Source organism: Cytobacillus oceanisediminis, assembly GCF_022811925.1.
GTDB lineage: Bacteria > Bacillota > Bacilli > Bacillales > Cytobacillaceae > Cytobacillus > Cytobacillus oceanisediminis_D.
In genome coordinates, this window is sequence record NZ_CP065511.1 from 4,485,252 (window position 1) to 4,542,922 (window position 57,671).

Consider the following 57,671-nt stretch of genomic DNA (forward strand, 5'->3'; position numbering starts at 1 on the left):
GGAGGGGTTTACCTTAAACCCGGCAGGCGGTGGAGCTCCTTCTTACCCGGCGTATCACATGAAAAAGGTTTCAGGCCAGGCACCGTGAACCTTCCGGGAATTGCCGGAATGACAGTGGCTGCACAGAAAGCTTATGTAAATTTAAACAGACATAACAGCCATCTCAAAACACTGCGTGAAGCACTGCTGAAGGAGCTTGAGTCTTCACAGGAGAAATTTGTGTTATACGATTTTGAAGAATCTTACCAGCTTCCATCTACATTGGGACTTCGGCTAAAAGGGGTGGAAGGGCAATATATCATGCTTGAATGCAACAGACTCGGATATGCCGTATCTACAGGAAGCGCATGCAGCACAGGCATGAAAACTGTTTCTAAAACGATGGAGGCCCTAGGGGTTACAGAAAAAAAAGGCAAGGAATTTATCCGGATTTCTTTCGGGTGGAATACTGCTGTTGAGGATGCAAAGTCACTGGGGGGAAAGCTGGCAGAAATGGCACGGGAACTCGTACCGCTCTAATCTTTTATCTTCTGCGGTTTCTTATGTTAGAATGAGACATTATCGAATTATAAGGGTGAGGAAAAATGAAGGAACAAAAAAAGGTGCTCGGAGAGGAGCGAAGGACCTTTCTGCTTCAGCTTCTTAAAGAAAGCGGACAGCCCATTACAGGAGGCGACCTTGCAGCAAAAACAAATGTAAGCAGACAGGTAATTGTTGGGGATATCACCCTTCTAAAGGCAAGAAAAGAGCCAATCATTGCCACGAGCCAGGGTTATATGTATCTTCATCAGGCTTCTCCTGCATCTTCAGCCGAGCGGGTCATTGCCTGCCATCATGACCCCGCGAGGACTGAAGAAGAATTGAATCTGCTTGTCGATCATGGGGTTACAGTAAAAGATGTAAGAATTGAACATCCTGTTTATGGTGACTTAACTGCCTCGGTTATGGTATCAACCCGTCAGGAAGTCAAGCAATTCATGGATAAAATTCAAGCCACAAAAGCTTCCTTCTTATCAGAACTGACAGATGGCATTCACCTTCATACTCTTTCTGCAGCCTCAGAACAGAAACTCGATGAAGCTGAGAAATTATTAAAGGAAGCTGGATTTCTTATTGACCAGGAATAGAGTTAGTCTTTTTTATTTTCAAATAAGAAAAGGATCCGGATATGTATTTGCCAGATCCTTTTCTTATGCTTAATCCTGAAGAACTTTGGTATTTTTATTGCGAAGCTGAAAATATGGATAGCTTCCCAAAACCTTAACGCTGCAGCCCAGTGCCTCCAATTCGGCAACTGCCCCAGGGATAAGGACATCGTCCTGCTTCATATCCACGTCAATGATAAAGAAATAATTTCCCAATCCTGTTTTCATCGGCCTTGATTCAATCTTCGTCAAATTGAGCTTCCTCCAAGCAAATGCCGAAAGCACTTGATGAAGTGCCCCTGACCGATCAGCCGGCAGCGTCACCATAACTGTCGTCTTGTGCCCGGCAAACTCTTTGCGGTCTTCATTGATTGACAGCTCTTTATTGGATAAAACTATGAATTTCGTATGGTTAAAATCAAAATCATGAATATCCTCTTTAACGATCACCAGTCCATAGACTTCTGCCGCTAATTCATTAGCGATGGCGCCTGCCCGCAAGTCTGGATTTTCTTTTACATATTGAGCTGCTGCTGCAGTTGAAGTAGTGCTTTCGCAGGGGATTCCTTTCAGCTCTTTATGCAGAAATTTATGGCATTGTGCAATAGCATGGGAATGGCTATAGACTACATCTGTTTTATCCCATTCCTTAACATGATGGGGATGGACCATAAAGTGCTGGCGAATCGGGGCTGTCAGTTCGCCGATAATTGGAAAATCCACTTCATGGATTAAATAGTCCAATGTAATATTCACTGAGCCTTCCAATGCGTTTTCAAGAGGAACTACCGCCAGCTCTATTTCATTCTCATTTAATGCATCAAAACAGGCAGGTATCGTTGGGTAGGGAACGGCTGTCTCATTCGGAAATAAACTCCTTGCAGCAATATCTGTAAAAGTGGCTTTCGGGCCCAAAAATCCTATCTTCACGGTAATTACCTCCTTTTTCGTCAGACTTATCTTAAATCACTGAAAATTTTCTTTATACTTTATTACTTTAACATATGTATGTAATTTACAAAATAAAAAACTAAAAAAGGGCAGGGTACAGAGCGCATTTTCTCACGCACCCGTCCCCAGCACCTCTACTTTTTCTACAAACTCCAATTTTCGAAGCCTTGCCAAGAGCTCCTCAATCTCGATGCCCATTGCAGTTACATTCAGGGAAAGCGTGACATTTGCCCTTCCCTGGAGTGGAATGGTCTGGTGTATGGTTAGGACATTGCACCCCGATGAAGCCACAACGCCCAATAAATGTGATAAAGTCCCCGATCTGTCTTCCAAATGAAAGAATAAAGTGATCAGCCGTTCTTTGACAACAGTATGGAAAGGAAACACAGTGTCTCTATATTTATAAAAAGCACTTCTGCTCAAATCGACTTTTTGGACAGCATCCCAAACCGATTCAGCTTTTCCCCTTTCGATCATTTCCTTCGCATCCAATGTTTTCTTCATAGCTTCAGGCAAAACATCTTCGCGAACCAAATAAAATTTCTTATCGAATCTATCTTTTCTCATTTCTCCACCCCGTCAATCGAGAAGGTTAGTCAATAAACTCGAATTCATAATCAAGCAGCTTAACGGTATCACCGTCTTTTGCTCCTTTTTCACGAAGAGCATCATCCACACCCATTCCGCGCAGCTGTCTAGCAAATCTGCGGACAGATTCATCTCTTGAGAAATCAGTCATCTTAAAGAGTTTCTCAATAGCATCGCCTGATACGACGAACACTCCTGCAGGGTCTCTCGTAATGACAAATTCCGTCTGTTCAGCCTCATGCTTGTAAAGAACGCGGTGCACACCAGTGTCTTCTTCTTCTTCATGTGACAGAGGAAATTCAGGCGTTTCTTCAAGCTTATCTGCAACGGCAAATAATAGGTCCCTTAACCCTTGTCTTGTTAAAGCGGATATTGGGAAAATCGGATAATCTTCTTCAATCTGTTCTTTAAATTTCTTAAGATTTTCCTCCGCATCAGGCATGTCCATTTTATTGGCCACAATGACTTGAGGCCTTTCAGTGAGACGAAGGTTATACTCTTTTAATTCTTTATTGATGGTTAGATAGTCTTCAAATGGATCCCTGCCTTCAACAGCAGCCATATCGATAACATGCACAATAACTCTTGTTCTCTCAATATGCCGTAAAAATTGATGTCCCAGGCCTACTCCCGAATGGGCACCTTCAATTAATCCAGGCAAGTCTGCCATGACAAAGCTGCGGCCGTCTTCAGTCTCAACCATTCCCAGATTGGGAACAATCGTCGTAAAGTGGTATTCCGCAATCTTCGGTCTTGCTGATGATACAACCGACAGCAGCGTCGATTTTCCAACGCTTGGGAAACCGACTAAACCAACATCAGCTAAAAGCTTGAGCTCCAGCACAACATCTCTTTCCTGGCCCGGTTCGCCATGTTCGGACAATTCTGGAGCAGGATTAGCCGGTGTGGCAAAGCGGGTATTCCCTCTGCCTCCGCGGCCTCCGCGGGCTATAACAGCTCTTTGCCCGTGCTCCGTCAAGTCTGCGATTACTTCCCCTGACTCGGCATCTGATACAACTGTTCCCGGCGGGACTTTAACAATCATGTCTTTTGCATTTCTTCCATGCTGATTTTTAGACATGCCATGCTCACCGCGGGGAGCTTTAAAATGGCGCTGATAACGGAAATCCATTAACGTGCGCAATCCCTCATTCACTTCAAAAACAACATTGGCACCCTTACCGCCATCTCCGCCGGCTGGGCCTCCGTTCGGCACATATTTTTCACGGCGGAAAGCAACCATTCCGTTGCCCCCGTCTCCGCCTTTAACATAAACTTTGACTTGATCGACAAACATATATTATTCCTCCCGTCTGCAGTATGTCCCAATTGTCTGGCATTCAGCCAAATTACCGGCACTGACTGGATCCACCTTTACACTTAAGAAATGCTCCAGCCTGCAGAGTTTCACACTTAGTATTGCTTTCTTCAGCGGAAATCACTCTCTGCCATTCGCAATGAATGGCACAAATAACTCCAGTGCAAGCTCCTCTTCAGCTAATTCCTGAACAGCAGCGGTTATGTCATCGTTCTTCTTTTTGAAGAACTGATCCAATTTATCGATATCTGTTAGTATTCCGCTAAAATCAAAAAAGAAACGAGCCCCTTCTTTTTCATGCCTGATGGATACAGATAAATGATTATCATGGTAAGGCCTTACTGATGAATCCAAAATGGCAAAAAAAGAGCCTGTCCACTCAGAAAGGACAAAGTCATCCAATCTGCCGGAAATGGTATCATCGAGCACCTCATATTCAAGCTGAAAGTAGTGGTTCTCCCAATTATAAGTCAATAAAAGCGAAGCAAACCCAGGAAGGTTTAAATTAGAAAGTCTTGCTTCCTGCTGTGCTTCCACCACAATTTCATCTATGATTTCCTTAGCCCTGTCTACCTTGTTAAGGGAAAGGTTGCCTTTAATTAATTGTATTTTATTCAGCCAGTCATGCCGGGCATGACGCAGCACTTCAATCATATTCCAGTCTTTTTCCATATATGCACTCCTGTATGGTTATTAGGCTGTCAGAAGACTGTGCTTGCTGTAAGTATATCAAAAAACATAAGTACAGTAAGCAAATTTATGTTAAATAAGAAAATATTGCTTATGCGAAGAAGAGCAGCTGTCTTCTAGAGCTATAAATTCATTAGATAAACTATGAAGTGCACTGGCGGATTTTTTGCCAAAAAAAGAAAACCCTAACCTTGTGGGCTAGGGTTTTCTCGAAAAGGCTTACGCCTCTTGAGCTGCAGGATATACGCTCACTTGCTTGCGGTCACGTCCAAGACGCTCGAACTTAACAACACCGTCAACTTTCGCGAATAGTGTGTCATCGCCGCCTTTACCCACGTTTACACCTGGGTAGATCTTAGTACCGCGCTGACGGTATAGAATTGAGCCGCCAGTTACGAATTGTCCGTCCGCACGCTTAGCGCCAAGACGCTTAGAGATTGAGTCACGGCCGTTCTTTGTAGAACCTACTCCCTTTTTAGAAGCGAACAACTGAAGATCTAATTTTAATAGCATTTATTCCACCTCCTGCTTTTTGAAGGTAATCTTTATATACTTCCCGTAGTCTTCTTCAATCGTCTGCAATGAAACAACCATGCCTTCAAGAAGAAGCTGCACTTTCTCATTCATGTCATCCTGAAGATCAGGAAGGACACAGCGGAGAAAGCCATCTCCGTGGCTGATTTCTGGTGTCACGCCGGTTAGGGCATGGACAGCATTAATGGCACCGATGGAAACGGCAGATACGCCTGCACAGACGATATCCTTGCCTCTGTTTGCGAAGAATGCATGACCGCTTATTTCAAACGAATGAATATTTCCGGAATCTTTACGAATAATCGTAACTTCAATCATCTGAATCGCCTAATTAAGCGTTGATTTTTTCAATCACAACTTTAGTGTAAGGCTGACGATGACCTTGCTTCTTACGATAGTTTTTCTTTGCTTTGTACTTAAATACAGTGATTTTCTTTTGACGGCCTTGTTTTTCAACTTTAGCTGTAACAGTAGCACCTTCAACTACAGGGCTTCCTACTTTTACGCTGTCTCCGCCAACGAAAAGAACCTTTTCAAAAGTAACTGTTTCGCCTGCTTCAGCGCTAAGCTTTTCGATGTAGATAGCTTGACCTTCTTCTACACGTAATTGCTTACCGCCAGTTTCGATAATCGCGTACATGAACTGCACCTCCTCTTAGACTAAGACTCGCCATCCCAGGCGCCGACACGAAAAGCGGGCTTATGTACCTGTTCTGTGCGGTTGTAGCACGGGTGCGCTACAAACATAACATAAAAATCCTATCATATAATGATTAATCATGTCAATAAGAATTATATGATTCTCTTTGTTTACACCTAAAAGTAACTTTTTTGCGTGCCTATACAATTATAATGCTAATGTGGTTATTAGGGAAGTGGGAAATAATGCACTAAAAAAGCAGGCGGGGTGGTTAACCCAGCCTGCTTTGAACTAACATAGCTCATTAGCACTGCCAAACTTTCTGATTTCATAAAACGGCTTGCCATTTTCCTTAAAGGAAAAAATAATTTTTAAGCTAATGCTGTCTTCGATTCTTTTTTTATGGGTATCATTCTCCCCTGAGAATACCGCCGCTGTGTCTGGGGTGGTTTCGATTAGGACAGCTTCATGGTCATTGCCCCGATGTTCCCACAGTTCTCTTTCCAGCCTGAAGGCAATGGTTTCAGCACTCAGCACTCTTCCGGCGCCTTCGCATACTTGACACCTTTCGGTAAGTGATTCTGAAATGGCCGGTTTTGTTTTTTTTCGGGTCATCTGGAGGATACCAAGCGGGGTGAATCCAACGAGATTAGTGCGTCTTTCATCTTTTTTCAGCGCATTTTCCATGGTGGAGAGGATATGCTTCCGGTCAGATGCTTCTTTCATGTCGATAAAATCAATTAGGATCATGCCGCCAATATCGCGGAGCCTGATCTGTCTTGCAGCTTCTTCGGCCGCCTGCTCGTTAGTTTTTAACACAGTATCCCTGCGGTCCTGCTTACCGGCGAACTTTCCGGTATTTACATCGATGACTGTTAAAGCTTCAGTTTCATCAAAAATAAGATATGCGCCATTTTCAAGCCATACAATTCGTTTCAGCGCTTTATCAATTTCAGCTTCAACATTAAAAGCGGAGAAGATATTTTCCTTGCCAGTGTGCAGCCGAATTGGCAGGCTGGTGTGTTTCTGGAGAACACTCTTCAGTGTTAAATCGTCCACTGCGATTTCTCCGTCAGCCATTTTCTTCGCTTCTTCTTTAATTTCCTCAATAAAAGAATCCGCTTCGTAAACTTTTCCCGGTTTTTTCTTTGCTTCTGCTGCCCTTAAAAGGTCCCTGTACTCCAGCCTTAGCCTCTCAAGTTCATCTATGAGTTCAATTTCTTTCTTGCTATCACAGGATGTTCTGAAAATCAGCCCTTCATTCTCTTCTTTAGCACGATAGCCAAATTGGCGCCAGTTTTCTCTTGCTTCACTATCCTCAATTTTCTTGGATACAGCAACATAACGGCCATTTGGCATATATATCAGAGAATCTCCTGAGAACTCAATCACACCTGACAATCTCGGTCCTTTGGTTCCGGATGCGTCCTTTTCAACTTGAACAAGTATTCTTTCTCCCTGATGGACAAAAGAAGAGATGCTCTGTTTTTCCTTTACTTGCAATTCTTCAGCAGAACAAACATAGGATGCCAGTTTGTCCCGGTGAATAAATCCGCTTTGAACTTCGCCAATCTCTACAAAAGCTGCATTCAATCCAGGCATTACTTTTGCAACGGTGCCCAAGTAAATATCCCCCACTGATGAACGCTGCTTCGGCTGATCGATAAATAGCTTCTCGACCCTCTTATCTTTTAAATACGCAAATCGGCGCTCTCTTGATGTATAATTTACAACTAACATATCCAAAACTTTTTCCTCACTTTAAAACATTATTTATTCAGCTAAAAAAACTTGCTCTTCAGTAAACATAAAGCAAATCTCCAATTTTAGCGGTCAGCACTTTTTCTGCAAAGCACGCATGCAGCAGTTCATTTTCATCTAATGCACCCTTCTCTTTCCCGTCCTTTTCAACAATGATTGGGTGTTTGCATCCTCGCTGAAATCTTTCCAGAACGTCAATAACCAATTCTTCTTCACTGACAACGATTGGTTTTAATGTCCGAAAGTCACTGTGTTTCCCATAGTATCTTTCGAGGAGAAAGCGGATGAATATGAATCGGCTCTGCTTCCATTCATGATATAGCGAAAACACCAAAAAAGCGAGGACTACCCATATATTCAAGTTAACAGGAGAGGTCAGCAAAGTTAATATAATGAAACTGATTAAACCCGCAGCCGAAATGAAAAGTGTTTTTCTGTGCGCTTCCGGAAATGCCTGATTATGAGAAAGCCATAAAAACACAAGCTTTCCTCCATCCAATGGCCAGACAGGGAGCAGATTAAAAATCAGGATCATTAAATTGAATTGAATAAACAGGTGAAAAATATCAGCAGACACCCAGGAGAGCTCATAAAATAACAGCGCCGCCCCCATCATCCAAATATGCTGAAGCGGCCCTGCTATAATGACTACGATCTCCTCTTTCAGCGGCCGGTTTCCGTGTTCATCCATTTCCGCTACTCCGCCAAATGGCAAGAGGGCAATCTTTTTTATTCTCCAGGAATAAAGGGATGCTGCAGCGGCATGGCCCATTTCATGAACGAAGATAATCAGGAGAAGCATGCATAATTCCATAAAATGAGCAGTCGCGACAGATAGTCCGATAATGGCCCATAACAAAGGATGAATATGAATATATTTAATTAATCCTGTTATTTTATTCAAATGGGATCACCTGGATCGGATTTATAAAATCATCATCTTTTTTAATCGCGAAATAAAAAGAACCTTTTTCTCCATCACCGGCGTCACCTGACGTGCCTATACCGGTTCCTTTTTCAACATATTGATATAAATTCACATTAATTTCAGCCAAATTGCCATACCAGGACTCACTTTTATCACCATGCTGAATAATAACCGTATTTCCGAAACCATCTTTCTTTCCAGCAAACCGTACGAGCCCTTCACTCATTGCTTCAATGGTAGCTTCCTTTCCTGTTTCGATCGTTATTCTTTGTCCATTATCATTGAAGTCTTCCAGGATTTTTGCAGAAGCAGGCAATGCATACTCACTGTTTTCTTCAACGTTCTTCTCATCTTTTTTACCATCTGAAAATGGAAGCAGGGCCAGCGGTTTTCCAAATTGCTCCTCATACCAGCCGGAAACCGCGGCGAATTGAAAATCTTTCTCCATGGCTGCCTTTACAAAATCTCTTGCAGGATCAAATGTCGCAGCCTGGTTTTTAAAAAGAATAGCAGCGAATAAAAAAATACAGGCAGAAGCAAGCAATTTGAAAAGAAATAGTTCCTTTCGAAATAAGGGGTGATTTCCCTCATCGAGATTGCTCTCATATGAAGGCAGCTTATTAAACCCATACCGCTCTTCATCTTCTGTCCAAAGAACAGTTGAGTCTCTCTTTTTTGAGAATCTTTCTTTCTCCTTTTTTCTCCGCTCGATTCTCTTGCGTATTTCATCCGCTCTTGAATTCATAATATCCCCACCATTTCTATATAGCTCTATTTGTACAAGTTTATGAGTTGTCCAAATAGAGTATGACTTGAAGTGGGTGTCTGAGATAAAAAAATAAACCGGAGAAGGCTCCCCGGCTTTAGTTCAACAAATTTCAATTATTTAACACCAAAAAACTTTTTTAGTTTCGAGAATACACCTTTATTCTCCTCTTCAAGAGGCTGAAGCGGAACAGCTTCACCAAGTATGCGGCGGGCGATATTACGGTAAGCAACAGAAGCTTTGCTGTTAGGGTTTAAAGCAATAGGCTCACCATGATTGGATGCTTTGATCACTTCATCATCATCTGCCACAATTCCAATTAAATCAATCGACAAATGAGCGGTTATTTCATCGACATCGAGCATGTCGCCATTTTTCATCAAATGGCTTCTAATTCTATTTATTATCAGTTTTGGAGCCTCTACATTTTCCTCTTTTTCAAGCAAGCCGATAATCCGGTCAGCATCACGTACGGCTGAAACTTCAGGAGTGGTAACAACAATTGCTTTATCTGCACCGGCAACAGCATTTTTGTACCCCTGCTCAATTCCAGCAGGGCAGTCTATGACAATATAGTCATAATCCTGCTTTAATTCATCGACCAGCTTTTTCATCTGTTCTGGTGTAACAGCCGTCTTATCACTTGTTTGAGCAGCAGGAAGCAAATACAGCAAATCATCAAACCGTTTGTCTTTAACCACAGCCTGATGTATTTTGCACCGGCCTTCGACTACATCGACCAGATCATAAATAATGCGGTTTTCCAGTCCCATCACCACATCAAGATTTCGAAGGCCAATGTCTGTATCCACCAGGCACACTCTTTTCCCCTGAAGGGCCAGAGCAGTACCTACATTTGCGGAAGTAGTCGTTTTTCCGACTCCGCCTTTTCCGGACGTAATGACAATCGCTTCTCCCATCCTAGCTTCCCCCTTGCAATCTAGTAATATTAGGTCTTAGATGCATTAATACTTGTAATCTATCTACGGTTATTTGATCATCTTCATCTATGTAAGCACATTCCATTTCTCTTTTTTCGTCATCCTGATCCTTGTCAGGAGCCCGGTTAATACAATTGCTGATCCTTAATTGGGATGGTTTCATAAGCGAAGCAACGACCACGGCTTCCTTATTCCCATGGCATCCGGCATGGGCTATGCCTTTTAGCGCCCCCATTATAAATATGTTTCCTCCAGCCATGACAGTGCCCCCGGGATTTACATCTCCGATAAGAAGCAGATCTCCCGCCACTTCTAGAACCTGCCCGGAACGAATCACCTTCGCGACAGATACAATTTCGTTTTCTTCCTTCTGTTTTTCAGCTTCTTCTTTGGTAATGACATTGGAGCTAATAGACTCAACGATCAGGTTCTTCTTTTGCCTGATTAACTCCTTCAATTCTTCCTGCTGCTCTTCTGTGAGGTAACGGTTGCCGACTTGTACCCTCACTGAAAGAAGCCGGTCTTCAACAGATCTGGAGTTTTCTGAAAGCTTTCTATCAAGTTCTTTCTTCAGCTCTCCATATGAACAGGAATCATCGAGATGCAAAGTCAGACCATCTTTCGTCCCTTTTATTGTAACGTTTTGGCTTTTTTTCATTTCAAGATGTTCACCTCAATGATAAGAAACACATAAGTGCTGTTGGCACTCTATTTTAAAGCAGTCCATGATCTGCTATTTTTTCAAACAGCCGCAGGACCATTTTTTAACAAATTATGTCAATTATCCCTATCCAATTTGCCCATAAAGGTAGAATTCGACAGAAACCTTCTAAATTCCTTTTTTCCTAAAAATTATTCATTTAAAAGAAACCGGATTAATCCGGTTTCTTTTAAATGAATTGTGAAATTATATCACTTCGAACGGTTAGTCGTTTAAGCTATCTGCAAATTTTTCCGAAAGTCTTTTAAATGGATAAACAGCTAATATAATGAAAATGGCATTTAATATTAGAGTTGGCACGAGACGGGACGAAAGAAAGGCTGCAAAGACCATATCAGTATGATGAATTAATAAGTTCATCTGGTAGACACCGGCCTCAAGGAGGGTGATGCCTAAGAGCACAATGATGGAAGCCATAGCCATATTCGTCTGAAGAATTTTCATTAGTTTGGTTGTAATAAAAGCAATGACTGGAAATAGAAACAGGTAAATGCCGATAATTTCCACGTACACAATATCAAAAAGCAAGCCGAATAATAAACCGTAAAGAATTCCGTGCTTTCTTGAACCAAAAATGGTCAAAAAAAGCAATCCGGCCATCAGGAAACGGGGAATTGCTATTTTTCCGCTGCCTAACAAATCATGCGGAGTTAATTGAACAAATATGCTTTCACCGATAAATAAGGCCAGGAGTATGAGTGGAAGAAGGAATCTTCTCACAGTTCCTCCTCCTTCTCATCAACCATTTCCATTAGTTCAGGCTGTAAAGCACCTCTTTTAACAACCATTACATGTCCAATATCGTAGAAATCTGCCCCCGGCTTAACATAGGCGGTCTGGGTAAGACCAAATTCATCAGGAACAACATCAACAACCTTCCCAATCGGAAGGCTCTCAGGAAAGACGCCGCCTAGACCTGATGTAATAACGTTTTGATCCTTTTTTACCTTTGCATCATAAGGAATTCGCTTAAGCAAAAGAAGACCTTTTTCTTTATCATAGCCTTCAATCAGACCGAAAAAGTTATTCTCGCCTGCCTGAATTTTAGCAGAGATGCGATTTGTCGGGTCCATTGAACTAAGAAGCTGAACTGTTGAAGTAAAGGTATTGCTACTTTTCACTTTGCCGATCAGGCCTTTAGACGTAATGACAGCCATGTTCGGTTCAATGCCAGCATTTTTCCCTTTATTAATGATAAGCAATTCATGCCATCTGTCGGGATTTCTTCCTATAACAGTTGCCTGCTTTGGCTCAAATTCACTTAAAGAGTCTTTCTTATCCAAAATCTCACGAAGTTCTGTATTATCCTTTTTCAGCCGCTGAACCTCAGACTCAAGGCGTGCAAGTTCATCCAGTCTTGTCTTCAAATCTTTATTTTCTTTGTATGTATTTTGCAAGTCTTCGATATTTTCAAAGAATCCTGCCACATAATTCACAGGGCTGGAAACAGCATTTTGTATAAACCCGGTAGTATCTTTTAAAAATTGTTCAGGCCAGGTCAAATTTTCTCTATCTTTTAAAGAAAATCCAATCAATGCCACGAGAATAATAATGCTGACAAGCAAAATAATCAGGCGTTTGTTCAGAAAGAACTGTGGCATCCGTTACACCTCGATTAATATTTTTTCAGGAAAAATTGCGCCATTCAGGCACTGCTCAACAAAATATAACATATATCTGCGAAATTATCATTTCACTTAGAAAAGCGGAAGCGCCTTGCCCACCCCCGACACCTCGAGGGGGTAGGCGCTGCAGCTAGACAGTTCTCGACGTTCAAAATGTTTTCTTATTTTATAAACCAAATTTGAGCCCATGCACTTATTAAGAAGTGAATGGGCTTTTTCATTTTCTTATTCAGGATTCAATTTATCTGGATTCTTTAGCTTTCGTTTTGAATAAATCGATATGGTCAAGAGCTTTTCCAGTACCAATTGCGACACAGTCCAATGGGTTTTCTGCAATAAGGACAGGCATTTTCGTTTCTTCGCTGATTACCTTGTCCAGGTTGCGGAGAAGCGCTCCCCCGCCAGTAAGGACAATACCTCGGTCCATAATATCTGCCGCTAGTTCAGGAGGAGTTTTTTCAAGAGTATTTTTTACTGCATCCACAATTGCATAAACAGTATCATTCAACGCTTTTGAAATTTCTTCAGCAGTAATTTCAATTGTTTTTGGCAGGCCTGTCAGCAGATCGCGGCCGCGTATTTCCATGTTTTCGACGCCTTCCGGATCTCCAGCAGAACCCACTTCCACTTTAATCGTTTCTGCTGTACGGTCACCAATCATTAAGTTGTAATTTTTGCGGATATAATTGATGATCGCGTCATCCATTTCATCACCGGCAATGCGGATGGATTGGCTCGTAACAATTCCGCCCAAGGAAATGATGGCTACTTCAGTAGTACCTCCCCCGATATCGACCACCATGCTTCCTGTCGGTTCCCAAACAGGAAGATTAGCCCCGATTGCAGCGGCAAACGGCTCTTCGATGGTATAAGCATCGCGTGCCCCTGCCTGGCGGGTGGCATCGACTACAGCACGTTCTTCAACGGCTGTAATGCCGGATGGCACACAAACCATTACATATGGCTTGCCTGAAAAGAAGCCCTTATTTTTATTGGCCTGTTTAATATAATATTTCATCATGACAGCGGTTGTTTCATAATCCGCAATTACGCCATCCTTCATTGGACGCAGAGCGACAATATTGCCGGGTGTACGGCCGATCATATTTTTTGCGTCATTGCCGACTGCTACAATATTTTTAGTATCTGTCTGCAGAGCTACTACTGACGGCTCTCTGACAACAATTCCTTTTCCTTTCACATAGACAAGTGTATTAGCTGTCCCTAAATCTATTCCAAGGTCTCTAGTACCGATTCCAAACATAAATGGTATCTCCCTTTCTGATACAAATTGCTCATTTTCCTAAGTAAGGTATTTTAATGGAATTTTCTTTAATTTTTCTAGTACAATGAACCTCCAAAAAGCAAGGCATCTCAAAAATCATAACCATTATTATAGCGCAACGTCAAATAAAAACATAGTGTTATAAATACCCTTTTTCCTTTAAACTGACAAATTTATTTTCACCGATGATAAGATGGTCCAGCACATCGATGCCGATTATTTTTCCGGACTCTGCAAGTCTCTTGGTTACTTCAATATCTTCCCGGCTTGGAGTCGGATCACCGCTCGGATGATTATGAATGCAGATAATGGACGCAGCCGATCTGCGAAATGCCTCTTTAAAGACCTCTCTCGGATGAACAATTGAAGCATTCAGGCTTCCAATAAAGATAGTCTGCTTATGCAGCACCTGATTTTTTGTATTTAAATAAAGGCATACAAAATGTTCCTGAGACAGGAATCGCATTTCATGCATAACATAATTTGCTCCATCCTCAGGAGAACGGATAATATATCTGTCGTCATATGTGAGATTGGAAATCCTCCGGCCGATTTCAACTGCTGACAGCAGCTGAATTGCCTTTGCAGATCCTATTCCTTTAATGGCCGTTATTTCATCCAGGGACGCATCCTTTAATAGCCGGAGTCCTTCAAAATGGGTAAGAAGCCTATTCGCTAATTGCAGAACAGATTCATCTTTCGTACCTGTTCTGAGTAAAATCGCTATCAGTTCATGATTGGATAAGCTTTGCGGACCATTTTGGACAAAGCGCTCACGAGGGCGTTCATCTTGAGGGAAATCTTTAATCAATAGAGTATCCGTTTGCATATTTTCCTCCCTAAACTCTGGGGCCAGGGAGCTGAAGATGAAAAAAGTATATTAAGGAAGCGAATACCCCGCTTTCCTTAATTCACGAACCGTTCTAGAGACAGGAAGGCCCACAACAGAGAAATAATCTCCGGTTATGCTTTTTACGAGCATGCTGCCAATGCCTTGTATCCCATATGCACCTGCCTTGTCAAATGGTTCACCGGTGCCAATATAAGAGTTAATTTCTTCATCCGTTAACTCCCAGAACACCACATCAGTTTTTTCATAAAATGTAATTACATTTTCAGGCGCCACGATGGATACACCTGTGTAAACAGAATGGGTGGTTCCAGACAGACTTTTGAGCATAGTGAAGGCTTCCTTGCTGCTGCCTGGCTTTCCTAAAACATTGCCGTCTTTAACTACAACTGTATCTGAGCCAATTACATATGAATCAGGATGTTTATTAAATACAGCCTGTGCCTTTCTAAGGGCAAGCTCCTTCACGATTTCTCCTGGTGACAGCACTGGATTAAAACTTTCATCGACATCACTGCTGGAGACTTCAAATTTCAAATGAAGATTTTCAAGAAGTTCTTTTCGCCGCGGGGAAGAAGAGGCTAAAATGAGGTTTTGCATGTAATCACCTTACCTTTATGTATCATATTGGGAGATACAGGTTAATCGTATCAAAAAATTGCCAGACAAACAATTTTAAAGAGGTAATTTATAGATATTTTTATCATAAATTATCGAATAATGACAAAAAGAAAGAGTCTGTCTAAATTTCCCGAACAGACTCCATTTAATATGTGATATTTCCCAGAAAATATTCGAATCGGATATTATTATGGCACAATATGCCGGGTCCTTACTGCCCGTCTGACTGCAGCAAGGTCTGATAAGCAGCAAGAAACGCCAGCAGGTGCTCCTGAATTTTACCGGCTGATGCAGAATCACCTGTCTGCTGGTATGTGTCTATTTGCTTCGAAGCATCCAAAAGTTCTTCTCTTATAGAAATCAGGCTTTTATTTTTAATTTGATCGGCCGGCAGATCATTCACTGCCTTGCTATGATTTTTTATTTCCTCAGCCGCCTCAGGGGTTATGGAGCTGCCGAGAGAGGCACTGGCTGCACCTTCTGAAAGGCTTTGATAAAAAGCAGGAGCATTTTCAGCCAGTTTTTTCTCTTCGGCATTCAGCCCTTCAATTGCTTTACCTTCAAAGGCAACTTCTTTTGCAAATACATCAATCCCTTTGCTTTTTAGATCCGCACCTATTTCCTTAGCCTGATCAAGGCTTCCCGATACCCCTAAAAAAAGAAAAGTCTGCTCACCTATATTTATTGATTGGCTATAGACTCCCTTTTGTGTGTTAGCTTCCTGGATTTGCTGTGCTGCTTCACTGTTTGAGAAAACGCCGCCTTGAACTACGTATGCTGTTAGTGTCTCTAAAGCGGCAGCTGCAGCGGGAGTCTGCTGATTTGATGCTGCCGGAGTGTCATTAATTGGGGGCGCCAGAGTTTCTGCTGCCTGATCTGTAAATACAAGCTTCAGCATGATGAATCCAAAGCTGGTCCCGAGCAGTACAGCAAAAAATACAGCCAGAAAAATGGATGTTAAGAATCCTTGCTTATTTCTTCCCTGGAATTTTTTAGCCAGTGTGCTCAGCCCATTTTTAGCTGGTGATTTAGGAGGAGCTGCTTTTTTATATTCCTTTATATCCGCATCCTCCGTTTCCTCAGGCAGAATCCAATCGAAGCTGTCATCCGCCTCTTTGCCGGCCGCTGTTTGTATGGATGCGAAAAATTCAGTTTGTTCCTGCTTTTTCTGTCTATCCAGCTGTCTCGGATCCCATGCTTTCTCCTGCATTTCTTCCTTCTTCTCCTGAAACGGACGGTCCTTGCCATTTATCTTAATCGTGATCGTTTTTTCGCTTTTAGGCTTGTCCACATCTCATCCTCCTTCCGTGCCGTTTCCTGAATTGTTTTCATCCTAACATAAGGAAAAAAAAAAATAACAAGACTTTTGTCGTCTTGTTACGGAAGGATTTCGTCAAATTTTTCATTTGGATTTTCGTTTAATTTTCTGTAATTAAATCAGGGTCTAATTTATTTATGGGGATTCCTTCATTGCCATCAGAATAGCATAAACTTCGCTTTTCGCCTTTAAAACAAACAGCGGTTATGGATTTTCCGCTGAAATATAACAAACAAAGAGTCTATCATTTCCACATTTTATTTTATATAAAAAGAAATATAAATTACGAAAAAAACCGATCTTATTCTCATTAACTCCGGCAATTCTGAGTATCTTTTATAGGAATAAGCTAAAGTACCATTCTATCAATTCATTGCCATAAAAGTAGGCAATTATTGTTCCTATACCAATAAAAGGACCGAATGGAATTGGTTTCCCCTTTTTCACAACTCCTATAAACATGCCTATACCACCTAGAAATGCTCCAAACAAAGTGGCTAGAAAAAACGAAAGCAAAACAAGCTTCACACCTAAAGCAATACCAATAACTGAGTATAGCTTTATATCACCTCCACCCATGCCGCCTTTACTGATTACAGCTATAAATAAAAGTAGTAAAAAACCAAGTACCCCACCTGCTAAACTGTCCCACCAAGGAGAAAGAGGAATAAGAATACGTTCTGCTGTTAGGGTCACACCAAAAACTAAGAGAACTTTATTTGGAATGATCATATATTTATAGTCAGATACAAATATAATGACCATAAGAGAAACTAGTGTCCAGGCAACAATCAACTCGGAAGTCCACCCTAAAATTAATGGAGCAGCAGCAAACAAAGTACCTGTCGCAAGCTCCACAGCCGGATATAAGACTGAAACTGACACCTTACAGCGCCTGCATTTTCCACCTAGAAATACATAAGAAAAAATTGGGACAAGCTCCAAATATGATAAAGTATGCTTACAGTGTTTACAATGTGACCTCGGCTTTACTATTGATTGATTTTCAGGAACTCTTAGGCCAACTACATTGTAGAAGGAACCTAGTATGGAACCGAATAAAAATAATATTATTAAGAGATTTAGCATAAATATTAACGCGTCGGCTCAGGCACAAGAAAGCTGATTTCCTCAGTGTCCTATTATATTATAGAGGTCCTCAAATATTGTTATATGCCCGCAGCTTGTTTCCTCCTTCAAAATTTGTAAAAATAAAAGTTGCTCAATTGAATATGAATATGCTTGAACAGTAGATGTGTAATCTTTATGAACTTTAATGATTTAAGAGGTAAAAGAAAATTCCTCAAGTATATATTAATAACATTATACCAATACACCCATAAGAACAATATATCTAATAGGTAAAAAGGTTTATTTTTGCACAAAAAAATCCTTTTGACAAACAAAAGGATTTTCACTTCACATACTCCGCAACCCTATTCCTCCCTGCGCGCTTAGCTCCAACATATAAAGCTCGGTCAGCATGGCGTATAAGGGCCAGTGAATCATCAGCATCTTCAGGTGCAGCAGCTACCCCAATAGAGGCGGTTATATAAACTTTTGTGCTGCTGTGGCTTCCATCGATATTCTGTTTGAGTATGAATGGACGGTTGGCAATGGTCTGCCTGATTAGCTCTGCCCAGCCTATCGCATCGTCTTTGCTGGTATCAGGCATTAAGACAACAAATTCCTCGCCGCCATATCGGGCAGCAATTCCTGCCGTATCTATTAAATTTGTCAGCCGATCAGCCAGTTCGCAGAGGATTTCATTACCGCTTTGGTGCCCATAAGTATCGTTCACTTTTTTAAAATGATCGATGTCAAGTATGATGAGTGAGAGGATTTCTCTTTCACCATTTTGCAATCTGCTGAATTCTTCATTTAATTTAGCTTCCATATATCTATAATTGAATAGTTCCGTTAACGCACAGCGCTCGCTTTTGGCTTTTGTTTCCTCATAGTGCTTTGCATTCTCAATTGCTATCGCAAAATGCGAACATAAAATATCGACAATCATGAGCTGTGACTTTTCATATGCCCTCTTTTTTGCAGAAGAAAGCAGCAGAATCCCCAATACTTCATTACTTCGGACTATCGGAACACAAATAATGCTTTCGGCATCTACAGGCAAGAATTCCTTAGCAATGCTTTTCCATTTCTTCCTCGAATGGAAAAGGGCAGATTTTCGGGTGCCCAAAACCAATCCGCTGATTCCCTCACTCTTTTTGGTAGGCTTAAGGTCATTCGGCTTTATTTGGCCACGCTCAATTCGGTAAATCGTGTGAAGTTCATCGTTATCCTTAATATCCAGAATATAGGCATAGTCAACAGGCATCATTTCGCTCAATTTCAAAATGAAAAGCTCCATAACCTCATCCACATCAAGGCGCTCTGCCATTTGATGCCCTATATCTGCGGCTTTTTGAAGGTAATCAATAACCTTTTCACTTGAGTAATAAAGATGAAGAATAATTGAAAGACTTACAAATGGCACCCCTACAAACAGCAGTGCAAGAATTCCCACTTCAGCATATAAAATGTAAAGGATAAGGCCAATCGGGAATGTTATGAGAGAGGTAATAGTTTCCCATATAAGGTCTTTTTCCAGAAAAGATATTTTCCTGCCATACAATGCAGCCTGAATTACGCTGATCAATACCTGATTTAGAGTAAAATGGATTACTGGGTATGCTGCAGCAACCCAGAAATATTGGGGATTGGCTATTAGATCTACGCCTATTTTGCCTCCCATTGCAAAGTAAGCCAGCCCGCTCAATAAAGATAATGTAAAGAACAGAAGTGAGTTAAGCGGCAGACGAAACAGCTGATCCTTTTGTATTTTCAGCCTTAAAAGAAGTACCAGGATCCCCAATTGGACCATTATCATTTCAGCAAGGAGCCCAAAGGTTAAAAACACTGCCATCGTAACCCATTGAATTAAAAAGATTGGTGTATTATTGATTACCATCGGCATGGAAGAAACGAAAAACATCAATATGAAAAAGGCAAACAAACTGATTCCCTGTCCTGAAAAATCGGGAGGGTAAAAATGATAGGTTAGCATGGAACCTGCAGGAAATATCAGTATCCATAATAACCATATTATTTTTTTGGCTTGTGAACTAACTATCTTTTTCCCCTCCTCCAATTTATTCAGGAAAATAGTCGGATAATACGAACATTTTATCAAATTTTCTAACTTTTGTCATATTTTCATTTATTATTTTCCAAAAGATTCAAAAGAATAGGCTTCACTTCTGAGAGGAAGTAAAGTGATCCGGTAATGACCAGCACGCTGTTTTTTCCTGCTTCATGCAGTTCAGCCTCCAATAACTCTTTCCAGTCCGTATGAAACTGTCTCCTGCTGTTTTTACTGAGATTATATAAATCTTCAGCTGATGCTGCTCTCGGAAACTCAAATTCGGTAAAGGTGATGCGATCTGCAGCAGAATCAAGCTTAATGATCATTTTATCAAGCTTTTTATCAGCCAGCGCAGCGAATACAATACTTTTGCTTTTCTCTCCAAAACGGTTGTTCAGCTCAGCAGTTAAGGCAGCTATCCCTTCTTCATTATGCGCTCCATCTATTACCACCAGCGGGTCTTCAGATAGAATTTCAAATCGGCCGGGCCAGAAAGCTTTTTTCAATCCGGCTCTTATATGATTTACCTCTATAAGGAAAGAATAATATTTATTTAATAGCTCTGCTGCCATTACAGCCAGGGAAGCATTTTCAGTCTGGTGTTTTCCGCTCATTCCTGTCTCAAGATCAGGGAAGTTCTGAAAGACTGTCTTCAGGGAGAAGAATTCTCCCAGGTCCAGGGATTTATGATCAGAAATGGCAAACTCATTCCCCAGCTGATAAACAGGGGACTTCATGCTTAAAGCTTTATCTTGAATAACAGCGAGCGATTCTTCTTGTTTAACAGCTGTAATAACACTGATTCCAGGTTTAATTATTCCCGCTTTTTCAAAAGCGATTTCCCCGTATGTATTCCCAAGTATGGCCGTATGGTCGAGCCCGATGCTTGTAATGATTGATAATAATGGATAGATGATGTTAGTGGAGTCAAACCTGCCGCCAAGTCCCACTTCTAACAAAACGAGATCCACCGGCTGTACATGGCCAAAATATTGGAAAGCCATGGCGGTAATGATTTCAAATTCGGTTGGACCGCCAAGTTCCGTCTGTTCCAATTCAATCGCCAGCGGATATATATCATTAGCAACCCGAACGAGATCTTCATCTTTAATTGGAATTCCATTAAGAGAAATCCGTTCATTAAATTTCTCAAAATATGGCGATGTAAACGTTCCGACAGAATAACCCGCCTCTTGAAGAATGGATCTTAAAAACGTAACTGTTGAGCCTTTACCATTCGTTCCGCCAATATGAACAGACTTAATTCTTCTCTCGGGATGCCCGAGTTTTTCCATCATCCATTCCATCCTTTGCAGACCCGGCTTCATCCCCAGTCTTAGCCTTGCATGAATCCATTCCAGTGCTTCCTCATAAGTAGAAAACATATATATGCACCTCCGTTATACAGGAAGGAAGACGAATCCTTCCTATGGACCCGCCTTCCGCAACTATTAATTATTCTCCTTTTAGCTCTTTAATGCGAGCTTCTACAGCTGCTCTCTTCTCGCTGTAGTCTTGTTCTTTTGCTTTCTCTTCCTCAATTACCTTTTCAGGCGCCTTTTTAATAAAGCCTTCGTTTGAAAGTTTCTTCTGGACTCTTTCAACTTCTTTATTTAATTTATCCCACTCTTTCTGAAGGCGTGCAACTTCTTCTTCAATGTTAATCAGGCCTTCAAGCGGAAGAATGATTTCAGCACCAGTCACAACTGCTGTCATCGCCTTATCAGGCGTCTCAACATTCAGAGCCAGCACTAGTTCTTCAGGGTTACAGAATCGTTCAATATAGGCACGGTTATTTTCCAGCGTACCCAGAATTTCCTCATCCTTAGCTTTAACCATCATTTTAATCTTCTTGCTCATCGGCGTGTTCACTTCAGCACGGCTGTTACGGACAGAGCGGATGATTTCTACAAGCAGCTTCATTTCGTTTGCAGTCTGGTTATCTGTATACTCATCGTTTACTGCCGGCCACTGGGCAACCGTAATGGATTCACCTGAATGAGGGAGGTTCTGCCAAATTTCTTCCGTGATAAATGGCATAAATGGATGCAGCAGACGCATTGTATTGTCCAGAACATATGCCAGGATGGAGCGGGTTGTTTTCTTGGCAGCTTCATCTTCTCCATACAGCGGAAGCTTCGCCATTTCGATATACCAATCACAGAAGTCATCCCAAATGAAGTTATATAGCACTCGGCCAACCTCGCCAAACTCGTAGCGGTCAGACAATCTTGTAACCGTCTCAATTGTTTCATTCAAACGGGTTAATATCCATTTGTCAGCAACAGACTTTTCACCGCTCAAATCAATTTCTTCGTATGTTAATCCATCCATGTTCATTAATGCAAAGCGGGATGCGTTCCAGATTTTATTGGCAAAGTTCCATGTTGCCTCTACCTTTTCCATACTGAAGCGCAGATCCTGTCCCGGTGAGCTTCCTGTAGAAAGGAAATAACGGAGTGAATCAGCACCATAGTGATCGATTACATCCATTGGATCAACGCCATTTCCAAGGGACTTACTCATCTTGCGTCCTTGAGAGTCACGAACAAGACCATGAATTAATACATCCTGGAATGGACGCTCTCCTGTAAATTCGAGACCCTGGAAGATCATTCGTGATACCCAGAAGAAAATGATGTCATAGCCAGTTACCAGAGCTGCAGTCGGATAGTATCTCTTGAAATCGCTTGAGTCAATATCCGGCCAGCCCATTGTTGAAAATGGCCATAGGGCTGAACTGAACCAGGTATCCAAAACATCTTTGTCCTGCTCCCAGTTTTCAATATCTTCAGGCGCTTCGTGCCCTACGAAAACCTCACCTGTCTCTTTTTGGTACCAGGCCGGGATGCGGTGGCCCCACCAAAGCTGGCGTGATATACACCAGTCACGAATATTTTCCATCCAGCGCAGATACGTTTTTTCAAATCGCTCTGGAACAAAGTTTACTTTTTCCTCTTTATTTTGAAGAGCGATGGCTTCATCAGCCAGAGGCTGCATTTTTACAAACCATTGTGTTGAAAGGTACGGTTCAACAACTGCGCCGCTGCGCTCTGAATGGCCCACAGAATGCATATGCTCTTCAATTTTGAAAAGAACTCCTTCTTCCTGAAGATCCTTCACGATCTGCTTTCGGCATTCAAAGCGGTCCATACCTTTGTATTTACCGGCTCTGCCGTTCATTGTGCCGTCTTCATTCATTACAAGAATTCTTTCAAGATTGTGGCGGTTTCCTATTTCAAAATCATTTGGGTCATGAGCCGGCGTAATTTTTACTGCGCCTGACCCGAAATCCATTTCTACATAATCATCTGCAACAATTGGAATTTCGCGTCCTGTGATCGGCAGTTTAACCATTTTGCCGATTAAATGCTTATATCGATCATCTTCCGGGTGTACTGCTACAGCTGTATCGCCAAGCATCGTTTCAGGGCGTGTAGTGGCAATTTCGATATGTCCCGAACCATCTGTCAGAGGATATCTCATATGGTAGAAAGCACCTTGAACATCCTTATAAATAACTTCGATATCAGAAAGGGCCGTTTTCGTAGACGGATCCCAGTTGATGATGTACTCGCCGCGATAAATCAAACCTTTATTATAAAGTGAAACGAAAACCTCTCTAACAGCTTTTGATAAGCCTTCATCAAGGGTGAAGCGTTCACGGCTGTAATCAAGCCCTAATCCAAGCTTTGACCATTGCTGGCGAATATGGCTCGCATACTCATCTTTCCATTTCCAAGTTTCTTCTACGAACTTCTCACGGCCTAAATCATAGCGGCTTTTGCCTTCATTGCGAAGCTTTTCTTCAACCTTTGCCTGAGTGGCAATACCCGCATGGTCCATGCCTGGAAGCCATAAAACATCGTATCCCTGCATACGCTTCATCCGGGTGAGGATATCCTGAAGGGTCGTATCCCATGCATGGCCAAGATGAAGCTTTCCTGTTACGTTCGGAGGCGGAATCACAATTGTATAGGGCTGCTTAGTTTCGTCGTCTTTTGCTTCAAAGAACTTCCCTTCGAGCCACCAGTCATATCGTCCTTTTTCAATCCCCTGCGGATCATATTTCGTTGGCATTGATAATTCATTATTATCCATGTGTCATTCTTCCTTTCTAAAAACAATCCTAAACAAGAAAAGCGGAAGCGCCTTGCCCACCCCCGACACCTCGAGGGGGTAAGCGCTGGAGCTAGACAGTTATCGACGTTCAGAATTGAATACTTTCTTTTAAAAATAAAAAACTCCATTCGCCATAAAAGGACGAATGGAGTATGCTTCGCGGTACCACCTTTTTTTCAATCACTAAAGAAAATCAGGGAAAGACATTCTTATAGAGATTGACACTTAATCAGATAACGGATTTCCCGTCTTTTACTACTTGGCTGCAGCCTTTCGCAAAAGATGCTCTAGGGCGACCTTCCAACGGTTCTGCCTGGATAACCTTTCAGCTGCTGGTTTTCCTCTCTAAAAGGCAAATGGCCATTGTACTCTTCCCTGTCTTAGCATCGATATACAATTTTATATATAAAATATACTACCGAAAAAAGACTGTTATAGTCAATAAGGATACCCGAGTTTTTTATATATTATTCATTATTTCCATCGAAGTGATGATGATTTTTGCCAGAAAAAAATTTCTTTAGGGGAGTTTTTAAATGCCGTTATTCAGGAAAGAAACGAAAATAGGCACTTTACCGAAAAATGAATCATAGAATATACATATGAACATTCGGGAAAGGGGCATGCGACAATGAGAAGAAAATATAATCCTTACACACTGCCTCCCTGGTTAAGAACTTTCAGGAATGTATGTGCACAGTTCATAATCCCGTTCTGTGTTTTTCAAGGCATAAGAACAATTTTGCTGCCTACCACTTTTGATGTACTGCTGCTATCGCTGTTCATTCTGATTGCTATTGCTTTCCATCTTCAATTGGTTTAGGAGCCCGCATCTTTTAGCTTTGGGCTCCTTCTTGCGCTTGAGCTTCGGCAGCTGCTTTTGCTTCTTGTTTTTGCCTCTCGATCTCATCGATTCTCATTACAGCATATTCAATATTTTTCAAAAGCCAATACTGCCTTTGCAAATGCTGGACAGCCTTTCTTTCTCCCCTTTTTCCTTCCCCTTTATAATATTGTTCAGCAGCCCTGATAATAGGACCCGGATGAGCAAAGTAGCTTTGAAACAGCAACATCTCATCGTCTCTGAATGGAAAGTATTTCATATAAGTGTAAATCCACTCTACACATTCTTCCGATCTTTTTGGATAGGTTTTCAGTGTTCTTGATAAGAACGGCAATATATCATGGAGCGGCGACCCCTGTCTTGCATTTTCAAAATTCGTGAAGTACCCATATCCCCTATCATCGTATAGAAAATGTTCGGTTGAAACTTTACCATGAATGATTACCGTTCGTGCTTTGTCGCTTTCTTTTGTTTTTTCATACCAATCTTTCAATTTGTTTGTGGAGAATTTCAATGCCTGGCTGACGTCGTGATAATATAGGGAAAACATTAGCTCAAAAGGAGACATATACTCTTTTCTTTCGCAGGCTTCTATGAATCCCTCCAAAAACTCCTTTTCTTTCTCCCATTCCTGCAAGGTTTTTTCATAATGTTCGGTTCGGTCATCCTTTTTTATAGAAACTTCCCGCGAGGACAATGTGTGCAGTCTTGCTAGTTCCCTCAGCATCTGCTGATGCCTCTCAAATCTGTCCTCCTTTTCTTCATTGGACATCCAGGGCATTAAATAAAATAATTCATTCTGATGGAGCACTGCATATCTTCCATCCACCGTCGGGTAAATAGGGACAATTCTGTTATAGCCTTTTTGAAAGAGAGTTTGTACATGCCTTATAAAATCCGCTCCATGCTGAGGCTTTATTTTCTTCAAAGCAAACACACCTTTGCTGCTGTAAACCTTCTGAACTCTCCCAAACTCCTCTACAAAATGCGGCTCTAATGAATAATGAATTAAAATAGGGGAGACTTTCCGCAGCCGATTTTTTTCTTCCACCTTAACCACTCACTTTCCAGAATGAGAAAAAATGATGTTTTTCTGAAATATATTGGCTAAACGAAAATAGCTGAGCGGGTTATCAATACCTGCTCAGCCTTTTAACCATTTAATGGGCTACCGCAACAGGAATGTACAGCACTTGCCCTTCATAAATATCCTGATTGATTTCAAGGTGATTCACCCTTAATAGCTGCTGGGCTGGTATATCATACCTTTCAGCAATGGCATCAATTGTGTCGCCGTTCTGCACAATGCAAACCTTGAGTTTAACATGTTCCTCTGCCTCTTCCTTACGGGCAAAGAACTCTGTTAACGACATGCTTTTCTTCTTGGAGAGTTTCTTCTTCTTAGCTTCCTGTTCTGAAGAGGATGAGGATTCCTCTGTTTCCTCATGAGTTTCCTGTACAGCCGCCTGAACTGGTTTCTTTTCAAAAGAAGGACTATCTGATTCAGATGCTTCCGTCATTTGATAGATTTCCTGTGCGGTTGGCGGTGCTTCCTCCTCATTGCGCTGAGAAGAAAAAGATATTTCCGGTGCAGTTTTCGGCGTCTGTTCTTCTTCGGGCTGATCTTGTTTTACTTCGAGCGCTGCCGGCACTGACGGTTTAATGACTTCCTGCTCTTCCACTTCAGGCTGCTTTCTTGCTTCCGCCTCAAATGGAATATAAACCTCATCTGTTTCTGACTGCTCTTCCTGCGGCTCCTCTTCCCGTATATCTTCCTCGGCGCCAGCGTATACCTGTTCCTCTCTTTCTTCCTCTTCCTCTTCCTCTTGCTCCTGTTCTTCTTGCTGATAAGAAGGCCATTCCTGCTGAATTATTTCTTCTTCCTCTGTCTCCTCTGCCACTGCAGAAGATCTGTACAGAGGCTCTAATTCTTCCGTTTCAGCTTCAGATTCTTCCTCCCATTCTTGAACAGGAACATGCTGCTGATCACCATACAATCCGGTTATGGTTAAATTAGCTGTCAATTTCATACAGCTTCGTTCCGGCAGAACATAATCGAAGGACTCTACCGCAACGTCAATATCGTAGATGCTTTGGATTCTATTATTCGGAATAGTGATATCGACAGGAAAATAGTGTTTGAATTCACAAACTCCTTCTCCTCTTTCTTCAACTGTCTGAACGAATTTGGTGACTGCCAAATCCTCTTGTTCTTCCTCAGATGCTTCTTCATCGCTGCGTCTATACTCACCTGCCAGTTCGAGTGCGCCCTGGATTGTTACATATTGATCGCTTTCCTGAATTGTTATATTGGGGTCTAACGAGATGGAAATCAGGTCTGATACTTCCTGTCCTTTTTGAAACCATACTGATTCTTCTAAAGAAAATCGTAAGCACGATGGATTCCCCTGAGACAAAGCGACTCCTCCCTTCAAATCTTTACGTTTAATCACTATGTCATTAACAATCCTATGAGGGATTAAGATACTTTATGAATAGAAAAATAGCGCTCTGAGGGAATCTTAGATTAATTTAGAAAAAGTTCCTTTGATAAGACTTTTCTAGCGGCTGTTTGCTATGGGTGTTGATTTCTGCTGCAGGCACTCAGCGAACCTTACAAGGGCATAAAAAAACACCCATCAATCGATGAGTGTCAAGCCGTGCTTATTTTAATTTGGAAAATGCCTTTTCAGCTGCATGGATAGTCTTTTCGATATCTTCATCAGTGTGTGCAGTTGAGAGGAAGAGTCCTTCGAATTGAGATGGCGGCAGGAAGACACCCTGGTTTGCCATTTCCCTGTAGTATTCTGCAAAGAACTCCAGATTGGATGTTTTGGCTTTTTCATAGTTAATAACGTCTTCATTTGTAAAGAAGATGCCGATCATGGAACCTGCACGGTTAATGGTGTGCGGGATATCATATTTTTCAGCAGCTGCTTTAAGCCCTTCTTCCAGTCTGTCTGCTTTTCTTTCGAATTCTTTGTAGGAATGTGGAGTCAGCTGGCTTAATGTCTCGAAACCGGCTGTCATGGCAAGAGGGTTTCCCGATAGTGTTCCTGCCTGGTAAATTGGACCGCTTGGTGCAATCTGCTTCATAATTTCCGCTTTCCCGCCATATGCACCGACTGGAAGGCCACCGCCTATAACTTTTCCGAGACATGTAATATCCGGTGTCACCCCAAAATAGCCCTGCGCACAATTATAGCCGACGCGGAAACCAGTCATTACTTCATCAAAAATAAGCAGGGAGCCGTTTTGTTCTGTAATTTCTCTTAAGCCTTCAAGGAAGCCTGGCTGAGGAGGAACGACTCCCATATTTCCAGCTACCGGTTCCACAATCACACCTGCGATATCGTCTCCGAATTGCTCAAAGGCATATCTTACGCTTTCAAGGTCATTGTAAGGAACAGTAATTGTATTTTTGGCAACTCCTTCTGGAACCCCTGGACTGTCAGGCAGCCCCAGAGTTGCTACACCAGAACCAGCTTTAATTAAAAGGGAATCACCGTGGCCATGATAGCAGCCTTCAAATTTCATGATTTTATTTCTGCCGGTATATCCTCGAGCAAGCCTCAAGGCACTCATGGTAGCTTCTGTTCCGGAAGAAACCATCCGTACCACTTCAATGGAAGGCACGCGTTCAATGACCAGTTTGGCAAGCTCGTTTTCGATTTCGGTAGGAGCTCCAAAGCTTGTCCCCATTTCAGCTACTTTCTTAATAGCCTCGACCACACGTTCATTAGTATGGCCCAGGATTAATGGGCCCCAGGACAATACATAATCGATGTATTCATTGCCATCGATATCGTAGATTTTAGAGCCTCTTCCGCGTTCCATAAAAATGGGATCCATATTAACTGATTTAAAGGCACGTACAGGAGAGTTTACTCCTCCAGGCATCAATTCGCTTGCCTCTTTAAAAGCCTTGATAGATTTTTCATAAGAGCGCATGTCATCCCTCTTTTCGTTTAATAAGAAGTTTTCATTTACTAAGACATCAAGTATTATTAGTCCTGTTCCTTAATCCACCTTGCCGCATCTTTTGCATGGTAAGTAATAATTAAATCACTACCTGCACGCTTCATGCCTGTGAGCATTTCCATGACTATCTTCTGTTCATCGATCCAGCCGTTTTGTGCAGCCGCTTTAACCATTGAATATTCACCGCTCACATTATAAATCACAATCGGCAGATTGATGTTGTTTTTAACATCCCGAACAATGTCCAGATAAGGCATTCCCGGTTTAACAATCAGGAAGTCTGCCCCTTCCATTAAATCAGATTCTGCTTCGCGCATTGCTTCCATACGGTTGGAAGGATCCATCTGATATGCCTTTCGGTCGCCAAATTGCGGTGTGCTGTCAGCAGCATCACGGAATGGACCGTAAAATGCAGATGCGTATTTAACTGCATAAGACATAACCGGGATATCTTCAAATCCGGCTTCATCAAGACCTGCTCGGATGGCTGCTGTAAATCCATCCATCATATTTGATGGGGCAATTATGTCTGCTCCTGCTTTAGCCTGGCTGACAGCTGTCTGCACAAGCAGTTCAAGGGATGCATCATTAAGCACTTCTCCATTTTCAATCAATCCGCAATGGCCATGATCGGTATACTCACAGAGGCAAGTATCAGCAATTACGATGATTTCCGGATATTTAGCTTTAATAAATCTTGTAGCTTCCTGTACGATTCCATGATCATGATAAGCCTGCTGCCCGCATGCATCTTTCTCTTTAGGTATTCCAAATAAGAGTACCGATTTTATTCCGAGTGAAACGACCTCATTCATTTCCTCTTCCAGGTGATCCAGCGATAAATTGAATATTCCCGGCATTGAAGGGATTTCTCTTTTAATGCCGTCTCCTTCTGCCACGAAAATCGGATAAATTAAATCCTCAGTACGCAAGAAGTTCTCACGGATAAGCGCTCTCATATTCGGACTTTTGCGAAGGCGTCTATGTCTATTAAATTGAAGATCCATTAATTTTCCCTCCTAATTTCTGCCAAGTAGCTAATAATGCTCTTTAGCATGCTATGTACTGTATATTCTTCAGGAACTGCATGAACCTGCAGGCCATATGCCTTTGCGCGTTCTTTAGTCACAGGCCCGATGCAGCCCACCACACTGTCTTTAACAGCATTCTGATATCCAAGCTCCTTTAAAGCCCCTATAAAATGATCCACTGTGGAAGGACTGGTAAAAGCAAGGACATCTAACCCTTTTCCTGAAAGCTGTTTTCTTAACAGACCGATGCTTTCACGTGGAAAAGTTGTCTCATAAACAATGATTTCATCAACGTCAGCACCATTTTCAGAAAGGGAGGCAGCGATATAGTCACGCGCCAGATTCCCTTTGGGGATTAATACTTTCATCCCTTTTTCTACAAATGGCAAAAAATCACCAACAAACCCTTCGGCAACATATTCCCTGGGCATAAACTGCACCTTTAATCCCTTATCCATAAGGAATTTCTTAGTCTTCTCTCCGATAACCGCTATGTTAGGGAAAGGCCCGCAAAGACTCAAATTTTCAAAAAAAGCGTCCACAGCTGTTTTGCTTGTGAAAATCACCCAATCATACGTATGAATCCGCTTATGGGCTTGAATTAAAGCTTCCTTATCCTGCAAAGGCTCAAAAGCAATCAAGGGGATCTCAACTGGTATCCCCCCAAAGCTTTGAATGAGGGCCGAAAAGGAGTGGGCCTGTTTTTTCCCTCTTGGCACTAAAACAGTCATGCCTTCTAAAGGGGAAGTCTGTTTCATTGCCCGTCAAGCTCCTCTTTCACCCTGTCAATCAGCTCTTTAGCCCCCTGTTCAGTTAGCTTGACAGCCATTTTAACACCAAGCTCTTCCGGATCTGAACCTGTCAGGGTCTCCTTATAAATCACTTTTCCATCAGGGGAACCTACAAGTCCGGTTAACTCCATTTCACCCGTTTCATTGATTGTGGCAAACCCTGCAATTGGAACCTGGCAGCCGCCTTCCATTTTATGAAGGAACGCACGCTCTGCCCGTACAGTCTGGTTCGTCTCAGAGCATGTGAATTTATCCAGCAATGCCCGAAGCTCCTTATCACTTTCACGGCACTCAATGGATAGTGCCCCCTGGCCAACAGCCGGCACGCATACTTCCGGCTCCAGGAATTCTGTAACAACATCAGTCGCCCAGCCCATTCTGGAGAGTCCTGCTGCTGCAAGAATAATCGCATCATATTCTTCCGTTTCCAGTTTAGATAATCTGGTATCAATGTTCCCTCTGATCCACTTAATCTCAAGATCCGGACGCTGCGCCAGCAATTGTGCCCCTCTGCGCAGGCTGCTTGTTCCTACAATAGATCCTTCCTTTAAATCATTCAGTTTTATATGCCCTTTTGAGATAAGAGCATCCCGATGGTCTTCCCTTTCAGGAATGCTGCCAATTGTCAGTCCTGCCGGAAGAACAGCGGGCATATCCTTCATGCTATGTACAGCCATATCTATTTCTTCGTCAAGCATGGCCTGCTCTATTTCCTTTACGAACAACCCTTTTCCTCCGACCTTTGAAAGGGTAACATCAAGGATTTTATCACCCTTAGTGACAATTTCCTTCACCTCAAACTCAAAAGATGGATCAATGCTTTTCAATTGGCTGATTACCCAATTTGTCTGAGTTAGTGCCAGCTTGCTTCGTCTTGAACCTACGATAATTTTTCTCATGACAGCCTCCTGCAAATATGTCTATCTATGGCTCCTGCTGAACAGTCGCCTCCGCTTTTCTTTGTTAATGTCCAGCTGCGGCTCCTAGCCCCTCGAGGTCATAAGCTGTTCCGCTCTGCGGCAATCTGCGCCGCGGCCGCAGCCCATCTTATGCTTGTCGGGGCTGAACAGTCGCCTCCGCTTTTCTATGAATACCAAAAATGGAAAGATGAAAGTTTGCCAAACAAAAAGAAGTTAATTAATACAATTAAAAATGATGCCAAGTTCCAGAGGGCTAAAGATTTTCCATATAGGCCCTTTCCAACTTTCATATAGAGATAAATACTATATAAAGCAAGGACAATGAATGAACCGATCACCTTGGAGTCATACCAGACCATATAGGGCAACTTAATGTATGCCCACTGAATGCCTAAAATTAAACTTATCATCAGCATAGGTACACCGATTACATTTAATACATAGGACATATGTTCAAGCTTTGACAAGTCCGTTATCCGCAGCAATCTCGTTCCCCATTTTTTCCTTTTCAGCAAATCATATTGAATCAGATAAAGCAGGGAAAAAACGAAGGAAAGCGAGAAGGCCCCATATGAAAGGATTGCAACTGTTATATGAATCAGCAGTAATTCAGAGATGAGTTGCTGTGCTTTGACAGCCGAATCAATCTGCACAGGTGCGAATGTATGGATCGCCATTATGATAAAGCCGAGAACATTTGTAAAAAAGACGATAAAATCGACTCTGAGCAGCCTGTTAATTCCCAAAGAAAGAGTGATAAGCACCCAGGCATAAAAGTATAGGCCCTCAAAAATGGTCAATACAGGGAACCTTCCAGTATTAATCATATAAAGTATCAGGAACACCGTTTGAAGCACCCATACAAATGCAAGTAACCAGAAGGCAATCCTATTCGCCTTCCGGTTATGATGAAGAAAATCAATAAAATATAATAAGACACATAGGGCATACAGAACCACCGTTAATTCGTGCAGCCGTGTCATATAGATGTCAGACATGGACAGGACCCCTTTTACGATTGAAAGGAAGTCTGCGGTGATTGAGCGAATGCGTGCTTTGGTTTGGCTGCTGCGTGCACGTTCTGCTGATCTGAAACAAGTTCTTCTATATTAAAGATTTTTACAAATAAATCTAATGCCTGTTCGGAATCTTTCTGTCCAGCCATTTCTTTAGCTTGTAAAATAGGATCTTTTAATAGCTGATTGATGATGCTCTTTGTATGCTTGTTCAGCACTTTTTTATCACGATCACTCAAATGCGGCAGCTTTCTTTCAATGCTTGTCATGGTTTCACTCTGTATAGCCAGTGCTTTCTCACGCAAGGCGGAAATTACCGGAACAACACCCAGCAGGTTCAGCCATTGCTTGAATTCAACAATGTCCCCTTCAATCATCAGCTGAATCTTCTCGGCTGCCTTTTTACGCTCCTGAAGGTTTGCTTCAACAATGCCTTCAAGATCATCAATATCATATAGGAAAACGCTGTCCAGGTCAGCCAGTTTCGGATCCAGGTCTCTTGGGACAGCAATATCCACCATAAATAGAGGCTTGCCTTTGCGCATTTTTTCTGCGTAAGCCATCATATCCTTCGTGACAACAAACTCTTTGGCCCCAGTAGAACTGATTAAAATATCAGCTTCAACAAGGGCACATTGAAGCTCATGCAATGTCTTTGCCTGGCCCGCATAGCGGCTTGCGAGATCCTGCGCTTTTTCGAATGTACGGTTAATAACTGTTACTTTACTGGCTCCGTTGGCATGAAGGTTTTGGATTGCCAGCTCACCCATTTTACCCGCTCCTAAAATAAGAACATGTTTCTTTTCGAGAGAGCCAAAAATCTTCTTTGCCAGTTCCACTGCTGCATAGCTGACAGAAACTGCATTTGCCCCTATTTCCGTTTCAGAGTGCGCCCGCTTAGCAAGCGTTACTGCCTGCTTAAACAAGTGGTTGAAAACTGTTCCGGTTGTATTTTCTGATTGAGCCTCCAGAAAACTTGTCCTTACCTGTCCTAAAATCTGTGTCTCGCCAAGGATCATGGAGTTAAGGCCGCATGCTACCTTGAATAGATGCTCAATGGCTCCATCCTCTTCATAAATAAATAGGAATGGAGAAAATTCGCTCTGATCCATATTGAAATGTTCTGCCAAAAATTCCTTTATATAATAGCGGCCAGTATGAAGCTGGTCCACAACTGCATAAATTTCGGTCCGATTGCATGTAGACAGAATGACATTCTCTAAAATGCTTTTTTTGTCATTTAATGTCTTCATTGCCTCGCCCAATTGTGAAGGATTAAAGGTTAGACGTTCACGGATTTCAACAGGGGCAGTTTTATAGTTTAGACCGACGACCAAGATATGCATTGAAATTGACACCCCCAGAATTATTGCCTAGTTCATTAATATTAATTATATCATTTCTATTATTTCAATTAATGCTTAAATGTGAACAGATATTGAACACATATGGTACTATATTTTAAAAAGGAGCCCAGTCTTGGGTTATCCTAAATAGACAAATACTCCCTTATGTACAGTAACAAAAAAACTTGCCGGATTCAAGTGAACCTTATTGGAAGTGGTGTTATTCATGAAAAATCAGCGTATTTTCCCAGGAATTATTTTACTCGGATTTGGAGCCTACTTTTTCCTGCAGCAGAGCGGATTTACTGCTTTACAGCCTTTTTATTCCTGGCCGACTCTTCTCATTATCGTCGGAGCAGCCTTTTTAATTCAGGGATATGTCGCAAGAGATTATGATTCCATATTGCCAGGTGTCATTTTAACCGGATTTGGCCTGCACTTTCATGTGGTGAAACGACTGGAAATTTGGCCCGATCATATCGGAACTTTCATTCTGATAATCGCACTCGGCTTCCTCCTTCGGCATCAGAAAACAGGAGCAGGATTGTTCCAGGGCATCTTATTTTTAATTCTTGCCGCATTGCTTCTTTTTTATGACAGGGTTGCAGAGTGGATGGGACTTCTGGAAAATGGTGTTTCTGATGTTTGGCAATTATGGCCGATTCTTTTAATGCTAATTGGATTATATTTTTTATTAGTCAAAAAAAAATAAAGACAGGGATATTAAACTTTTCCCTGTCTTTTTATATTCAAACTGGTTAGAGTACTGAATCGAGAAAATTTTTGGTTCTTTGTTCTTTTGGATTGTTAAACAAATCTTCCGGATGTCCCACTTCTACAATTCTTCCATCATGCATATAGACAGCCCAGTCTGCCACTTCTCTTGCAAAGCCCATTTCATGAGTGACGACGACCATTGTCATCCCTTCAAGGGCCAGCTCTTTCATTGTGGAAAGCACTTCCCCCACAAGCTCCGGATCAAGTGCCGATGTCGGCTCATCAAAAAGCATGATATCGGGCTTCATTGCCAGCGCCCTTGCAATGGCTACACGCTGTTTTTGCCCGCCCGAAAGTTTTGATGGATATACGTTCACCTTGTCAGAAAGACCTACTTTTTTTAATAGTTCCTGGGCATCTTTTTTCACTTGATCCTTAGAAAGCTTTTTCACATGTAAAGGTGCTTCCATCACATTTTCAAGAACAGTCATATGAGGAAATAAATGAAAATGCTGAAAAACCATTCCTACTTTTTCTCTCACTTTATTTAAATCATGTGTTTCTTTTTCAACCTTTTCACCCTCAAAAATGATATTGCCGCTGTCCTTTAATTCAAGAAAGTTTAAGCAGCGGAGAAGTGTGCTTTTTCCGGACCCGCTTGCACCGATCAGGCAAACAACATCACTTTCTTTCACTGTTATGTCAATGTCCTTTAGTACGTGCAGATCCCCGAATGATTTGTTCAATTTTTCTACCTTAATCATATACGATTCACTCATGCCTTCATTCCCCCTTAATCACTGCTTGCCATTCTTTTCTCAATCATATTTACAAGGATGGAGAAAATAAGTACAAGTACTAAATAGTAAACAGCTACGATCAGCAAATAGCTCATGTAGTCATATTCATTGGAACCGTATGTCGTGGCCACGTTAAAGAGCTCGTACATGCCGATAAAGGAAGCAAGTGATGAATCCTTCAAAGCAATGATAAATTGATTGCCTAGAGGCGGCATAGCCCGGCGGAAAGCCTGAGGCAGAATTATCCTTCTCATTGCTAGGCCTGCAGTCATACCCAGCGATCGCCCTGCTTCCATTTGTCCTTTGTCGATGGATTGAATGGAGCCCCTGAAAATTTCGGCTATATAGGCACCATTGTGAAAAGCAAGTCCAAGGACAACCGACCAAAACTGTGAAATATCCAATGCTGTCAATCCGAAATAGAAGATAAAAATCTGGACAACAAGCGGCGTTCCCCTTACAAGGAAAATATAGATGTCCGCAATCCATTCCAGAACTTTAATTCTTGAAATCTTTAAAAAGGCAAAAAACAATCCTATAAAAATAGCAATAAAAACGGCTACAATGGTTAATTGAAAGGTTAAGAGCATCCCCTTTAAAAATACGGGATATGTATCAATAAACTTTGTAAGCAATTCCACAAAAATCCCCCTTCAGATGGCTATTTCAGTTTGTGTGTAAAAAAACAAAACAGGCGAATGTTTGACACACATCCGCCCGCAATGTTATTCCTTCTCAGGATCAACTGTTATATCTTCACCGATATATTTTTTGCTGATTTCTGTGAGTGTTCCATTCTCGCGAAGTGTTTCAAGAGCTTCATTCACTTTTTCGAGCAGCTCTTTATTATCCTTTGCAACAGCAATTGCCTGCTCACTGCGTCCCAGCAGCTCTTTGCCTTCGATTTTCATTCCGGCGCCAATCGCTTCTTTACCTGTTACAAAGTCAGTGATGACAGCATCATGTTTTCCCTTGCTCAAGGCCTCCAGGGCGACAACATCACTATCGTAGAACTGGATGTTATCTGTAACCTCCTCTGCATTTGAAGTGTATGTAGAACCCTTCGATACTGCTATTTCCAAGCCTTCGAGGTCGGCAAGCGTTTCAACGCTGCTGTCTGGACGCACATAAATTTGCGGGCCAGAATAGTAATATGGCGTCGAAAAATTGACTGCCTTCAAACGTTCTTCCGTAATGGTGTGGCTGGCTACCGCTGCATCAAAACGGCCGGACTTCACACCTTCGACAATACCGCCAAACTTAAATTTATTCTGAACCGGCTCAAGCCCGAGTTCTTTTGCTACAGCCTCGGCCACATCAATATCAAAGCCGCTCATGCTTCCATCATCATTTGTATAACTAAAAGGTTTGAACTCTCCCGAAGCCGCGTACGTAAATTTGTCTTCGTCTACCAGATCCATTCCGCTTTTAGACGCTTCCTCTGATCCGCATGCCGCCAGGACCAATACAAAAGCAGCTGCCATAATTCCTTTTAACCAATGTCTCACTAGTCTAAATTCCCCCTTCAGTATCTCTCTTTTATAAATGCCCTTTAACTCTATCATGATTTTAAAATATTCTCAAAATTCATATTTTATGATTATTAATGATATTAAAGAATTTAAGCTGTTCTCATTAACTGACCGTCTTTGAACTCCAACATGACTCCATATCCTCCAGTATTCTGCAGATTCCTCTCCCTTCGACAAACACATTATCCATTTTATTCCTTTTTTACTCCCCTGCGGAATATCGCAATGAAAGCATTTCTAGGATGAAAGACCTGAATGCAGAAATCAAAAAAATCCCGCTGCACAATGCAGCGGGATTTTTTAATTACATAAAGCTTTTCAATGCAGACCAGGCCTTGTCTTTTCCATAACCCGTTTCGGAGGAAAACATAATGATCTGATCATTCGGATCGATATCCAATGTTTCTTCCGCGATTTTCATATGTTTTTGCCACTTGGACTTAGGTATTTTATCCGCCTTTGTAGCAATCACTATACAGGGAATTTCATAATGCTTTAAAAAGTTGTACATCATGACATCGTCACTTGTAGGGGGGTGGCGCAAATCAACTATCAGCACAACTGCTTTTAACTGCTCTCTGCTTGTTAAGTATGTTTCTATCATCTTTCCCCAAGCTTCACGTTCCTTCTTGGATACCTTAGCATATCCATAGCCTGGAACATCAACAAAGTGAAGAATTTCGTTAATAAGGTAAAAATTCAGGGTTTGTGTCTTCCCCGGTTTAGAGGATATTCTGGCAAGTCCCCTTCGATTAAGCATTTTATTAATGAATGAAGATTTGCCGACGTTGGAACGGCCGGCAAGGGCGAATTCCGGCAAATCACTTTCAGGGTATTGATCAGGCTTAACAGCACTGATGACGATTTCTGAGCTGGTTACCTTCATGCTTGAGCACCGCCATTCAGGGCATGTTTTAAGACTTCGTCCACATGTGATACCAAAACAAAATCAAGCTCTTCCCTGATGCTTTCAGGGATATCTTCAATGTCCTTTTCATTATCCTTAGGGAGGATGATCTTAGTCAGCCCTGCACGATGGGCGCTCAAAGATTTTTCTTTCAAACCGCCAATAGGAAGCACTCGACCTCTTAAGGTGATTTCCCCTGTCATTCCCACTTCTTTACGGATTGGTTTTCCAGACAGAGCAGAAACCAGTGCGGTTGTAATGGTAATTCCTGCAGATGGACCATCTTTTGGAACAGCACCTTCTGGTACATGGATATGAATGTCGTGTTTTTCATGGAAATTCTCATCAATGCCCAGTTCTTTAGCTTTTGAACGAACATAACTGAATGCCGCTTGAGCAGACTCTTTCATGACATCCCCAAGTTTGCCTGTAAGAACAAGCTTCCCTTTTCCAGGAGAAAGGGATACTTCTATCTGAAGGGTGTCGCCGCCAACGGTTGTATAGGCCAGCCCTGTAGCAACGCCAACCTGGTCTTCAAGCTCAGCCTGACCGTAGCGGTATTTAGGCTTTCCAAGAAACTCTTCAGTATTTTTACCATTCACAATCACTTTCTTCTTTTCGCCGGATACGATAATTTTAGCCGTTTTCCTGCAGATAGTAGCCAGCTGACGCTCCAAGCCCCGGACTCCTGCCTCACGAGTATAATAGCGGACTACCTTCTGCAGGCCATCTTCACGAATCTGAAGCTGTGATTTGGAAAGTCCATGTTCTTTAATTTGCTTAGGCAGCAGGTGGTCTTTAGCTATATGAATCTTCTCCTGCTCTGTATAGCCTGCAATCGTGATAACTTCCATTCTGTCCAGCAGCGGACCAGGGATCGTACCGAGATTGTTGGCTGTGGCTATAAACATGACCTTTGAGAGATCGTATGTTTCTTCAATGTAATGATCACTAAAATTATGGTTCTGCTCAGGGTCTAAAACCTCCAGCATCGCAGATGAAGGATCCCCTCGGAAATCAGAAGACATTTTGTCGATTTCATCAAGCAGGAACACAGGGTTAATCGTCCCTGCCTTTTTCATGCCCTGAATGATGCGGCCAGGCATGGCACCTACATAAGTTCTTCTATGTCCGCGAATTTCAGACTCATCCCGGACTCCGCCGAGGGATACACGGACGAAATTGCGGTTAAGCGAGGTCGCGATAGAACGTGCAAGGCTTGTTTTACCGACACCTGGGGGACCTGCAAGACAAAGAATCGGCCCCTTAAGGGAATTCGTCAGCTTTTGCACAGCGAGGTATTCCAGAACCCGTTCCTTAACTTTTTCCAGGCCATGATGGTCTTCATTCAGAATCCTTTCCGCCTTCAGGATATCCAGGTCATCATCTGTTGCCTTTGACCATGGCAATGTGACAAGCCATTCGATATAGTTGCGGATAACTGCACTTTCAGCTGAACTGGATGGAACTTTTTCATAGCGATCCAGTTCTTTTAAAGCTGTCAGCTGGACATGCTCAGGCATGCCGGCATTTTCAATCTTTTCCGTCAGCTCAGCAATTTCTCCTGTCTTGCCTTCCTTATCCCCCAGCTCTTTTTGGATTGCCTTCATCTGTTCACGCAAATAATATTCCTTCTGCGTTCGCTCCATTGATTTTTTTACACGCTGGCCAATCTTTTTTTCAAGGTTTAGAACTTCTTTTTCATTATGGATGATTTCAATAACCTGGTTCATGCGCTCTTTTACATCAATGGTTTCAAGAATTTCCTGTTTTTCTTTAAGCTTTAAAGGTAAATGGGAAGAAATGATATCTGCCATGCGCCCCGGCTCTTCTATATCTGCTACAGAGGAGTACGTTTCGGCTGAAATCTTCTTCGATACCTTTATGTATTGCTCAAAATATTCAAGCATGGTCCTCATCAATGCCTGATCTTCTACGTCCTTTGTCTCAGGATCTTCAAAAACCTTCACACTAACGGAATAATGTTCGGCTTCTTCCTGAAAATCAATGATTTCCGCTCTCTTAAGCCCTTCAACAAGAACACGGATTGTACCGTTTGGAAGCTTGAGCATCTGCTTTACACGTGTTAGCGTGCCCATTCCATATAGATCATCTTCTGATGGTTCATCTATAGATATATCCTTTTGTGTTGTTAAGAAAATTAAATGGTCATCTACCATTGCTTTTTCAAGGGCCTGAACCGATTTCTCACGGCCTACATCCAAATGCAGAACCATGGTCGGATAAACAAGCAAGCCCCGAAGCGGCAGGAGGGGGACGATGATTTCTTTCTTTTTCGCCATTCCATTGCACCTCCAAAATGCATCTTTTTAACCCCATTATTGCTAATAATTTCTTTGTACAATTCTATCGTATTTAAATAGCAGTGTCTATTAAAGAGAAATTGCTGAAAGCCTGTATTAAAAAGATATTCATTTATAATTACACTTTATCCTTCTTTACGCAAATAAAACTTCGGTTTGTAGCCTAAACTGCAAACCGAAGTTTCTGACCGCGATTAGCGGGAGGCGTTTGTTCAGCGGGTTTTCAATAACTGACAAACCCTGAATGGGTTACTGGGCCACACATCATATGCTCTCTTTTTTCTTTAATTCGATTGAAGCAGTTATGGCCTGCTCTTTGAGATACTCTTTTTGCAGCGCTGCATCAAATACTTCATTCAAATGGGTTACAGGAATAATCTTAATGCCTGTTATTTCCTTTAAGATGGATTGCATATTTTCTTTTGGGATAATTACTGTCTGTGCTCCTGCTTTTTTTGCAGCTTTCACCTTTGGATATATGCCTCCAATTGGCTTGACGTACCCATGAATGCTGATTTCCCCGGTCATAGCTACAGTATTGTCCACTGGCCGTTTATAAATAGCAGAATAGATCCCTGTCGCCATGGCAATTCCCGCAGAAGGGCCGTCAATTGGAACTCCGCCAGGGAAGTTGACATGAATATCATATTCGTCAGCCGGTACGCCCATTGACCTCAAAACAGTAATTACATTTTCAATTGAACCCCTGGCCATACTCTTTCTCCGGATTGATTTTCCTTGGCCGCCAATGCTTTCTTCTTCTACTATGCCTGTAATATTAATACTGCCTTTTTCTTTTGCAGGAATCACAGTAACTTCAATATCAAGCAAAGCACCTGTGTTCGGTCCATATACGGCCAGCCCATTTACAAGACCAACAGCAGAATGCGAATTGATTTTCCTTTCCATTCTGGGTGAAAGCTGACTCGATTGCACAACCCATTCAATATCTTCATCTTTTATGTAATCACGGTCTTCAGTAATCGCTAACCCTGCAGAAATTTGAATCATATTAACCGCTTCTCGTCCATTTCTTGCATAATTGGCGAGAATGCCAAGCGCATTTTCACTAATAGAGAGATTGACCTTTTCCGAAGCCTTTTTTGCTACAGCTGAAATCTCTTCTTCAGCTAACTCTCTGAAAAATACCTCCATGCATCTGGAACGAATGGCAGGCGGTATTTCATTCGGAGTCCTGGTAGTTGCTCCGATCAGGCGGAAGTCGGCCGGCAGGCCATTTTTAAAGATATCATGAATATGGGTTGGTATTTGAGTATTTTCTTCATTATAATAAGCACTTTCCAGAAATACTTTCCGGTCTTCAAGCACTTTCAGAAGCTTGTTCATCTGTATGGGGTGAAGCTCACCGATTTCGTCAATAAAAAGCACGCCTCCATGTGCATTTGTAACAGCACCCTGTTTAGGCTGCGGAATTCCCGCCTGCCCCATTGCCCCAGCACCCTGATAGATAGGATCATGAACAGAACCTATCAGTGGATCTGCAATGCCCCTCTCATCGAATCTCGCCGTAGTAGCATCCAGTTCTATAAAAACAGAAGCAGCCTCAAAGGGTGACTTTGCATTTTTCTTGGCTTCTTCCAGTACCAATCTGGCCGCAGCCGTTTTTCCTACGCCGGGTGGACCATAAATAATAACATGCTGAGGATTTGGTCCGCACAATGCTGCTTTCAGAGATTTAATTCCGTCCTCCTGCCCCACAATGTCTGCAAAACTGGCTGGACGAACTTTTTCTGATAAAGGTTCAGTTAACGAAATGGAACGCATCTTTTTCAATACATCCATTTCCTTCCTTGATTCACGGTCGATAGAAACTTTTTGTGTCCGCTGGCTCCTAAGCAAATTCCAAAAGTAAAGCCCAATGACAATTCCAAAAAACAATTGGATAAATAAAGCGATCCCCGTCCAACTCATTGTGTTCCCTCCTGCATTATTTGTTCTCGTTGATAATGCTAGTATCTCCCTGACTGAGTTGGAATAAACAAGGAATTCATTTAAAAGTAAGCACGGAAAGCGGAAGCGCCTTGCCCACCCCCGACACCTCGAGGGGGTAGGCGCTGGAGCTGGACAATCCTCAGAGTACAAAGTTTTAAATTCAGAAAGGCATAAAAAATGGCCATGCCCCAAGGCTGGCCACTTTTTATTATGCTGAAGTCTTGCGCTCTTCTTCTACAACTGTTCCGTCCTCCAAAACAAGTTTTGGCGAACCATTATCAATAACCGTTTCTTTCGTAATAATGCATTTTTTAATATCTTCGCGTGATGGAAGATCAAACATCACATCCAGCATGATTCCTTCAATAATGGAGCGCAGTCCGCGGGCACCTGTTTTTCTTTCAATTGCTTTTTTAGCAATTTCTTCAAGTGCGTCTTCTTCAAAATCAAGCTCAACATTATCAAGTTCAAGCATTTTCTGATATTGTTTGACAAGTGCATTTTTAGGTTTAGTTAAAATCTCAATCAACGCAGCTTCATCAAGCTGGGAAAGGCTTGCAATAACCGGAAGACGTCCGATAAATTCAGGAATTAAACCGAATTTCAGCAGGTCTTCAGGAAGAACTTTTGCAAGAAGATCCTTTGGCTCGATTTCTTTTTGATTCTGGTCGGATCCAAAGCCAATTACCTTCTGGCCTAAACGGCGTTTAATAATTTGCTCAATGCCATCAAATGCACCGCCGCAGATAAACAGGATATTGGTCGTGTCAATCTGGATAAATTCCTGATGAGGATGTTTGCGGCCGCCTTGTGGCGGTACGCTCGCAACTGTTCCTTCCAGAATTTTCAATAGAGCCTGCTGCACACCTTCACCTGATACATCACGAGTGATTGACGGATTTTCCGACTTACGTGCAACTTTATCAATTTCATCAATATAAATGATTCCTTTTTCTGCCTTTTCCACATCATAATCAGCTGCCTGAATAAGCTTTAAGAGGATATTTTCAACATCTTCCCCGACATATCCAGCTTCAGTCAATGATGTTGCATCTGCAATTGCAAACGGAACATTTAGAATGCGGGCCAATGTCTGAGCCAGCAAGGTTTTACCGCTTCCAGTCGGACCGATCATGGCAATATTACTTTTTGATAGTTCAACTTCATCAATCTTGCTGTTGGAATTGATGCGCTTATAGTGATTATATACCGCAACAGATAGCGATTTCTTTGCCTGATCCTGGCCAATAACATACTCATCCAGAATATCGCGGATTTCAGCTGGCTTTGGCACATCTTTGAATTCCACTTCTTCTTCTGTACCCAGCTCTTCTTCCACAATTTCAGTGCAAAGCTCAATGCATTCATCACATATATATACGCCTGGCCCAGCAACAAGTTTGCGGACCTGATCCTGTGTTTTGCCACAGAAAGAACATTTTAATTGCCCTTTTTCATCATTAAATTTAAACAAATCCTTCACCCCTTGAAAAAACTTCAAAACGATATATTAAGCTTGCGAGATCACATGCAAATAGTTCTTATTCAGCCATAGAAAAGTTGGGAATTATGGTGGACTCTTTGAAATATACGTGAAACATGCCCTCTTTAATAATTCACACTTTCTTAAAAATCAAAACCTTCAGCAGTTATGTATTGCATTGTAACACATTTTTACAGTGGACAGGAAATGATAACTCTTAAAACATTTCAATTATGTATGCATGCATGTGATGGGATTTCGCAAAGAAAAAACAGGCTGAATTTTATATGTACTTTCATAAGCTTAACCAAAAATGGCTAAATTAAGTCGGCCCCTTGGACCGATAATTAAATTATCTATATATGTATTTGTATTCCTGTCCATGTTCAATATGCCGTAAAACTTTTCACCAGGCAAAGATACAAGGGAGATTTTCATTATGTATTGTCTTGATGGTATAAAACAAGGCACGATAAACTCGCGCCTTGTTTCTTATTAAAAGGGAGAAAATTTTCTGCTTTCGAAGATAGACTACTGTCTAGCTCCGCCTCCTTGCCCCTTGAGGTCATAAGCCAAATTACTACTGAGGTTTAACAACCTCCTCCGTAATTCGTCTTATGCTTGTCGGGGCAGTGCAGTCGGCTCCGCTTTTCTTTTATTATGCAACAGTCTTGCTATTTTCCACAAGGAAATCTACTGCTTTTTTAATTTGAAGATCTGCTTTTAGGCCTTCAAGGCTTCCAAGAGCTTGTGTGATCTGGTCAGCAGACATGTTGTACATTTCTGCCATTTTGTTAAGCTCTTCTGTAACTTCTTCATCGCTTACTTCGATGTTTTCTGCGTTTGCGATTGCTTCAAGAGTCAGGTTAACGCGTACACGCTTTTCAGCTTCCTCTTTCATTTGCTCGCGCAGTGCAGCTTCATCCTGTCCGGAGAACTGGAAGTATAGTTCAAGATTCATGCCTTGCATTTGCAGACGCTGTTCGAACTCCTGCATCATGCGGTTAACTTCTGTGTCAACCATTGCAGCTGGAATTTCCATTTCTGCATTAGCAGCTGCTGCTTCAACAACAGTATCGCGGACATGGTGCTCAGCTTCATGCTTCTTGCTTTCTTCTAAGCGAGTTTTGATTTTTTCTTTTAATGCATCCAAAGTTTCAACTTCTTCGTCTGCATCTTTAGCAAACTCATCATCCAGCTCAGGAAGCTGTTTTGTTTTGATTTCATGTACAGTTACTTTGAATGTTGCAGGCTTTCCAGCTAGCTCGGCAGCATGGTATTCCTCTGGGAAAGTAACTTCAACTTCCTTAGATTCTCCAGCAGCAGTTCCAGTCAATTGGTCTTCAAAGCCAGGGATGAACTGTCCTGAACCAAGTTCAAGTGAGTAGTTCTCAGCTTTTCCGCCTTCGAAAGCTTCGCCATCAACGAATCCTTCAAAGTCCATAACAACTGTATCGCCAGTTTCAGCTTTTCCTTCTTCTTTAACGGCAAGTTCAGCTTGTCTTTCCTGAAGTGAAGTTAGCTCGCTGTTAACATCTTCATCCGTAACGTTTGTTTCAAGAGGCTTGACTTCAAGGCCTTTGTATTCGCCAAGCTTTACTTCAGGCTTAACAGTAACTGTAGCTTTGAAGATAAGGTTTTTTCCTTTTTCGATTTGCTCAACATCGATTTCAGGACGATCTACCGGCTCAATGCCTGTTTCGTCGATTGCATTAGCATAAGCTTCTGGAAGAAGATAATCTACTGCATCCTGGTATAAAGATTCAACTCCGAAACGCTTTTCAAACATTCCGCGAGGCATTTTTCCTTTACGGAATCCTGGGACGTTTACTTGCTTAACTACTTTTTTAAATGCAGCGTCTAAGCCTTCGTTCACTTTCTCTGCATCTACTTCAATTGTAAGAACCCCGCGGTTCCCTTCTAACTTTTCAAATTTAGCAGACATACAATCATTTCCCTCCAAAAATCTATTATCATTTCATTCAACACAGAATGTTATGAATATCTCTTGTTTCTCAAGCCATATCCATTAAATAAAAATGTATATATACACATAATACAACCATTATATTATAACATACACTCTCTGTCTTTCAACATTGAAGGCTAAATATTGGGATAAGAAATTTCTTCTATCTTTCTTATAAAGGCAAGAGCCTGTTCAATTTCCTCTTCTGGAGCTTCATAAATATCTCCCAGTTTGCTGAAAGAACTGGCCAAACCATGGTACTCATATGAAAGCATATGGTATGCCGCCGCCCAGGAAGCAGCGTTATCCGGTGAGGCTTCAAGCGGATATAGCAGGAAAAATTGCCTTTCTGCAAGGCTCTTTGTATTTTCATATAATACCGGATCTTCCTGCTCGAGCTGAATCCCCAGTTTATTGACTATTTTTAACAGCATCGGCTGCTGATGTACCGGTGGGAGTTCATCAGGAATAACCCGAACGCTTTTATTAAATTTCCGAATCCGTACATATTTATCATACCCATGCTCGGTAAGCACATTTAACAGCATCGTTTTAAAGAAAGGATTACCGTCATGAGCTTCAAGATATGCTTTAATATCCTCTATATATGGCCTGATATTATGTTCTGCCAGCTGTGCAGCGATCTGCATTTGGTCATGCTGATCCTGGTAGGAGAACAGATTGAGCTTCCTGTCCTTGAATTCCTCCATTTCAGGTGCTTCAATCTCGGCTTCAGAAGGTGAAGCAGCCATCTTTCTGCTGAACTCAAGCATTTTGCTAAAATGCTCAAACTTCTCCTTCGGGATCTCCCTCTCTTCAAGCAAAACTTCAATCATTGCTGCAATCTCGCTGTATTGATGCAGCTGCACAAGGATCATTAAATAAAGATCCATTACTTGTATGTAATCCCCAATGCCTGTCTGGAGCATTTTATTAGCCAGTTCTTTCGCTTTTTCCAACGCTCCCGCTTCATAATATGCCAGAACAAGCCCGATATGGACATCGGTATTCTCAGGCTCCATCTCCAGTGCTTCTTCAAAGAACTGGATCGATTCCTGATACCTTTTCTGCTGAAGGGACTCCAGCCCCTTTTCCAGCAGTCTTTTCTCAAGGCCGGGAAATAGAATGATTTTATTGTTTTGTTTTTTCCGTTCCCGCTTTCCCATGCTAGTACCGCCTCAACTTATATTTTTGAAGTTAGTGTAGCATGAATCAGCAGAAAAACAAAAAGATTCATGGTTTACCGCCATGAATCTTTCATACATTCTTACTGTACAGCTAACTGTTTTTCTTCAAAAGTTGAAATGCTTGTTTCCAATTGAAGGGTAATCTCTATTTCATCCCAGCCATTAATCAGCATTTTTTTCCAGTAATCATTTATAGAGAATGATGCTGAAAAATTATGTTCATCTTCAATTACTTGATTCTTCAAATCAACCTTCAATTCGTATGGCTGGCTTTTAGCACGCTTGAGCAGATATTCGACTGTTTCAGCCGGAAGAGTGATTGGCAAAAGTCCATTTTTTAAGCAATTTTGATGAAAAATATCAGCAAATGAAGGGGCAATGATGACTTTAAAGCCATAATCTCCTAAAGCCCATGGTGCATGCTCCCTCGAAGAACCGCAGCCGAAGTTTTCATTTGCAATGAGGATAGGGGCACCCTGGTTTTCTTCCTTATTCAACTCAAACTCAGGGTTAGGCAAACCATCTTTTGTAAATCTCCAGTCATAGAACAAATACTGTCCAAACCCCGTTTTCTCAATTCTTTTAAGAAATTGCTTGGGGATAATCTGATCGGTATCCACATTTGCTCTATCTAAAGCAGCAGCTTTCCCTTGCAGTGTTTTAAATCCGCTCATTTTGTTCTCCTCCTTCTTATTGAACTGTTTCTGCGCTAAGCAAAGCACCTACATCCACAAAATGTCCGTACAAAGCTGCAGCCGCCGCCATTAATGGACTGACAAGATGTGTTCTGGCCCCTGATCCCTGGCGTCCTTCAAAATTTCGGTTTGATGTTGAGGCACAATGCTCGCCGCTTGGCACAATATCATTATTCATGCTCAAACACATGCTGCAGCCTGATTCCCTCCATTCAAAACCAGCCTGCTTAAAGATAAGATCCAGTCCTTCAGCCTCCGCCTGTTTTTTGACCTGCTGTGACCCTGGAACAACAAGTGCACGGACTTGAGGATGAACCTTCTTCCCTCTAATTATTTCTGCGGCCTGTTTTAAGTCTTCCAGCCGGGAATTTGTGCAGGACCCGATGAAAACATGCTGAATCTGAATGTCTTCAATTTTCTGCCCTTCCTGCAGCCCCATATAATCTAAAGCTCTGGATAGTGATTTTTGTTCAAGCTCGTTTTTGCATTCCTCAAGTTTTGGAAGTTGTTCATTCACTTTGGAAGTCATAGAAGGATTCGTCCCCCAGCTGACCATTGGCGCAATATCTGCTGCATCAATTTGAATGGTTTTATCGTATGCCGCATCAGGATCGGATACAAGTTCTTTCCAATTATCGACAGCCTGCGTAAATTCAGCTCCTGCTGGTGCATACTTCCGCCCCTGCAGATACGCAAACGTCGTTTCATCAGGACTGACAAGCCCCGCCCTTGCTCCTCCTTCAATGGACATATTGCAAATCGTCATTCTTTCTTCCATTGACATTTTCGCAATGGCATCCCCGCAATATTCAATAATATGGCCCGTACCAAAGCCAATTCCGTTTTTGGCAATAATATAAAGTATGACATCTTTAGCGGTAACACCCTTTTTCAGCTCGCCATTTATCTCCATTTTTAATGTTTTAGGCTTGCTTTGCCATAAAGTCTGGGTAGCCATGACATGCTCCACTTCACTTGTTCCAATGCCAAACGCTATTGATCCAAAAGCTCCATGAGTGGATGTATGGCTGTCACCGCAAACAATTGTCATGCCTGGCTGAGTAAGCCCCAGCTCCGGCCCGATCACATGGACTATCCCCTGTTCAGGACTATCCAGCCCGGCAAGAGGGATGCCGAATTCCAAACAGTTTTTTTCCAAAGTGGTCATTTGGTTCAGTGCAACAGGATCATTGATGACTTTTCGGTTATCAGTAGGAATATTGTGGTCAACTGTAGCAAACGTTTTATCAGGCCTTCTGACTTTTCTGTTTTTCATTCTTAAACCTGAAAAAGCTTGAGGGGATGTAACTTCGTGCACTAAGTGGAGGTCTATGTACATCAAATCCGGCTTCCCCTCTTCCCTGTGGACTACATGCTTTTCCCAAATCTTATCTATTATTGATTTTCCCATTCTGTTCCACTCCCTTTTTAAAAGAAACACGGCCGATGAAGGCCGTGTCCCAGTTTATAAAATCAGCTGAAACTGTGTCCAGCCATCATTTCAGCTTTTATGCATAAGCCCCCATAATATTAAGAATAGCTTCGTTATCCAAAAGGGTAGCCTTTACCTCTTCAATCATTTCAGAAGTAGTAACCACCTTTTTTCCAAATGAAACAATATCTCTTGTACGATAGCCAGCTTCAAGCACTTGATTAACAGCATTTTCAACCGCTTCAGCTTCCTCTTCCATTCCGAAAGATAAGCGAAGCATCATGGCTGCTGATAAAATCATGGCAATAGGATTGGCTGCATTCTTCCCTTGAATATCCGGTGCTGAACCATGGATTGGTTCGTATAAATAAGGCCCGTTTTCCGAAATGCTGGCAGAAGGAAGCATCCCTAAAGAGCCAGTCAATACAGAAGCTTCATCGCTCAAAATATCACCAAACATATTTTCCGTTACTACAACATCGAATTGCTTCGGATTTTTAATCATTTGCATCGCTGCATTGTCAACAAGCATATGCTCCAATGCCACTTCCGGATATTGCTTTGCAATGTCCTCCGCTACCTCTCTCCACATTCGGCTTGATTCCAGGACATTGGCCTTGTCAACAGAAGTCACCTTGCCACGGCGGCTTCCGGCAAGTTCAAAGGCCAGTTTAATGACACGCCGCATTTCTTCTTTTTGATAAAACAATGTATCTACCACAGCATCTTTTCCGTTTTGCTGGGTCCTCTCGCTTGGCTTTCCGAAATACAGGCCGCCAGTTAATTCCCTGACCATCAGCATATCCACACCTTCAATTACTTCATTTTTTAATGGGGAAGTATCAGAAAGGCTGGAATAATATTGAGTTGGCCGCAGATTTGCATAGAGATTCAATTCCTTGCGGATCTTCAAGAGACCCTTTTCAGGACGAAGGTGGGGAGGCTGCCGGTCCCATTTAGGCCCTCCAACCGCTCCCAGCATGACCGCATCGCTTTCTTTGCAAAGCTCCAGCGTTTCATCAGGCAGTGGAGTTCCGGCTGCATCAATAGCAGAACCGCCAATTTTGCCATATGAAAATTGGAATTGATGTCCGAACCGTTCTCCAACGGCCTGCAGGACTTCAATTGCTCCCTTCACCACTTCTTTGCCGATCCCATCTCCTGGAAGTACTGCGATACGTTTTTTCATTTTTAATCCCTCCGTCTGTTTTTTTGTTTATGCTTATAGATTATTGTTTTGGTTATATTGATTTCAGCATGGGGCACTAAAGCGAACCCGCGGGGAGGAAAGGGAGCTTCTATTAATTCGCCTCTACCGCTTGCGCCTGTGCTTTTTCTTTCATATATATCACTCTATTAACAGCGTTCAAGTAAGCTTTTGAGGAAGCTTCGAGCACATCCTGGGCCAATCCGCGGCCGCTGGTTTCCATTCCTTCGTAGTTCAGTTTTACATAAACCTGGGCTAAAGCGTCTCTTCCTGCCCCTACGGATTGAATGCGGTAATCAAGAAGGTTAGCTGTTCCATTCAGGCATTTTTCCAATGTGTTATACAGCGCCTCTATGCTTCCTGCTCCAGTACCGGCTTCCTGGATCACTTCGTTGTTTGATCCTGACAGGGTAACAGTTGCCGTCGGAACAGAGTTCGTGCCATATTGAATTTGAATTCCAATCAAATCATAGAATCGCTGTTCCTTGGAGAGCTTCTCTTCAAGTACGATGGCTGCAAGGTCATCGTCTGTCATCTCTTTTTTGCGGTCGGCCAAATCTTTGAAAACTGTGAATAGCCGGTTTGCTTCTTCATCTGCTACTTCAAGCCCAAGTTCACTCAGGCGGTTTTTAAAGGCATGGCGTCCAGAATGTTTTCCAAGCACCATGGAATTGGATTGGAATCCGACTAGATCAGGGGAAATAATTTCATAAGTTGTTTTTTCCTTCAGTACCCCATCCTGGTGTATTCCTGATTCATGTGCAAAAGCATTTCTTCCGACAATCGCTTTATTGGCTGGTACCACCATGCCTGTCAGCTTGCTGATCAGGCTGCTCGTTCTGCTGATTTCCTGAAGATTCAGACGGGTGGAAGCCTGATAATGATTATTTCGGATGTAAAGGGCTACCGCCAGTTCCTCCAATGCCGCATTTCCTGCTCTTTCACCAATCCCGTTAATAGTGCCCTCAATCTGTGTTGCTCCATTTTCTATAGCTGAAAGGGAATTAGCTATGGCCATTCCCAAGTCATCATGGCAATGAGCTGATAAGGATACTTTATCAATAGAAGGAACATGATTTCTTAAATATTGAAAAATCTCTCCATATTCCTGCGGTGTTGTGTATCCAACAGTATCCGGTATATTAATGATCGTCGCCCCAGCCTGGATGACCTGTTCGATTATTTCAGCAAGAAAAGGCAATTCCGTCCTGGTAGCATCCTCCGCAGACCATTGGACGATCGGGAACTTTGAAGCAGCATACTTAACTGTTTCTACTGCTGTTTCAACCACTTCTTCTTTCGTTTTCTTTAACTTATATTGTCTGTGAATCGGAGAGGTTGCCAGGAATGTATGTATCCTTGGCTCAGCCCCGTCCTTCAATGCTCCCCATGCGGCATCTATATCAGAGATAACTGCTCTTGCCAGGCCTGTGACCGAGCAATTTTTAATCGTCTGGGCAATTTTCTGTACAGAAGCAAAATCACCTTTTGACGCTGCAGGAAAACCAGCTTCAATAATATCAACATTCAAGCGCTCCAGCTGCCTGGCAATTTCTAACTTTTCGGAAAAGTTAAGGTTTACACCGGCCGATTGTTCGCCATCTCTTAAGGTTGTGTCAAATATCTTAATTGTTCGCACTGACGACCACTTCTTTCTTCTTGCTGCTATTGACAAACGGCATCATCTTGCGAAGCTCTCTTCCAACCTGTTCGATCGGATGCTCATTTTCTCTCTGATTTACGGCATTGAATACCGGTCTATTTGCCTGGTTTTCCAAAATCCAGCCTTTAGCAAAATTGCCTTCCTGGATATCTTTCAAAACTGCCTTCATTTCTTCTTTCACTCTTGCATCTACTACCCGCGGGCCGCTGACAAAATCTCCCCATTGAGCAGTATCTGAGATGGAATAGCGCATTCCTTCCAGACCGCCTTCATACATAAGGTCAACGATGAGTTTTAGCTCATGCAGACATTCAAAGTATGCCAGTTCCGGCTGATACCCAGCTTCAGTAAGAGTTTCAAATCCTGCTTTCACCAAAGAAGTCAGCCCTCCGCATAGCACTGCCTGTTCGCCAAACAGATCTGTCTCGGTTTCTTCTTTAAACGTTGTTTCCAATGCACCTGCGCGAAGTGATCCAATGGCTTTAGCGTAAGAAAGGGCAAGCTCCTTTGCTTCTCCTGTTACGTCCTGATGGACTGCAAACAGGGCTGGGACACCTGCATCCTGTTCATATGTTCTTCTGACCAAATGTCCTGGCCCTTTCGGAGCTACAAGCAATACATCACACTCTTTTGGAGGCACGATCTGATTAAAATGAATATTAAATCCATGGGCAAACATTAATGCCTGGTTTGATAGAGTCGGTTCAATTTCTTCCTTGTATACTTTTGGCTGGTGTTCATCCGGCAATAGGATCATCACTACATCTGCCTGTGCTGCTGCCTCACCGACTGAGTATACCTGGAAACCGTCTTCTTCTGCTTTTTCCCAGGACTTCCCTTTGCGAAGGCCGATTACGACTTCAACACCGCTGTCCCTCATATTCAACGCATGCGCATGTCCCTGAGATCCGTATCCGATAACCGCTACTTTCTTTCCGTTTAAATACGCTGCATTTGCATCTCCGTTATAGTACATTTTTGCCATGTTTTATCTTCCTCTCAGATTAAATTATTTTTATTTTAGTAGTAGAATTTATTAAACAATAGAATATGACTTGGACTGCTGGGAAGTACGCTGTGTTCCTCTAGGGAATGCCGTTGTTCCCGTCCGGGCAAGCTCTTTGATTCCATATGGCTTAATGAGTTCAATGAAAGCTTCTACTTTATCAGATTCACCTGTAATCTGAACGGTCATGCTATCCTTGCTGACATCTATAACAGAAGCTCTGAACGGTTCAATTAAAGAGTAAATTTCATTTCTGGTATAAGGGACCGCCTGAACTTTAATGAGGGCGAGCTCTCTTGCCACTATCGATTGATCCGTGATATCAGTCACTTTTATCACATCGATTTGCTTGTTTAGCTGTTTTGTAATTTGTTCACTGGCACTGGAGTCCTCAACATGGACCACACAAGTGATGCGCGACATCCCTTCATGTTCGGACAGGCCAACTGAAATGCTCTCAATATTAAAGTTTCTTTTGGAAAATAAATTAGTGATTCTGTTTAGAACACCCGGCCGATTCATAACAGTCAGGCATATGACTCTTTTCATGGTTTTACACCTGCCATTTCATGAAGTCCTTTTCCAGGTGCAATCATCGGATACACATTTTCATCCGGATCCACCCGGAAATCGATAAGTACTGGTTCGCGGTTATGAAGCACTTCATCCAATAACTCTTCAGCTTCTTCTTCAGATTGAATGACATATCCTTTTATTCCGTAAGCTTCTGCCAATTTTACGAAAGATGGCTGTACCGGGATTTTGCTGTGAGAGAAACGGGATTCATAAAAGATCTCCTGCCATTGCCTAACCATGCCAAGGGCCATATTATTAAAAATGATAATTTTCACCGGCAGGTTCATTTCCTGTATAATGGCAAGCTCCTGCGTTGACATTTGAAACCCTCCATCTCCGCAAATAGCGAGTACACAAGCTTCCGGGTCGGCCAACTGAGCTCCGATGCTGGCAGGGAAACCAAATCCCATTGTTCCAAGCCCTCCTGAAGTCACCCATCTGTCTGCCTTATTAAAGCGGTAGTATTGGGCTGCCCACATTTGATGCTGTCCTACGTCTGTAACGACGATGGCATTCCCTTCCGTTTTTGAATGGAGCATTTCCATGACTTTCTGGGGCTTCAATCGTCCAGACTCTTTATCATAGAAATATGGATATTCCTTCTGCCACCTCAGGATGGTTTCCATCCATTCTTTATGGGCCGGTGGTTTTCCATCCTGCAGAATCAGCTGCTCAAGAGCTTCTTTTGCATCTGCCACAATCGGAATGGACGTTGGAACGTTCTTGCCTATTTCAGCAGGATCAATATCAATATGGGCGACTGTTGCATGTGGCGCAAAATGCTGTAAGTTTCCTGTTAATCTGTCATCAAAGCGGGCTCCAATATTTATCAGCAAGTCACATTCTGTAAGTCCCATATTGGCTGCATAACAGCCATGCATCCCCGCCATTCCGATGAATAATGGATGATCTGCCGGGAATCCGCCGAGGCCCAGGAGTGTGTGAATAACAGGAATTCGCTGCTGCTCTGCGTACTCTTTTAATTCTTTGGATGCTCTTCCATGAAGCACGCCAGCACCAGCCAAGATGACAGGCTTTTTCGATCTGCTGACTGCTTCAGTTAATTTCCTTATTTGCAGGTAATTTGGTTTTAATGTCGGCTGATATCCCGGCAGATTCACTTCCTTTTCTTCCTCAGGCTGATCTGAGACTCCCGCAGCGATGTCTTTAGGGATATCGATCAGTACCGGTCCTGGCCTGCCAGTTGAAGCTATATAAAAAGCTTCTTTAACAATTCTCGGGATATCTTCAATGCTGCGGACCTGATAATTGTATTTTGTAATTGGAGTGGTTATCCCCAGGATATCTGCCTCCTGAAAGGCGTCTGATCCAATGACTCCCGTTGCCACCTGGCCTGTAAAAACAATCAGCGGAAGTGAATCCATCATTGCGTCTGCAAGCCCGGTAACAATATTAGTGGCCCCTGGTCCTGAAGTGGCAATTACAACACCCGGCTTTCCAGATATCCGGGCATACCCTTCAGCAGCATGAATTCCTCCCTGTTCATGACGCGGCAGCACATGAAGAATCTCTGAATGATACAGTTTGTCGTAGAGTGGAAGAACAGCTCCTCCAGGATAACCAAAAATCACTTCAACATTTTCTTTCTCCAAGGCTCTTAATAACAGATCAGCACCGGTGACAGGATGTGTCTCCGTTTTTGTTTCTGTTAAGGCAGCTTCCTGCAGCATTTGTTGATAACCTCCTCTTGTTTTTTATAACTCCAATATAAAAAGCCCTTCCACCCCTAAAGACACCTATCGATTGTAGGTATAAGGGATGAAAAGGCTTTGATAACCTGTTCCACGGTACCACCCTGATTCACGCTTATAGTGCGTGCACTCATGAACAGCCAAATGCTGTCCGTTTTGATAACGGGTGAAGAACACCCGGCAGCCCCTAATCGATCATCTTTCAGGACTGCGCTCAGAGGTGAGTTCATTTTAAGAGGGCATTACCGGTTTTCAGCAGATCCGGCTCTCTGTGAATGCCTGTCATAAAACTACTTATCCTCTTCTACGCTTTTCCTATTCGGAGTTAAACCCCTTAAAACATTAACGCTTTAAACCACTGAATTATTAAGTTAAAAAAATTCATATTGAGAGAGAGATTTCACTTAGATGAAGGTTATAATTCTATTTAACTTAAAGGTGTGAATTTCTTATATTGAGGACTATCTTACGCCCATTTTTATCAGCCGTCAACACCCTTTTCGTGAATTATTTGATAATTTCGATTAATCTGTTTTTCTGTATCCGCTTACATTGTTGATATATTCACATTCCCTGGAACAAAAAAATTTTAGAGAATTTTTTAATTATGGGAGATGACAGCTGAAATGGGGTTCAAATATTAAGAGGTTTGCAAAGACGATTTAAGTATCGAGGGTTGCACTGGAAGACGCTGCCATTAAAAACTAAACTAAAACAAAAAAACTCACCAAAATGGTGAGTAAGAATTCGGTAAGATATGTAGTGTTGCCAGATGTGTAAATGGCGTCCCAGGAGAGATTCGAACTCCCGACCGACGGCTTAGAAGGCCGTTGCTCTATCCGGCTGAGCTACTGGGACGTATTGAATAATTTCACTTGATTGAGATTAATTAACTCAACGACAAGATTTATTATATTAGACAAATGTTAAGAAGTCAACACTTTGTAAGATATTTTTTTATTATTGAGGGAAGACTGGCTTCCCTCTGTTATTATATTCAAATTAATCGCTTTTTACCAGTGAAAAATTTTGTGTCAAATCAGGAATCTTCCCATTAGATAAGTCATACACATCCAGTGTAACATCTTTTCCCCTGGCTTCCAGTATGACATATGTCTTTTCGTTTCTTCCTCTGGGTAGCCGTATGCTTCCAGGGTTAATAAATAATATCCCATCAGACAATTCAGCTCCCAGACCATGTGAATGGCCAAAACATACGATATCTACTTCCATTTCACGTGCCCTGTATGCCAGATTCATTAAGGTAGACTTAACGGAATATCTGTGGCCGTGTGTGACGAAAAAGCGGATTCCCCCAGCTTCTTCTATTCTATCCTCCGGGAAAGCTGCCTCAAAGTCACAATTTCCTCTTACAGCAGCGTATCCTCTTAATGATTCATGATCTGCCTGAAGCTCAGAATCTCCGCAGTGAATCATCAAATCCATATCAGGATGCATTTCGCGAATTTGGCTGAGTTCAGAGGTTAACCCATGGCTATCACTGACAATCAGAACTTTCATGAGTTCTCAGCTCCGGCCATGAAAGAAGGAAGCAGCTCCTCCAGCTTTTTGAGAGCATTCGCCCTATGGCTGATCTGGCTTTTTTCCTCCGGCATTAATTCAGCCATTGCTTTGCCCTTAGCTTCTGCAAAAAAGATAGGATCATAGCCAAATCCATAAGTCCCTCTTTTTTCTCTTAAGATATGGCCTTCACAAGTTCCTGCAGCTGTTTCAGTAATTTTTCCGGGAGCAGCGATTGCAAGAGCGCAATAGAACCGAGCCTGCCGCTTATGATCCGGAATGCTTTCGAGCTCATCGAGAACCTTGTCCATGTTTTTCTGGTCGTTTTTTTCTTCGCCTGCATAGCGGGCGGAATAGATGCCTGGCTTTCCTCCAAGCGCATCAATGATTAGCCCCGAATCATCGGCAATTACCATTCTTCCAAAAGCTTTAGAAACGGCTTCCGCTTTAAGAATGGCATTCTCTTCAAACGTGCTTCCTGTTTCCTCTACATCCTGAAAATCCGGATAATCCAGCATCGTTTTAACCTCATACCCAAGAGGCTTGAACATCCGTTCAAATTCTCTCGCTTTGCCCGCATTTTTAGTAGCGATAATAACTTCCTGCATGCTATGACCTCCCCTCCAGCTTTTCTCTTTTGCCTTGAATGCTTTCTGTGATTTTCTCCCCAAGGGCAGCCTTTTGAAACTCAAACAGCTCTGAAATCCCTTCCTGTGCAGCACCCAGCATTTCCTGCAGCTGGGTATAAGAAAAAGTCGCTTCTTCTCCAGTTCCCTGAAGTTCCACAAACTCACCGCTGCCAGTCATAACGACATTCATATCTACTTCAGCAGAGGAGTCTTCAATATAATTCAAATCCACTGCAGCCTGCTTATTTTTAAGAATTCCCACGCTTGTGGCAGCAAGAAAATCATTGATTGGATAGTGAGTAAGCTTCTTGCTGCTGTATAGTTTATCCATCGCCTGTGCCATAGCAACAAAGGCTCCTGTAATGGATGCTGTCCGGGTCCCTCCATCCGCCTGGATTACGTCGCAATCAAGCCAAACCGTTCTTTCGCCAAGTGCATCAAGATCCACCACTGCACGGAGAGCACGGCCGATCAGGCGCTGGA

Annotated in this window: 53 protein-coding genes, 1 tRNA gene and 3 other annotated features (2 of these 57 cut by a window edge); of the genes, 4 read left to right on the forward strand and 50 right to left on the reverse strand. The window is 42.3% G+C overall.

The window, feature by feature from the left end; translation table 11 throughout:
• Both IRB79_RS22555 and IRB79_RS22560 read left to right on the forward strand, forming a co-directional pair.
• Positions 1-519, forward strand: the end of a protein-coding gene (locus tag IRB79_RS22555; RefSeq protein ID WP_347815363.1) for an IscS subfamily cysteine desulfurase. 564 nt of this gene lie to the left of the window's left edge; 519 of the gene's 1,083 nt are visible here — the last part of the coding sequence; the start codon falls outside the window, past its left edge; the stop codon is at positions 517-519.
• 65 nt (positions 520-584) lie between these two features.
• Positions 585-1,127 (forward strand): transcription repressor NadR, encoded by a 543-nt coding sequence (locus IRB79_RS22560; protein WP_243505043.1) that lies wholly within the window; start codon positions 585-587, stop codon positions 1,125-1,127.
• Positions 1,128-1,196: 69 nt separating this feature from the next.
• Here IRB79_RS22560 and pheA read toward each other — a convergent pair whose 3' ends face one another.
• The 22 genes from pheA to IRB79_RS22670 form a co-directional block, all read right to left on the reverse strand.
• Complete coding sequence (pheA, locus tag IRB79_RS22565; RefSeq protein ID WP_243505044.1) at positions 1,197-2,075, reverse strand: prephenate dehydratase; 879 nt, start codon at positions 2,073-2,075, stop codon at positions 1,197-1,199.
• Positions 2,076-2,207: 132 nt separating this feature from the next.
• The gene (locus IRB79_RS22570; protein ID WP_243505045.1) at positions 2,208-2,663 is read right to left on the reverse strand and encodes an ACT domain-containing protein; all 456 of its coding nucleotides are present in this window, start codon (positions 2,661-2,663) and stop codon (positions 2,208-2,210) included.
• A gap of 25 nt (positions 2,664-2,688) precedes the next feature.
• Positions 2,689-3,981 carry a GTPase ObgE gene (gene obgE, locus IRB79_RS22575; RefSeq protein WP_243505046.1) on the reverse strand — a complete coding sequence of 431 codons (1,293 nt, stop codon included), beginning with the start codon at positions 3,979-3,981 and terminating at the stop codon, positions 2,689-2,691.
• Positions 3,982-4,122: 141 nt separating this feature from the next.
• Positions 4,123-4,674 carry a sporulation initiation phosphotransferase B gene (locus IRB79_RS22580; protein ID WP_243505048.1) on the reverse strand — a complete coding sequence of 184 codons (552 nt, stop codon included), beginning with the start codon at positions 4,672-4,674 and terminating at the stop codon, positions 4,123-4,125.
• Positions 4,675-4,911: 237 nt separating this feature from the next.
• Positions 4,912-5,205, reverse strand: coding sequence for a 50S ribosomal protein L27 (rpmA, locus tag IRB79_RS22585; protein ID WP_009333115.1), 294 nt, complete (start codon positions 5,203-5,205; stop codon positions 4,912-4,914).
• The gene (locus tag IRB79_RS22590; RefSeq protein WP_206838928.1) at positions 5,206-5,544 is read right to left on the reverse strand and encodes a ribosomal-processing cysteine protease Prp; all 339 of its coding nucleotides are present in this window, start codon (positions 5,542-5,544) and stop codon (positions 5,206-5,208) included. It lies immediately after the preceding gene.
• A gap of 13 nt (positions 5,545-5,557) precedes the next feature.
• A complete protein-coding gene (gene rplU / locus IRB79_RS22595; protein ID WP_009333117.1) occupies positions 5,558-5,866 on the reverse strand; it encodes a 50S ribosomal protein L21 in 309 nt (102 codons plus the stop codon).
• Between the two features lie 13 nt (positions 5,867-5,879).
• Positions 5,880-5,959: a sequence feature (ribosomal protein L21 leader region), on the reverse strand.
• Between the two features lie 198 nt (positions 5,960-6,157).
• Positions 6,158-7,606, reverse strand: a complete 1,449-nt coding sequence (locus IRB79_RS22600) for an Rne/Rng family ribonuclease (RefSeq protein WP_243509622.1) — start codon at positions 7,604-7,606, stop codon at positions 6,158-6,160.
• A gap of 58 nt (positions 7,607-7,664) precedes the next feature.
• A complete protein-coding gene (locus IRB79_RS22605; protein ID WP_243505049.1) occupies positions 7,665-8,531 on the reverse strand; it encodes a M50 family metallopeptidase in 867 nt (288 codons plus the stop codon).
• The gene (locus IRB79_RS22610) at positions 8,524-9,300 is read right to left on the reverse strand and encodes a M23 family metallopeptidase (RefSeq protein WP_243505050.1); all 777 of its coding nucleotides are present in this window, start codon (positions 9,298-9,300) and stop codon (positions 8,524-8,526) included. Before IRB79_RS22610 ends, IRB79_RS22605 begins: the two co-directional genes overlap by 8 nt.
• 137 nt (positions 9,301-9,437) lie before the next feature.
• Complete coding sequence (minD, locus tag IRB79_RS22615; protein WP_243505052.1) at positions 9,438-10,241, reverse strand: septum site-determining protein MinD; 804 nt, start codon at positions 10,239-10,241, stop codon at positions 9,438-9,440.
• Position 10,242: 1 nt separating this feature from the next.
• Positions 10,243-10,920, reverse strand: a complete 678-nt coding sequence (minC, locus tag IRB79_RS22620; RefSeq protein WP_243505053.1) for a septum site-determining protein MinC — start codon at positions 10,918-10,920, stop codon at positions 10,243-10,245.
• Between the two features lie 267 nt (positions 10,921-11,187).
• The gene (mreD, locus tag IRB79_RS22625; RefSeq protein ID WP_243505055.1) at positions 11,188-11,703 is read right to left on the reverse strand and encodes a rod shape-determining protein MreD; all 516 of its coding nucleotides are present in this window, start codon (positions 11,701-11,703) and stop codon (positions 11,188-11,190) included.
• The gene (gene mreC / locus IRB79_RS22630; RefSeq protein WP_243505057.1) at positions 11,700-12,584 is read right to left on the reverse strand and encodes a rod shape-determining protein MreC; all 885 of its coding nucleotides are present in this window, start codon (positions 12,582-12,584) and stop codon (positions 11,700-11,702) included. Before mreC ends, mreD begins: the two co-directional genes overlap by 4 nt.
• A 265-nt stretch (positions 12,585-12,849) precedes the next feature.
• Positions 12,850-13,872, reverse strand: coding sequence for a rod shape-determining protein (locus tag IRB79_RS22635; protein WP_035331317.1), 1,023 nt, complete (start codon positions 13,870-13,872; stop codon positions 12,850-12,852).
• Between the two features lie 160 nt (positions 13,873-14,032).
• On the reverse strand, positions 14,033-14,722 hold the full coding sequence (radC, locus tag IRB79_RS22640; RefSeq protein WP_243505058.1) for a RadC family protein: 690 nt from the start codon (positions 14,720-14,722) through the stop codon (positions 14,033-14,035).
• Between the two features lie 51 nt (positions 14,723-14,773).
• Positions 14,774-15,343 (reverse strand): Maf family protein, encoded by a 570-nt coding sequence (locus IRB79_RS22645; protein WP_243505059.1) that lies wholly within the window; start codon positions 15,341-15,343, stop codon positions 14,774-14,776.
• Positions 15,344-15,575: 232 nt separating this feature from the next.
• Positions 15,576-16,655, reverse strand: a complete 1,080-nt coding sequence (locus tag IRB79_RS22650; RefSeq protein ID WP_243505060.1) for a hypothetical protein — start codon at positions 16,653-16,655, stop codon at positions 15,576-15,578.
• 363 nt (positions 16,656-17,018) lie between these two features.
• Positions 17,019-17,771, reverse strand: coding sequence for a prepilin peptidase (locus IRB79_RS22655; protein WP_243505061.1), 753 nt, complete (start codon positions 17,769-17,771; stop codon positions 17,019-17,021).
• A gap of 325 nt (positions 17,772-18,096) precedes the next feature.
• Positions 18,097-19,746 (reverse strand): sensor domain-containing diguanylate cyclase, encoded by a 1,650-nt coding sequence (locus IRB79_RS22660; protein ID WP_243505062.1) that lies wholly within the window; start codon positions 19,744-19,746, stop codon positions 18,097-18,099.
• Between the two features lie 149 nt (positions 19,747-19,895).
• The gene (locus IRB79_RS22665; protein ID WP_243505069.1) at positions 19,896-21,209 is read right to left on the reverse strand and encodes a bifunctional folylpolyglutamate synthase/dihydrofolate synthase; all 1,314 of its coding nucleotides are present in this window, start codon (positions 21,207-21,209) and stop codon (positions 19,896-19,898) included.
• A gap of 70 nt (positions 21,210-21,279) precedes the next feature.
• Positions 21,280-23,925 (reverse strand): valine--tRNA ligase, encoded by a 2,646-nt coding sequence (locus IRB79_RS22670; RefSeq protein WP_243505075.1) that lies wholly within the window; start codon positions 23,923-23,925, stop codon positions 21,280-21,282.
• A 155-nt stretch (positions 23,926-24,080) separates the two neighbouring features.
• Positions 24,081-24,337 (reverse strand) — a binding site (T-box leader).
• 240 nt (positions 24,338-24,577) lie between these two features.
• On the opposite strand from IRB79_RS22670, the gene IRB79_RS22675 reads away from it, so the two are divergent.
• A complete protein-coding gene (locus IRB79_RS22675) occupies positions 24,578-24,769 on the forward strand; it encodes a hypothetical protein (protein ID WP_019380294.1) in 192 nt (63 codons plus the stop codon).
• Positions 24,770-24,782: 13 nt separating this feature from the next.
• On the opposite strand, the gene ysxE is transcribed toward IRB79_RS22675, so the two are convergent.
• From ysxE to hemA, 8 genes are all read right to left on the reverse strand, one after another.
• On the reverse strand, positions 24,783-25,841 hold the full coding sequence (gene ysxE / locus IRB79_RS22680; RefSeq protein WP_243505083.1) for a spore coat protein YsxE: 1,059 nt from the start codon (positions 25,839-25,841) through the stop codon (positions 24,783-24,785).
• Positions 25,842-25,950: 109 nt separating this feature from the next.
• The gene (gene spoVID, locus IRB79_RS22685; RefSeq protein ID WP_243505087.1) at positions 25,951-27,207 is read right to left on the reverse strand and encodes a stage VI sporulation protein D; all 1,257 of its coding nucleotides are present in this window, start codon (positions 27,205-27,207) and stop codon (positions 25,951-25,953) included.
• 247 nt (positions 27,208-27,454) lie between these two features.
• Complete coding sequence (gene hemL, locus IRB79_RS22690; protein ID WP_243505089.1) at positions 27,455-28,741, reverse strand: glutamate-1-semialdehyde 2,1-aminomutase; 1,287 nt, start codon at positions 28,739-28,741, stop codon at positions 27,455-27,457.
• A gap of 56 nt (positions 28,742-28,797) precedes the next feature.
• Complete coding sequence (gene hemB / locus IRB79_RS22695) at positions 28,798-29,778, reverse strand: porphobilinogen synthase (RefSeq protein ID WP_243505091.1); 981 nt, start codon at positions 29,776-29,778, stop codon at positions 28,798-28,800.
• On the reverse strand, positions 29,778-30,560 hold the full coding sequence (locus IRB79_RS22700; RefSeq protein ID WP_243505092.1) for a uroporphyrinogen-III synthase: 783 nt from the start codon (positions 30,558-30,560) through the stop codon (positions 29,778-29,780). The genes hemB and IRB79_RS22700 overlap by 1 nt, the downstream gene beginning before the upstream one ends.
• Complete coding sequence (gene hemC, locus IRB79_RS22705) at positions 30,557-31,492, reverse strand: hydroxymethylbilane synthase (RefSeq protein WP_243505094.1); 936 nt, start codon at positions 31,490-31,492, stop codon at positions 30,557-30,559. Before hemC ends, IRB79_RS22700 begins: the two co-directional genes overlap by 4 nt.
• A 185-nt stretch (positions 31,493-31,677) precedes the next feature.
• The gene (locus IRB79_RS22710) at positions 31,678-32,511 is read right to left on the reverse strand and encodes a cytochrome c biogenesis protein (protein ID WP_206838986.1); all 834 of its coding nucleotides are present in this window, start codon (positions 32,509-32,511) and stop codon (positions 31,678-31,680) included.
• A gap of 14 nt (positions 32,512-32,525) precedes the next feature.
• A complete protein-coding gene (gene hemA / locus IRB79_RS22715; RefSeq protein WP_243505096.1) occupies positions 32,526-33,875 on the reverse strand; it encodes a glutamyl-tRNA reductase in 1,350 nt (449 codons plus the stop codon).
• A 226-nt stretch (positions 33,876-34,101) separates the two neighbouring features.
• Here hemA and IRB79_RS22720 point away from each other — a divergent pair, with 226 nt between their 5' ends.
• Positions 34,102-34,587 (forward strand): LiaI-LiaF-like domain-containing protein, encoded by a 486-nt coding sequence (locus IRB79_RS22720; RefSeq protein ID WP_243505099.1) that lies wholly within the window; start codon positions 34,102-34,104, stop codon positions 34,585-34,587.
• Between the two features lie 46 nt (positions 34,588-34,633).
• Here the strand turns inward: IRB79_RS22720 and IRB79_RS22725 are convergent, their stop codons facing one another.
• From IRB79_RS22725 to rph, 20 genes are all read right to left on the reverse strand, one after another.
• Positions 34,634-35,371, reverse strand: a complete 738-nt coding sequence (locus tag IRB79_RS22725; protein ID WP_279401036.1) for an amino acid ABC transporter ATP-binding protein — start codon at positions 35,369-35,371, stop codon at positions 34,634-34,636.
• Between the two features lie 14 nt (positions 35,372-35,385).
• Positions 35,386-36,033 carry an amino acid ABC transporter permease gene (locus IRB79_RS22730; RefSeq protein ID WP_243505101.1) on the reverse strand — a complete coding sequence of 216 codons (648 nt, stop codon included), beginning with the start codon at positions 36,031-36,033 and terminating at the stop codon, positions 35,386-35,388.
• 84 nt (positions 36,034-36,117) lie between these two features.
• The gene (locus tag IRB79_RS22735) at positions 36,118-36,900 is read right to left on the reverse strand and encodes a transporter substrate-binding domain-containing protein (RefSeq protein WP_243505102.1); all 783 of its coding nucleotides are present in this window, start codon (positions 36,898-36,900) and stop codon (positions 36,118-36,120) included.
• Positions 36,901-37,228: 328 nt separating this feature from the next.
• Complete coding sequence (gene yihA, locus IRB79_RS22740) at positions 37,229-37,810, reverse strand: ribosome biogenesis GTP-binding protein YihA/YsxC (RefSeq protein WP_243505106.1); 582 nt, start codon at positions 37,808-37,810, stop codon at positions 37,229-37,231.
• The gene (gene lon, locus IRB79_RS22745) at positions 37,807-40,134 is read right to left on the reverse strand and encodes an endopeptidase La (protein ID WP_243505117.1); all 2,328 of its coding nucleotides are present in this window, start codon (positions 40,132-40,134) and stop codon (positions 37,807-37,809) included. The genes yihA and lon overlap by 4 nt, the downstream gene beginning before the upstream one ends.
• Positions 40,135-40,419: 285 nt before the next feature.
• Positions 40,420-42,087: an ATP-dependent protease LonB gene (gene lonB / locus IRB79_RS22750; RefSeq protein WP_243505118.1), complete on the reverse strand. Its 1,668-nt coding sequence runs from the start codon at positions 42,085-42,087 to the stop codon at positions 40,420-40,422.
• 229 nt (positions 42,088-42,316) lie between these two features.
• Positions 42,317-43,582, reverse strand: coding sequence for an ATP-dependent protease ATP-binding subunit ClpX (clpX, locus tag IRB79_RS22755; RefSeq protein WP_243505126.1), 1,266 nt, complete (start codon positions 43,580-43,582; stop codon positions 42,317-42,319).
• A 667-nt stretch (positions 43,583-44,249) separates the two neighbouring features.
• Positions 44,250-45,536 carry a trigger factor gene (gene tig, locus IRB79_RS22760; RefSeq protein WP_243505131.1) on the reverse strand — a complete coding sequence of 429 codons (1,287 nt, stop codon included), beginning with the start codon at positions 45,534-45,536 and terminating at the stop codon, positions 44,250-44,252.
• Positions 45,537-45,697: 161 nt separating this feature from the next.
• On the reverse strand, positions 45,698-46,726 hold the full coding sequence (locus IRB79_RS22765) for a tetratricopeptide repeat protein (RefSeq protein ID WP_243505141.1): 1,029 nt from the start codon (positions 46,724-46,726) through the stop codon (positions 45,698-45,700).
• 101 nt (positions 46,727-46,827) lie between these two features.
• A complete protein-coding gene (leuD, locus tag IRB79_RS22770) occupies positions 46,828-47,421 on the reverse strand; it encodes a 3-isopropylmalate dehydratase small subunit (RefSeq protein WP_243505144.1) in 594 nt (197 codons plus the stop codon).
• A gap of 16 nt (positions 47,422-47,437) precedes the next feature.
• Complete coding sequence (gene leuC, locus IRB79_RS22775) at positions 47,438-48,853, reverse strand: 3-isopropylmalate dehydratase large subunit (RefSeq protein WP_243505147.1); 1,416 nt, start codon at positions 48,851-48,853, stop codon at positions 47,438-47,440.
• A gap of 97 nt (positions 48,854-48,950) precedes the next feature.
• Entirely contained in the window at positions 48,951-50,063 is a 1,113-nt protein-coding gene (leuB, locus tag IRB79_RS22780) for a 3-isopropylmalate dehydrogenase (protein ID WP_243505149.1), read from the reverse strand.
• Positions 50,064-50,175: 112 nt separating this feature from the next.
• On the reverse strand, positions 50,176-51,720 hold the full coding sequence (locus IRB79_RS22785) for a 2-isopropylmalate synthase (protein ID WP_243505150.1): 1,545 nt from the start codon (positions 51,718-51,720) through the stop codon (positions 50,176-50,178).
• Entirely contained in the window at positions 51,707-52,729 is a 1,023-nt protein-coding gene (gene ilvC, locus IRB79_RS22790) for a ketol-acid reductoisomerase (RefSeq protein WP_243505158.1), read from the reverse strand. The genes IRB79_RS22785 and ilvC overlap by 14 nt, the downstream gene beginning before the upstream one ends.
• A gap of 51 nt (positions 52,730-52,780) precedes the next feature.
• Positions 52,781-53,299, reverse strand: coding sequence for an acetolactate synthase small subunit (ilvN, locus tag IRB79_RS22795; protein ID WP_009333175.1), 519 nt, complete (start codon positions 53,297-53,299; stop codon positions 52,781-52,783).
• A complete protein-coding gene (ilvB, locus tag IRB79_RS22800) occupies positions 53,296-55,017 on the reverse strand; it encodes an acetolactate synthase large subunit (protein ID WP_243505160.1) in 1,722 nt (573 codons plus the stop codon). The genes ilvN and ilvB overlap by 4 nt, the downstream gene beginning before the upstream one ends.
• A gap of 81 nt (positions 55,018-55,098) precedes the next feature.
• Positions 55,099-55,354, reverse strand: a binding site (T-box leader).
• Between the two features lie 465 nt (positions 55,355-55,819).
• A tRNA-Arg gene (locus tag IRB79_RS22805) sits at positions 55,820-55,896 on the reverse strand.
• A gap of 144 nt (positions 55,897-56,040) precedes the next feature.
• Complete coding sequence (locus tag IRB79_RS22810; protein WP_243505161.1) at positions 56,041-56,559, reverse strand: metallophosphoesterase; 519 nt, start codon at positions 56,557-56,559, stop codon at positions 56,041-56,043.
• A complete protein-coding gene (locus IRB79_RS22815) occupies positions 56,556-57,167 on the reverse strand; it encodes an XTP/dITP diphosphatase (protein ID WP_243505163.1) in 612 nt (203 codons plus the stop codon). Before IRB79_RS22815 ends, IRB79_RS22810 begins: the two co-directional genes overlap by 4 nt.
• A 1-nt stretch (position 57,168) precedes the next feature.
• On the reverse strand, positions 57,169-57,671 hold the 3' portion of the coding sequence (gene rph / locus IRB79_RS22820) for a ribonuclease PH (protein WP_243505168.1). 268 nt of this gene lie beyond the right edge of the window; only the last 503 of its 771 coding nucleotides appear in the window; its start codon lies off the right edge, out of view; the stop codon is at positions 57,169-57,171.

Bases quoted from the DNA above. Each gene is read 5' to 3' on its own strand.
- IRB79_RS22700 (WP_243505092.1), bottom strand. From the start codon at position 30,560: ATGAAACAGACTTCCCCTTTAGAAGGCATGACTGTTTTAGTGCCAAGA.
- IRB79_RS22815 (WP_243505163.1), bottom strand. From the start codon at position 57,167: ATGCAGGAAGTTATTATCGCTACTAAAAATGCGGGCAAAGCGAGAGAA.
- IRB79_RS22720 (WP_243505099.1), top strand. From the start codon at position 34,102: ATGAAAAATCAGCGTATTTTCCCAGGAATTATTTTACTCGGATTTGGA.
- tig (WP_243505131.1), bottom strand. From the start codon at position 45,536: ATGTCTGCTAAATTTGAAAAGTTAGAAGGGAACCGCGGGGTTCTTACA.
- hemC (WP_243505094.1), bottom strand. From the start codon at position 31,492: ATGAGAAAAATTATCGTAGGTTCAAGACGAAGCAAGCTGGCACTAACT.
- IRB79_RS22655 (WP_243505061.1), bottom strand. From the start codon at position 17,771: ATGCTAAATCTCTTAATAATATTATTTTTATTCGGTTCCATACTAGGT.
- hemA (WP_243505096.1), bottom strand. From the start codon at position 33,875: ATGCATATCTTGGTCGTCGGTCTAAACTATAAAACTGCCCCTGTTGAA.
- leuD (WP_243505144.1), bottom strand. From the start codon at position 47,421: ATGAGCGGATTTAAAACACTGCAAGGGAAAGCTGCTGCTTTAGATAGA.
- IRB79_RS22610 (WP_243505050.1), bottom strand. From the start codon at position 9,300: ATGAATTCAAGAGCGGATGAAATACGCAAGAGAATCGAGCGGAGAAAA.
- rpmA (WP_009333115.1), bottom strand. From the start codon at position 5,205: ATGCTATTAAAATTAGATCTTCAGTTGTTCGCTTCTAAAAAGGGAGTA.
- IRB79_RS22635 (WP_035331317.1), bottom strand. From the start codon at position 13,872: ATGTTTGGAATCGGTACTAGAGACCTTGGAATAGATTTAGGGACAGCT.
- IRB79_RS22645 (WP_243505059.1), bottom strand. From the start codon at position 15,343: ATGCAAAACCTCATTTTAGCCTCTTCTTCCCCGCGGCGAAAAGAACTT.
- IRB79_RS22710 (WP_206838986.1), bottom strand. From the start codon at position 32,511: ATGTCTGACATCTATATGACACGGCTGCACGAATTAACGGTGGTTCTG.
- IRB79_RS22660 (WP_243505062.1), bottom strand. From the start codon at position 19,746: ATGCTAACCTATCATTTTTACCCTCCCGATTTTTCAGGACAGGGAATC.
- IRB79_RS22580 (WP_243505048.1), bottom strand. From the start codon at position 4,674: ATGGAAAAAGACTGGAATATGATTGAAGTGCTGCGTCATGCCCGGCAT.
- minD (WP_243505052.1), bottom strand. From the start codon at position 10,241: ATGGGAGAAGCGATTGTCATTACGTCCGGAAAAGGCGGAGTCGGAAAA.
- IRB79_RS22765 (WP_243505141.1), bottom strand. From the start codon at position 46,726: ATGGGAAAGCGGGAACGGAAAAAACAAAACAATAAAATCATTCTATTT.
- IRB79_RS22725 (WP_279401036.1), bottom strand. From the start codon at position 35,371: ATGAGTGAATCGTATATGATTAAGGTAGAAAAATTGAACAAATCATTC.
- IRB79_RS22665 (WP_243505069.1), bottom strand. From the start codon at position 21,209: ATGTTTTCTACTTATGAGGAAGCACTGGAATGGATTCATGCAAGGCTA.
- lon (WP_243505117.1), bottom strand. From the start codon at position 40,134: ATGGCGAAAAAGAAAGAAATCATCGTCCCCCTCCTGCCGCTTCGGGGC.
- minC (WP_243505053.1), bottom strand. From the start codon at position 10,920: ATGAAAAAAAGCCAAAACGTTACAATAAAAGGGACGAAAGATGGTCTG.
- ilvN (WP_009333175.1), bottom strand. From the start codon at position 53,299: ATGAAAAGAGTCATATGCCTGACTGTTATGAATCGGCCGGGTGTTCTA.
- leuB (WP_243505149.1), bottom strand. From the start codon at position 50,063: ATGAAAAAACGTATCGCAGTACTTCCAGGAGATGGGATCGGCAAAGAA.
- IRB79_RS22600 (WP_243509622.1), bottom strand. From the start codon at position 7,606: ATGTTAGTTGTAAATTATACATCAAGAGAGCGCCGATTTGCGTATTTA.
- IRB79_RS22570 (WP_243505045.1), bottom strand. From the start codon at position 2,663: ATGAGAAAAGATAGATTCGATAAGAAATTTTATTTGGTTCGCGAAGAT.
- leuC (WP_243505147.1), bottom strand. From the start codon at position 48,853: ATGGGAAAATCAATAATAGATAAGATTTGGGAAAAGCATGTAGTCCAC.
- IRB79_RS22590 (WP_206838928.1), bottom strand. From the start codon at position 5,544: ATGATTGAAGTTACGATTATTCGTAAAGATTCCGGAAATATTCATTCG.
- mreC (WP_243505057.1), bottom strand. From the start codon at position 12,584: ATGCCACAGTTCTTTCTGAACAAACGCCTGATTATTTTGCTTGTCAGC.
- IRB79_RS22560 (WP_243505043.1), top strand. From the start codon at position 585: ATGAAGGAACAAAAAAAGGTGCTCGGAGAGGAGCGAAGGACCTTTCTG.
- yihA (WP_243505106.1), bottom strand. From the start codon at position 37,810: ATGAAGGTAACCAGCTCAGAAATCGTCATCAGTGCTGTTAAGCCTGAT.
- rplU (WP_009333117.1), bottom strand. From the start codon at position 5,866: ATGTACGCGATTATCGAAACTGGCGGTAAGCAATTACGTGTAGAAGAA.
- obgE (WP_243505046.1), bottom strand. From the start codon at position 3,981: ATGTTTGTCGATCAAGTCAAAGTTTATGTTAAAGGCGGAGACGGGGGC.
- hemL (WP_243505089.1), bottom strand. From the start codon at position 28,741: ATGCGCTCTTATGAAAAATCTATCAAGGCTTTTAAAGAGGCAAGCGAA.
- ilvC (WP_243505158.1), bottom strand. From the start codon at position 52,729: ATGGCAAAAATGTACTATAACGGAGATGCAAATGCAGCGTATTTAAAC.
- hemB (WP_243505091.1), bottom strand. From the start codon at position 29,778: ATGGATCTTCAATTTAATAGACATAGACGCCTTCGCAAAAGTCCGAAT.
- lonB (WP_243505118.1), bottom strand. From the start codon at position 42,087: ATGAGTTGGACGGGGATCGCTTTATTTATCCAATTGTTTTTTGGAATT.
- IRB79_RS22670 (WP_243505075.1), bottom strand. From the start codon at position 23,925: ATGGATAATAATGAATTATCAATGCCAACGAAATATGATCCGCAGGGG.
- IRB79_RS22675 (WP_019380294.1), top strand. From the start codon at position 24,578: ATGAGAAGAAAATATAATCCTTACACACTGCCTCCCTGGTTAAGAACT.
- ilvB (WP_243505160.1), bottom strand. From the start codon at position 55,017: ATGCTGCAGGAAGCTGCCTTAACAGAAACAAAAACGGAGACACATCCT.
- radC (WP_243505058.1), bottom strand. From the start codon at position 14,722: ATGCAAACGGATACTCTATTGATTAAAGATTTCCCTCAAGATGAACGC.
- IRB79_RS22810 (WP_243505161.1), bottom strand. From the start codon at position 56,559: ATGAAAGTTCTGATTGTCAGTGATAGCCATGGGTTAACCTCTGAACTC.